38 protein-coding genes and 1 tRNA gene (1 of these 39 running past the window's edge) are annotated in these 57,671 nt (G+C 60.7%); 16 read left to right on the forward strand and 23 right to left on the reverse strand.

The features are described from left to right. Nucleotides 1–711: the 3' portion of a sigma-70 family RNA polymerase sigma factor gene (locus tag N688_RS13325; protein WP_081838823.1), read on the forward strand. Its footprint begins 60 nt before the window's first position; only the last 711 of its 771 coding nucleotides appear in the window; its start codon lies off the left edge, out of view; the stop codon is at nucleotides 709–711. Here N688_RS13325 and N688_RS13330 read toward each other — a convergent pair. The 4 genes from N688_RS13330 to N688_RS13345 form a co-directional block, all read right to left on the reverse strand. Next, nucleotides 692–967 carry a MarR family transcriptional regulator gene (locus N688_RS13330; RefSeq protein ID WP_052889737.1) on the reverse strand — a complete coding sequence of 92 codons (276 nt, stop codon included), beginning with the start codon at nucleotides 965–967 and terminating at the stop codon, nucleotides 692–694. The two genes, N688_RS13325 and N688_RS13330, sit on opposite strands and share 20 nt — an antisense overlap. Before the next feature lie 219 nt (nucleotides 968–1,186). Next, entirely contained in the window at nucleotides 1,187–4,114 is a 2,928-nt protein-coding gene (locus N688_RS13335) for a sensor histidine kinase (protein WP_052889738.1), read from the reverse strand. Nucleotides 4,115–4,151: 37 nt separating this feature from the next. Continuing rightward, nucleotides 4,152–5,198 carry a polyprenyl synthetase family protein gene (locus tag N688_RS13340; RefSeq protein ID WP_162179559.1) on the reverse strand — a complete coding sequence of 349 codons (1,047 nt, stop codon included), beginning with the start codon at nucleotides 5,196–5,198 and terminating at the stop codon, nucleotides 4,152–4,154. Nucleotides 5,199–5,274: 76 nt separating this feature from the next. Then, nucleotides 5,275–5,475, reverse strand: a complete 201-nt coding sequence (locus N688_RS13345; protein ID WP_052889740.1) for a hypothetical protein — start codon at nucleotides 5,473–5,475, stop codon at nucleotides 5,275–5,277. Nucleotides 5,476–5,760: 285 nt separating this feature from the next. On the opposite strand from N688_RS13345, the gene N688_RS13350 reads away from it, so the two are divergent. The 3 genes from N688_RS13350 to N688_RS13360 all read left to right on the forward strand — a co-directional run bounded on the left by N688_RS13350 (nucleotide 5,761) and on the right by N688_RS13360 (nucleotide 10,762). Further along, complete coding sequence (locus N688_RS13350; protein ID WP_052889741.1) at nucleotides 5,761–6,807, forward strand: queuosine 5'-phosphate N-glycosylase/hydrolase; 1,047 nt, start codon at nucleotides 5,761–5,763, stop codon at nucleotides 6,805–6,807. 54 nt (nucleotides 6,808–6,861) lie between these two features. Next, nucleotides 6,862–8,433: a UDP-N-acetylmuramoyl-L-alanyl-D-glutamate--2,6-diaminopimelate ligase gene (locus tag N688_RS13355; protein ID WP_052889742.1), complete on the forward strand. Its 1,572-nt coding sequence runs from the start codon at nucleotides 6,862–6,864 to the stop codon at nucleotides 8,431–8,433. A 226-nt stretch (nucleotides 8,434–8,659) separates the two neighbouring features. Beyond that, entirely contained in the window at nucleotides 8,660–10,762 is a 2,103-nt protein-coding gene (locus N688_RS13360; protein ID WP_052889743.1) for an MraY family glycosyltransferase, read from the forward strand. 145 nt (nucleotides 10,763–10,907) lie between these two features. Here the strand turns inward: N688_RS13360 and N688_RS13365 are convergent, their stop codons facing one another. From N688_RS13365 to N688_RS13395, 6 genes are all read right to left on the reverse strand, one after another. Beyond that, nucleotides 10,908–14,885, reverse strand: a complete 3,978-nt coding sequence (locus tag N688_RS13365) for a tetratricopeptide repeat protein (RefSeq protein ID WP_052889744.1) — start codon at nucleotides 14,883–14,885, stop codon at nucleotides 10,908–10,910. 369 nt (nucleotides 14,886–15,254) lie between these two features. Continuing rightward, on the reverse strand, nucleotides 15,255–16,556 hold the full coding sequence (gene obgE, locus N688_RS13375; protein ID WP_052889746.1) for a GTPase ObgE: 1,302 nt from the start codon (nucleotides 16,554–16,556) through the stop codon (nucleotides 15,255–15,257). 246 nt (nucleotides 16,557–16,802) lie between these two features. After that, nucleotides 16,803–17,405, reverse strand: coding sequence for a Dps family protein (locus N688_RS13380; protein WP_052889747.1), 603 nt, complete (start codon nucleotides 17,403–17,405; stop codon nucleotides 16,803–16,805). A gap of 293 nt (nucleotides 17,406–17,698) precedes the next feature. Beyond that, the gene (locus N688_RS13385) at nucleotides 17,699–19,078 is read right to left on the reverse strand and encodes an NAD(P)/FAD-dependent oxidoreductase (RefSeq protein ID WP_081838826.1); all 1,380 of its coding nucleotides are present in this window, start codon (nucleotides 19,076–19,078) and stop codon (nucleotides 17,699–17,701) included. A gap of 283 nt (nucleotides 19,079–19,361) precedes the next feature. After that, complete coding sequence (locus N688_RS13390; protein ID WP_052889748.1) at nucleotides 19,362–21,053, reverse strand: family 20 glycosylhydrolase; 1,692 nt, start codon at nucleotides 21,051–21,053, stop codon at nucleotides 19,362–19,364. Between the two features lie 284 nt (nucleotides 21,054–21,337). After that, nucleotides 21,338–21,970: a mycothiol-dependent nitroreductase Rv2466c family protein gene (locus N688_RS13395; RefSeq protein WP_052889749.1), complete on the reverse strand. Its 633-nt coding sequence runs from the start codon at nucleotides 21,968–21,970 to the stop codon at nucleotides 21,338–21,340. A 295-nt stretch (nucleotides 21,971–22,265) separates the two neighbouring features. Here N688_RS13395 and N688_RS13400 point away from each other — a divergent pair, with 295 nt between their 5' ends. Then, nucleotides 22,266–23,480 carry a 6-phosphofructokinase gene (locus tag N688_RS13400; RefSeq protein WP_052889750.1) on the forward strand — a complete coding sequence of 405 codons (1,215 nt, stop codon included), beginning with the start codon at nucleotides 22,266–22,268 and terminating at the stop codon, nucleotides 23,478–23,480. A gap of 852 nt (nucleotides 23,481–24,332) precedes the next feature. Further along, nucleotides 24,333–26,585 carry a sodium-translocating pyrophosphatase gene (locus tag N688_RS13405; protein WP_052889751.1) on the forward strand — a complete coding sequence of 751 codons (2,253 nt, stop codon included), beginning with the start codon at nucleotides 24,333–24,335 and terminating at the stop codon, nucleotides 26,583–26,585. A 434-nt stretch (nucleotides 26,586–27,019) separates the two neighbouring features. Here N688_RS13405 and N688_RS13410 read toward each other — a convergent pair whose 3' ends face one another. Next, nucleotides 27,020–30,391: an intein-containing adenosylcobalamin-dependent ribonucleoside-diphosphate reductase gene (locus N688_RS13410; protein WP_052889752.1), complete on the reverse strand. Its 3,372-nt coding sequence runs from the start codon at nucleotides 30,389–30,391 to the stop codon at nucleotides 27,020–27,022. Nucleotides 30,392–30,847: 456 nt separating this feature from the next. Here N688_RS13410 and N688_RS13415 point away from each other — a divergent pair, with 456 nt between their 5' ends. From N688_RS13415 to N688_RS13425, 3 genes are all read left to right on the forward strand, one after another. Then, the gene (locus N688_RS13415; RefSeq protein ID WP_052889753.1) at nucleotides 30,848–32,089 is read left to right on the forward strand and encodes a competence/damage-inducible protein A; all 1,242 of its coding nucleotides are present in this window, start codon (nucleotides 30,848–30,850) and stop codon (nucleotides 32,087–32,089) included. 259 nt (nucleotides 32,090–32,348) lie between these two features. Then, nucleotides 32,349–33,683, forward strand: a complete 1,335-nt coding sequence (locus N688_RS13420) for an Nramp family divalent metal transporter (RefSeq protein WP_081838828.1) — start codon at nucleotides 32,349–32,351, stop codon at nucleotides 33,681–33,683. Nucleotides 33,684–33,898: 215 nt separating this feature from the next. Continuing rightward, on the forward strand, nucleotides 33,899–34,960 hold the full coding sequence (locus N688_RS13425; RefSeq protein ID WP_052889754.1) for a site-2 protease family protein: 1,062 nt from the start codon (nucleotides 33,899–33,901) through the stop codon (nucleotides 34,958–34,960). A gap of 66 nt (nucleotides 34,961–35,026) precedes the next feature. Here N688_RS13425 and N688_RS13430 read toward each other — a convergent pair whose 3' ends face one another. The 8 genes from N688_RS13430 to N688_RS13465 form a co-directional block, all read right to left on the reverse strand. Beyond that, entirely contained in the window at nucleotides 35,027–35,239 is a 213-nt protein-coding gene (locus tag N688_RS13430; RefSeq protein WP_052889755.1) for a hypothetical protein, read from the reverse strand. 177 nt (nucleotides 35,240–35,416) lie between these two features. Then, on the reverse strand, nucleotides 35,417–36,358 hold the full coding sequence (locus N688_RS13435) for an NAD(P)-dependent oxidoreductase (RefSeq protein ID WP_156025418.1): 942 nt from the start codon (nucleotides 36,356–36,358) through the stop codon (nucleotides 35,417–35,419). 124 nt (nucleotides 36,359–36,482) lie between these two features. Further along, on the reverse strand, nucleotides 36,483–38,510 hold the full coding sequence (locus N688_RS13440; RefSeq protein ID WP_052889757.1) for an acetyl-CoA carboxylase biotin carboxylase subunit: 2,028 nt from the start codon (nucleotides 38,508–38,510) through the stop codon (nucleotides 36,483–36,485). Between the two features lies 1 nt (nucleotide 38,511). Then, complete coding sequence (locus N688_RS13445; protein ID WP_052889758.1) at nucleotides 38,512–39,303, reverse strand: enoyl-CoA hydratase-related protein; 792 nt, start codon at nucleotides 39,301–39,303, stop codon at nucleotides 38,512–38,514. Between the two features lie 197 nt (nucleotides 39,304–39,500). Further along, complete coding sequence (corA, locus tag N688_RS13450) at nucleotides 39,501–40,478, reverse strand: magnesium/cobalt transporter CorA (RefSeq protein WP_052889759.1); 978 nt, start codon at nucleotides 40,476–40,478, stop codon at nucleotides 39,501–39,503. Between the two features lie 153 nt (nucleotides 40,479–40,631). Then, complete coding sequence (locus N688_RS13455; protein ID WP_052889760.1) at nucleotides 40,632–42,239, reverse strand: carboxyl transferase domain-containing protein; 1,608 nt, start codon at nucleotides 42,237–42,239, stop codon at nucleotides 40,632–40,634. Between the two features lie 189 nt (nucleotides 42,240–42,428). Beyond that, on the reverse strand, nucleotides 42,429–42,881 hold the full coding sequence (locus N688_RS13460; protein WP_052889761.1) for a thioredoxin family protein: 453 nt from the start codon (nucleotides 42,879–42,881) through the stop codon (nucleotides 42,429–42,431). A gap of 31 nt (nucleotides 42,882–42,912) precedes the next feature. After that, entirely contained in the window at nucleotides 42,913–43,398 is a 486-nt protein-coding gene (locus tag N688_RS13465; RefSeq protein WP_052889762.1) for a DUF4395 domain-containing protein, read from the reverse strand. Nucleotides 43,399–43,778: 380 nt separating this feature from the next. Between N688_RS13465 and N688_RS13470 the strand changes: the two genes are divergently transcribed. From N688_RS13470 to N688_RS13490, 5 genes are all read left to right on the forward strand, one after another. Next, nucleotides 43,779–43,852 (forward strand) — tRNA-Gln (locus N688_RS13470). A gap of 251 nt (nucleotides 43,853–44,103) precedes the next feature. Beyond that, nucleotides 44,104–45,576, forward strand: a complete 1,473-nt coding sequence (gene glmU / locus N688_RS13475; protein ID WP_202901922.1) for a bifunctional UDP-N-acetylglucosamine diphosphorylase/glucosamine-1-phosphate N-acetyltransferase GlmU — start codon at nucleotides 44,104–44,106, stop codon at nucleotides 45,574–45,576. Nucleotides 45,577–45,584: 8 nt separating this feature from the next. Further along, a complete protein-coding gene (locus N688_RS13480; RefSeq protein ID WP_052889763.1) occupies nucleotides 45,585–47,075 on the forward strand; it encodes a hemolysin family protein in 1,491 nt (496 codons plus the stop codon). A gap of 216 nt (nucleotides 47,076–47,291) precedes the next feature. After that, nucleotides 47,292–48,233: a hydroxymethylglutaryl-CoA lyase gene (locus tag N688_RS13485; protein WP_052889764.1), complete on the forward strand. Its 942-nt coding sequence runs from the start codon at nucleotides 47,292–47,294 to the stop codon at nucleotides 48,231–48,233. Between the two features lie 96 nt (nucleotides 48,234–48,329). Then, nucleotides 48,330–48,944, forward strand: a complete 615-nt coding sequence (locus N688_RS13490) for a hypothetical protein (protein WP_052889765.1) — start codon at nucleotides 48,330–48,332, stop codon at nucleotides 48,942–48,944. A 602-nt stretch (nucleotides 48,945–49,546) separates the two neighbouring features. Here the strand turns inward: N688_RS13490 and N688_RS13495 are convergent. Both N688_RS13495 and infC read right to left on the reverse strand, forming a co-directional pair. Continuing rightward, the gene (locus N688_RS13495; RefSeq protein ID WP_052889766.1) at nucleotides 49,547–50,956 is read right to left on the reverse strand and encodes a S41 family peptidase; all 1,410 of its coding nucleotides are present in this window, start codon (nucleotides 50,954–50,956) and stop codon (nucleotides 49,547–49,549) included. Nucleotides 50,957–51,545: 589 nt separating this feature from the next. Next, nucleotides 51,546–52,280, reverse strand: coding sequence for a translation initiation factor IF-3 (infC, locus tag N688_RS13500; protein WP_420341017.1), 735 nt, complete (start codon nucleotides 52,278–52,280; stop codon nucleotides 51,546–51,548). A gap of 720 nt (nucleotides 52,281–53,000) precedes the next feature. Between infC and N688_RS13505 the strand changes: the two genes are divergently transcribed. After that, a complete protein-coding gene (locus tag N688_RS13505; RefSeq protein ID WP_052889767.1) occupies nucleotides 53,001–53,309 on the forward strand; it encodes a hypothetical protein in 309 nt (102 codons plus the stop codon). Between the two features lie 170 nt (nucleotides 53,310–53,479). Here the strand turns inward: N688_RS13505 and N688_RS13510 are convergent, their stop codons facing one another. Continuing rightward, complete coding sequence (locus tag N688_RS13510) at nucleotides 53,480–55,486, reverse strand: bifunctional homocysteine S-methyltransferase/methylenetetrahydrofolate reductase (RefSeq protein ID WP_081838831.1); 2,007 nt, start codon at nucleotides 55,484–55,486, stop codon at nucleotides 53,480–53,482. 275 nt (nucleotides 55,487–55,761) lie between these two features. On the opposite strand from N688_RS13510, the gene N688_RS13515 reads away from it, so the two are divergent. Then, on the forward strand, nucleotides 55,762–56,820 hold the full coding sequence (locus N688_RS13515) for a phosphoribulokinase (RefSeq protein WP_081838832.1): 1,059 nt from the start codon (nucleotides 55,762–55,764) through the stop codon (nucleotides 56,818–56,820). 233 nt (nucleotides 56,821–57,053) lie between these two features. On the opposite strand, the gene N688_RS13520 is transcribed toward N688_RS13515, so the two are convergent. Further along, nucleotides 57,054–57,485, reverse strand: a complete 432-nt coding sequence (locus tag N688_RS13520; protein WP_052889770.1) for an Hsp20/alpha crystallin family protein — start codon at nucleotides 57,483–57,485, stop codon at nucleotides 57,054–57,056. Nucleotides 57,486–57,671 lie beyond the last annotated feature (186 nt).

Here is a 57,671-nt window from a genome sequence, read left to right on the forward strand (position 1 = left end):
GGGCAGAAGCCAGGACCCCCGCATGAGGACTTCACGGCAGGGGTCCTGGCCCAGCTTGACAGCCTCTATCGCACGGCGCTACGGATGACCAACAATCCCCAGGAGGCCGAAGATCTGGTACAGGAGACCATGCTTAAAGCCTTTCGCTTTGCTCACACCTACCATCCTGGCACCAATCTGCGGGCCTGGCTGTTTCGTATCTTGAACACCACGGCCATCAACCACTATCGCCGTCAGTCAACCCACCCGGCGACCACCTCGCTGCCCGAGGGGGAAGAGTTCTACCTGTACAATCGCATCAAGGATCTGGCAGGCAACGAAGTCACTGCCGGCGCCGAAGAAGAGGTACTTCAGCACTATCTCGATGAAGATGTTTATAATGCGCTGATGGAGCTGCCTCCCAACTTTCGGATGCCGATCATCTTGGCTGATATTGAGGGACTCTCTTACAAGGAGATCGCCGAGGCGCTGCAGATCCCTATCGGGACGGTGATGAGCCGCATCTCACGAGCACGCCGCCAGCTGCAGAAATCACTCTGGCGCTATGCCCAGGAGCGCGGCTATCTCAAAGAAGCCAGGACGACTACCGCTGGAGAGGCCGCCAGCACCTCGACCAGGGCCAGCTACGCCGACCCTGCGGATGCTGCCAGGCCAGTCTCCACCCCAGAGTCAGCCCTGGCAGATCATCAGGCTACGGATTCTCATCCGTAGTCTCCTCCTGCAATAAGGCGAGAGCCGCGCGAGTGACACTAATGTCTGCACAGCGCCGGTCGAGAGCATTCGAGGCACGTCTGATCAAGCCCTTGCGCTCCAGACGGGTCAGGACCTTGGTGGCCGCCGCCGAGCTGACGCCCAACAGGGCAGCCACCTCGCTGACTGACCAGTGATCCCGCTGAGCCAGATAGGTCAGCACCTCGCGCTGACGCGCTGTGACGGTACCAGCAGCTGCTCGACGTAGTGCGTTCATGAGGACAGCGCTCCCTCTACGAAGTAGAAGCATGACTCCACAGTAGGGCAACAGGCGAGTGGGCAACATCCACACGCTTTTTCTTCATAAGAGACGCTGCGGCGGAGCTATTCAGGTACCGTTTTCGCTAAGGACCCTCCCCTGGCGCCAGGCGCTCCCCCCTATCCGCCTACCTCTCGGCCCATGCCGGCCCTTCTGGCCTCAGCGCACCGCTGCCACTCAACAGGCCATCTCGCGACGCACGCTGCGCGGCGCCTCGCTCCTGGGTCGAGGGGCTGTGACATGCTGCAAGGTGAAAGAGAAGGTGCTGCCTTCGCCCGGCACGCCGCTGCTCTCTACCCAAATCTTTCCCCCCATCGCCTGCACAAGTTGCTCGCTGATGTAGAGTCCTAGCCCGGCACCACGTACCGGACTATTCATATCACGATCAAGTCGGACAAAGCGCTCAAAAAGATGCTTCTGCGCCTCACGCGGCACTCCCAGGCCATAGTCGCGCACCGAAATGGTCACCCAACGATCTTTGACCTGACAAAAGATATCGACCTCCGTGCCAGGCGGAGAATACTTGAGGGCATTGCTGAGCAGATTGAGCAGGATCTGACGCAGGCGCAGCTCATCGGCCAGCACATAGATCCCTACTGGGACATGAATGCGCAGGCTATGCCGTTCACGCTTGCTCAGAGCATCCAGAATATCAACGACATGTTCAACAGATTTGCGCAGCTCGACAGCCTCTAGCTTCAGGCGCTCCGCATCCATATGCACACGGCTTGCATCCATAATGTTGCTGACCAACAGCACCAGCTCATCACAGCCACGATGAGCACGAGCGATGAAGTCATCTCGCACCTCTGGCGAAAGATGCAAGTGATACTCTTTCAGCAATTCTATATAACCGAGTACAGCCGTCAGAGGAGTGCGCAGTTCATGAGAGGCCGTCATAATGAACTGGTCCTTGAGGCGATCAAGCTCCTTCTGTTGCTCATAAGCGGCGCGCAGCTCCAAAGTGATCTTTGCATTCTCCAGCATAGTGGCGCACTGCGAAGAGAACATCTCGAGCATATGTTTCTCTTCACAGGAGAAGAGATGAGCGCGCGCATAGGTCAATACCAGAACGCCGAGGCGATGATGAGCACGTCTGAGAGGGAGCCAGGCGAAAGGGAAGGCCGGAGTCTGAGGCAAGCAGGGAGGAATGTGTGGAGAGAGCGCATGATCGCGGCCCAGCCCTGGCCCCATATCGTTCCCCTCATAGAACCAGGGACGCCAGTCCTCCTCTTGCAGCGAGCTCAGCTCTTGGGCAGGCGAGAGCGGTGGCCCGCCAGGCAGATAGGCAACGCGCCGCAGGCAGGCCTCTTGCTCATCGTAGAGCCAGACCTCAGCTCCAGCCGAGCCAGCGCGCGCAGCCACTTCTGCATAGTTGACTGCCACATCCTCGATCGTCTCAATGGCGCTTACAGGCAAGGCGGTGACACTATAGAGCGCATTGAGCATAGCCGCATGGCGGCTGGCCCGCGCCGAGAGACGGGCCGTTTCCAGTAGCGGCGTAAAGCGAGCCAGCATCAGCTCAATGGCTTCGAAGTCGGGGCCGGCATAGGGCTGATGATCACCGCGTTCTCCCAACACCAGGACGCCGATCAGACGTCCCTGGGCTCGCACCGGGACCAGCAACGGGTCGAGTTCCTGCTGATGAGTAATAGCGACCTGAAGGTAGCGGGCCAGGCCGATAGGGCTGCGTCTAAAGGACTGCTGCAGCTCGCTGAGTTGCAGAGGGAAGCGCGCGTGAGTTAAACGCTCGACCAGCAGAGGGGTCAGGGTCAGCCAGCCATCATCGCCGAGAGCTTCTTCTGGCTCCATTGGTAGCAGCCAGCGGAGCAGGCGCAGGCGCACCTCGTCGCCTGGTTCGGCGTAGGAGAGGGCCGGGCAGAGGCGATAGTAGCCGCTCTCATCGTCGAGCACAAAGAGACAGACCTCGCGGGTCTCAAAGGCACTGACCGCCGCCGCACTCACTAACTGGGCCACCTCATCGAGGGTCGCACCTTCGCTCTCCAAGGGATGAGGGGTTTCCAACAAGCGACGGTAATGGCACAACTCGCTAAAGAAGAGACGCTCCGTCAGAATATGGGCCAGCCACCAGGTGAGCGGGGCCAGGACAGCCATCAGCGCCACTGTCAACATGGTGCGCGCCGGCAGGTCCGGCAGAGGCAGGATCAAAGCCAAAACCGCCACCGCATAAGCCAGCATCACCAGGCAGACCAGGCCCACAATCCAGGCCACAACGCGACGGATATAACGGTCCAGTACCAGGATCTGGTAGCGCAAGATCGAATAGCCCAGCAGCGGCGGCAGAAGCGCCAGCGGGAGCGTGCTAAAGCGAGGATCAACACGAAGGGGAATATGCAGCCACCAGGGCAGGACATTCAAGAGCAGAAAGGGGGCAAACGCCAGGATCACAGCCCCCATAAAGAGGCGGCGCTGCTGCTGCTCGCGCAGCGTAGCCGTGCGCCGGTAGAGATTGGCGATCGAGGTCAGAATACCGGTCAGCGTCAAGAGGTAGTAGGTATAGTCGACGAAGTTGAGCCAGGCCAGGCGCGGACTGGCCCCCCAGTCGTAGAAGGCCAAATGACAGGTGACGAGCAAGCTCAAGAGCACCACCAGACCAAGGTAGGCCGGCGCCAGCAACGAGAGCAAGAGCAAACGCAGCAGATGCCCAACGGAGCGACAGGCCTGGACAGAGGTAGTCATAGAAGGCGGAGGAGCCAGCATATTCTGAGGAAAGAGTAAGAGCAGCGTGGTGAAGAGGAGCAGCGAGAGGGCACTGCTCACCCCGCCGATGACCGAGAGGAGCATATCACCTACGGCAGCCCCAGTCTGTACCAGGAAAGTCACCATCATGCAGGCGCAGAAGCAAAGCAAGAGCAGCGCCACCCCCCGGCGATAAGCATAGAGCCAGACCAGGGTCCCAACCGCGAGAAAGAGCAGGGCTGCAAGGGCGGAGACGCCGAACTGGAGGAAAGCATAGGGTAGATAGACGCTGTGCGGGAAAAAGACCCAGGCGTCACCCCCTAGGAGCAAAACATAGACCAGAGCCAGCACCAGAATCGCCACCAGACGCCCAACTCTCGGAAACGAGCGCGTTGTCCTCGTCATACACTCCCTCTTGCTTGAACACCTGAGATCCTTTCAATCACAATCCGAGTAGTTGATGTAATTCGGGCGGAAGAGGCTGGCATACCTCAATAGCCTGCAGACAGAGGCGAGCGCGTTCGCGGTAGAGCAGGCAGATGCTCCAGGCGGCGGTGATCGCCTCGGAGAGGCGGGCGGAGAGAGCGGTGCTGATCGGAGCCCCCTGCTGCAGGGCGAGCAACTCTTCGGGAGAGCAGCCGGTGGAGGTAGCGAGCACCAGCGGGAGCGTTTTTTTTCCACGGCGAAGATCGGACTTTGGCCGGGAGCCTGCCGGGGAGGGAGCCAGCCAGGCATGCAGATCGTGACAATCGTTATCGAGCTGGCCCGCAATCCCCAGCAGCTCCCCCAGGCGAGTGAAGAGTTCGCAGAGGGGGGGAGAGGCTCCAGCAACCAGGGCGCCGAGACGGCAGGCCAGGCGCATGAGCGAGCCGGCCTTTGCCGCAGCCAACGCCAGACAGTCCTCGCGTCGAAAGACGCTCAGCGGCTGGACTTCCGCGAGTAGATCGCGCTGCTGACCAGCCAGACAGGCCAGGCTCGCCGCCTGCAGCTCGCTCAAGAGCAGAAGCGGCTCGCTGGCAGGCGCTTTGGCTTCAGAGGCGACCGTCAGAATAGCTTGCTGAGCCAGAGCCAACAGGGCGGCAGCCACGTTGATGGCACGCGCCTCGCCTAGAGTCTGCAGCAGCGGGGTCTGATCTTCATCGACCAGATCGTCAAAGATATCAATGGCACAGACCAAACACTCCACCGCCAAAGCGGCCCCAGCAGCGTAATCCAGCGCGACAGCCGGACCCAGAGAACGCGCGATCAAGAAAGTGAGCAAAGGCCACCTTCCCTCCCGCAGCTCGCCTGGTTCCCAGCGCTGCAGCTCAGCACCTGACGCCGCCCCCTGCCAGGCAAGTAACTTGCCCTCCTGACGCAAAGCCAGGGCTACCTCCTCGCGCAACGGCCCAGGCACCTCGGTGAGCAGACGCTCCAGGCGCCCGTAGAGAAAGGCCAGCATCTCCCCACAAACCCCTTCCCTGGCTGTCGTCTCCCCGTTTTCGCTCATGCTCCCCGACTCACCTCGCTCCCTCGCGCCTCCGCCTGCCCCCCACTCCATCGCTCCCCCTTCCCTCCCTTCACCGTCACGGATGCCACCACCACATGGGAGGACCCAGCGACGTACCAAGAGCAAGATGCGGAATCAGCTTCTTCAGCACTTCCAGCACCAGTGGCTCCATATCCTCAGAAGCGGCAACACGCTCCAGATCACTGAAACACTCCTGGCGAAAGCTTTCATCGTTATAGAGGCGATGGATAAGCTTACACAACTGCTGTTCTTCCACAGTACTCTCCTTCCCTCTCTTCACTTCAGAGAGACTTCCTATGAGAGCATGCCTTTGCATGCTCTGCGTCAGAGCATACCACATATCTAAAAGAAATGCAAGAGCATAGAATATATATATTTAGATGTATCTATTAATTGAAGGGGAAGGGAGGGCGGGCGCGCGGCGGCAGCATAAGGTCCCAACGCAATTGACGAACGGGGACCTTGCCGCTAGAATCGGGGAGAGATCGCACGCCAGAATCTCACGCTTGAGCGAGGGCACCACTATCCGAGCAGAAAGAAGATGCATAATTGGAACCAAAGCGCTGACCAAGAGGAAGTACTCCCACCTGTGGGGGCAGACCCGCTGGGGGTGCTCAGCAGTACCCGCTGTGTGGTCGAAGATGGCGAGCACGTCTGGATTAACAGCGAGCAGATCCAGGCCCTCAGCGAGCGCTGGGCCGAACTAATCGGCCCGGCAGGAGCGGGCGCCTCGGGACCATCAGCCGGCTATGATCGCTACCATTTCTTCGATGGCAGCGAGCGCAGCGTGAATTGGATTCTCTTGCTCGATGCGCTCAATTTCTGCTTCTGGCCAGAGAAAAATCAGCCGCGCTGGGGCATCACCTATCAGGGGGAGCACCTCAGCGGCTACTGGGCAGAGGCCGCCGCCCTGACACGCGCGGTAGAAGAGGGCCGCCCCATCTGGGATGCCGCTTATTTACGCGCTATGAGTCGCGAGGAACTGGCCCTGATCTTCCGCAGCGAGCAGGAGCAGCAGATCCCACTTTTTGAGGAGCGCCTGACCCATGTTCACGAAGTCGGGCGCGTTCTTTTGGAGCGCTTCGATGGGCAATTCTCTCAGGCTGTGGCTCAGGCCGCCGGCAGCGCGGTGCGCCTGGTGCAGCTGCTCGTCGAGGCTTTCCCGTCCTTCCGCGATGTGGCCCGCTATCGTCAGCGCGAGGTGCGCTTCTTGAAGCGTGCCCAGATCTGCGTCGCCGACCTCCACGCGCTCTTCCGCGGTCAGAGCTGGGGCACCTTCCACGATCTCGACCAGCTGACCATCTTCGCTGACTACAAGTTACCCCAGCTGCTGCGCCACTTCGGAGTGCTGGAGTATCATCCCTCTCTGGCCCAACGGGTCGACCAGCAGGAGCCTCTCCCTGCCGGCTGCGAGGAGGAGGTCGAAATCCGCGCGGCCACGGTCTGGGCCTGCGAGCTCCTCCGCCAGGCTCTGGTCGCCCGCGGCCTGCCCATGAAGGCGATCGAGATCGATCAGCAGCTCTGGCTGCTCAGTCAGCGCATACCTGATATGCGACCGTATCACCGGACTCGTACTATCTATTACTAGAAGCATTGTCTAGTAGAGCAGATCTGCACGGAGCTTGTTTATCCCTGGAGTAAGATGATTCTGAAGACGCTGTTGGCTGCCCTGCCATCGCCTCCGCGGGCCATCTACCCCGCTGGCTCTCTAGATGAGACGGCTGCCCTGGAGCAGCTCCCTGTCTCTCAGCTGGCCTATGACTCGCGGCGTGTCGAGCCAGGGACACTCTTTATTGCTGTGCCCGGTACGCATACCGATGGCCGCCGCTTTCTGACAGAGGCCGCCGCACGCGGCGCAGTGGCCGCCCTTGGCGAGTCGCTGCAGGGCTTCGCTACCTCTCCTCTTCCTTTGCCTTATATCGAGGTCGCCGAGGTGCGCAGCGCTCTCGCCGATCTGGCCGCTGCTTTCTATGGCTACCCCGCTCGCCAGCTCTGGACAATTGGCGTCACTGGCACCGATGGCAAAACAACAACCTGTAATCTGATCTGTACGATTCTGGAGACCGCTGGCCTGGCGAGCGGGCTGATGACAACGGCCAATTTTAAGATGAAGGGCGAGGAGTGGGAGAATACCACTCGCCAGAGTACGCTGGAGGCCCTGGAGATTCAGGCCCTGCTCCGACGCATGCTCGACGCCGGCGTCACTCACGCCGTGATCGAGGCCACCTCTCATGGCCTGGAGCTGGCTCGCGTGCGCGGCTGCGAGTTTGATGTGGGGGTGGTCACCAATATTACGTCGGAGCATCTGGACTTCCACGGCACCGTCGAGAACTACCGCCGGGCCAAGGCCCGCCTCTTCGAGATGCTGGACCCCGATCGCCAGAAGGCACTGCCAACCCGTGCCGCCGCTGTGCTGAACCGCGACGATAGTAGCTTCGCCTTCTTGTTGCCTTTCTGCCGCGCCCCGGTCCTGGACTACGGAATCGATACGCCCGCGAGTTTCCAGGTGACGGAGCTGGAGCTGGGGGCCGCTGGCACGCGCTTTTCCGTCCGCTTTCCTCACGAGCGCCAGCCTGTTCCTATGACCACGCCTCTGGTGGGTCGCTTTAATGTGAGCAATTGCCTGGCAGCAATCGCGGCGACCTACCACCTGGGACTGAGCCCCTCCCAGATCGCTGAGGGCCTGGCGCACGCTCGTAGCGTGAGCGGACGCATGGAGCATGTGGTCGCTGGCCAGCCCTTCTCTGTGATCGTGGACTACGCCCATACGCCCGATAGCCTGCAGAAGGTGCTGGCAACGCTCCGCCCTCTGACTCCAGGCCGCTTGCTGCTGGTCTTCGGCTCCGCCGGCGAGCGCGACGTCCACAAACGCCCGGCCCTGGGCACCGTGGCCGCCCAAATGACGGATTTCTTCGTTATTACTGATGAAGATCCGCGGGAAGAAGATCGTCTGAAAATCCTGCGAGAGATCGCCGAAGGGGCAATAGCCGCCGGAAAGCAGGAGGGCCGCGATTTTCTGTGCATCGCGGATCGCCGGACGGCAATCGCTACCGCTCTGGTCGCCGCGCGCCCCGGCGATACGGTGCTGCTGGCTGGCAAAGGCCATGAGCAGAGCATCATCGTTGGTCGCGAGAAGCTGCCCTGGAATGAGCGACAGGTGGCACTCGAAGAGCTGCAACGGCTCGGTTATGACCGCAGTAGCTCAACTCTCTAGCCGTTTAGCCTATCCTTCAGCGATGGAGTGCGCCTGTGCTTGTTATCGATGCGATAGCCCGTTTGATAAGCCTATGTTTTTTGCTTTCTGCTTCTTTTATCACGATAGACAGAGCCAATCACTGCAGAACAATCGTGCGGGTGGAGAGAGATCAGCAGGCTTCGCTTGAACCAAGGCTAGCCAGCATGGTGTCCGGGCCTCTTTTCGCCCCGGGGGAGTAAATCGTATGGGACTACCAGCTATTCCTGATGCCTATCTGGTGCCGGCTATTTTGATTCTGACGTTTGTGGTCTCGGCACTACTCAGCCTGATTTTCTGCGGTATCGCCAGGCTGCTCTTTCCTAAGTTCCGCAGCGGCGAGCACAAACCTGGCCACCACCGTTCCGACCTGCGCTCGGATCTCCCGGCCAGCGGACGCGAGATTAAGACCATTGAGCTACCTCTGGTCGGCGGGCCTTCGTTTACGCTGGCCATGTTGATCACGGGCCTGGTCGCTGGCTACCTGCTCTTCCGTTCTGGCGAGCAGTGGACGCTCCTGCTGATCGGCCTGGGCGCTACGCTCGGCTTTATGCTGATCGGCCTGGTCGATGACTGGCACAAGGTCTATAGCAATGAGGGCCTCTCAGAACGGGCGAAGTTTACGAGCTTGTTTGTGCTGTCGGTGGCCGCAGGAGCGTGCTATTTCTTCCTGACGCCAAAGGGGCCGGAGTCCTACAGTCCCTATATTGGACTCCCCATTATCGGCCATTTGATCTGCCCAAATGCCAGTCCCGAGATGAGCGCTTGTGCGCTGCATCCGGGTGAGCTGGCTTACTATGCCTGGCTGGTCTTCCTGGTGCTGATGACCGGCGTGACCGGGAGTGTGACCTCTCTGGCTGTGGATTTTAGCGATGGGCTGGATGGGCTGGCTGGTGGCCTGGTCTTTAGTGCGGCGCTGGCCTTCGGCATCGTGACCACCGGTATTATTGACCGCCCCGAGGGCCAGGTGGTCGAGGTGCTCTCTCTGCTCTGCGCCGGCAGTACGCTCGGCTATCTTCCCTGGAACTGGCCGTCAGCCTGGGCTGCACGCGGGCGGCGTAGCAGCTCTAAACGCCTGGCGCAGATCTATATGGGCGATAGCGGGGCTTTGGCGTTGGGCGGTTTGCTGGCAATGATTGCCATTTTCGATCGTCAGGAGACGCTGCTCTTCCTGGTGGGCGCCGCCTTCGTCCTGGAGGGGCTGTCGGCTCTCTCTGCCCGGTTGATTACGCGCTTTTATCGTCGCCAGCTACACATACTGCGTTTCGCCAGTACGCGCGAGTTTGTTCCTCATACGGAGTTTCCCCGACCTTTCCTGGCCACGCCCTTGCATCACCATTTCGATCTGCTGGGCTGGGATCGGCGCCGTCTGGTCTATGGGGCCTGGGCCTTGGGCGCTTGCTTTGCCGTGCTCGGGGTGATGGTCGGTCTTGCTCCTGAAACCTGGCAGCGTTACCTGGGCCGTATCCTGGTTTTGCTCCTGGCCTGGATCGTCTGGTCCAGTGGTTCGTGGACTCGGCGCTACTTTGTGGGGAAGCATCCCCCTGAGCGTTCGCGCCGCCGGCGCCTGGCTCTCTACTATGGGTTCCCCTATCGTATTATGGGTATTCCGCTCTACCACCTGGTGGAGGTGATCGAGGCCAGTGAGGATGTCATCGAGACGCCGGCTGAGGAGTTGGCGCTCTGGCAGCGCATGACCATCTTCGATGCCCGCGCTATGCTCGGCCTCTATTGCTACCGCGCTGGCTATTATCCCGCGGCCCTGGCACAATGGACCAGAATTCCCGCCAGCAACCGGGCCCTGCGCCCGGCCATTGCTCGCCTGCTGGAGGAACTGGACAGTCGCCTGGCCCTGGAGAAGCAGGAGACGCAGCCAATTAAGCGAGAGGACCTGCTGAGACATCAGGAGCCACCGCTGATCACGGGAAATCTTGGTCCGGCAGATGTGCCTAATCCGCATGAGCCAGTGAGCGGTACAGAGGCGGAGGCTGTGCAGGAATCCTGGCCGCAGCCAATGAGTAAGTCGGTTGAGGAGGCCACGGAGCGTCAGGTAGCTTCGGGAGGGGAGAGGTTGGCATCGGAGGCGCTTCCACGTGACCATCGCCTGGAAACCTCCCACAACGGCCATAGCGCACCAGATGCAAGACGCCTGGCTGCGATGACAGGCGCAGGCGGGCGAGAGCAGGCCTCGATTGGGAGCAGCAAGGCCCCGAACCCGGAGAGACGCGCACACTCGCCGTTGGGCTGGCTGCAGCGTTTCTTGCACCGCGGCGCACGCTCCAGCCATCCTTCACAGCAGCATCTCTCGTAAGGTGAGTCGGACCGCTTCAGTCTGGCTCTGCTGGCGCCTTTTCTGCCAGCCCAGCCATCGTCGAGGAACGGCATCCCAGGCCATTGTTGAGCCTCGGCGATGGCTGCTTTTGCGTGTCGCCAGTTGTCGCCCTTGCCTTTCTGGCTCAGGAAGCCTCTGAGGCGGGGTCGGCTTGCTCTTCAAGGGCAATGAGCGCTGCCGTGTCAGTCAGAGCATCGACCTGACCCCCTTCCTCCGAGAGAAGGCTTTCAAGGCGCTGCTGGAGGGCGCGCCGGGCGGGATGCCCAAGACGCTGGTCCAGGAGGAGGGCCTGAGTCCAGTGTTTCTGCGCCAGGGCACGCTGATCCTGGGTCCAGGCCAGGTCGCCTAGTCCCTCGTGAATAGCGCTGATTTCCAGCGGGGTTCCTAGCTCGGTTGCGAGCGCCAGCGCCTCCTCGTAGGAGGTGCGCGCCTCACGAAAAGCCCTTAACAGGCGTGCTGTATCACCCAGGCCGCGCAGAGCCTGGACTGTCAGGTGACGGGCATCTTGCTCCCTGGCCAGAGAGAGGGCTTTCTCAAAATATTCGCCGGCTTCGTGAAGAGCGCCCTCGGCGAGTACCAGGCGGCCCAGGGCGGTGAGAACCTGCGCCTGATCGATACGGTTGCCCAGGCTGGTGAAAATGGTCAGGGCTTTCTCGTAGAAGCTACGAGCTGCTCCCCAATCGCCGAGCGCGTGGCGTACTTCACCTCTGAGGCGGAGGGCCAGCCCTTCGCCAGGACGCATGCTCTGCTCCTGAAAGATCTCCAGGGCCAGGGCGCTGGCCTGATCGGCCTCATCGAGGTGCGCATGCTCCAGAGCAAGTTGGGCCTGCTGTGCCAAGGCCCAGGCGCTGCCGGTGCGCAGTCCCTGAGAGGTGAAGAGACGCTGGGCCTCCTCGCAGGCAGCCTGTGCCTCGCGATAGTTGGCGAGCGCCTGCCAGATCCGGCTGCACTCTAGCAAGGCCCAGGCGCCTCCCTCCTGGTCGCCAGCGCTTCTCAACTCCGTCAGGGCCTGACGACAGCGGGAGAGGGCTTCACGGTAGCGTCCAGCGCGACGCAGGACTGAGCTTTGTACCAGGGAGGCCCAGGCCCGCCCTTTGGGGTTGCCTCCCTGCTCGAAACTCGCTAGCGCCTGCTCCGCATAGTCGGCAGCCTGACGGAGGTTGCCTTCGTCACAAGCCAGCATGGCTAGCTCGTAGAAGGTCCAGGCAGACTCTTCTTGCCGATTCTGCTCCTGATGCAGCTGCAGGCTGCGCTTCAGGCAGGCAACGGCCTCGGTATAGCTGCCGAGCTGACGGAGAATGGCCCCCAAGCAACATTGGATCTGGCCCTCGCCCGCTTTCTCTTCGAGGCGTACGGCATAAGAGCCGGCCCGACGCAGCATGGCTAGCAGCTGGAAGGCATACCCACGCCCACACAAGGCCCAGGAGGCACGTACTGCTGTGCGGAGCGCTTCTTCTAACTCCTCAGCCCCTACAAGGTGCTCAAAGGCGGCAAGCCACTCCTCGGGACTGGGATGGGGTAGCCCCAGGTAATAGGCCGCGACTACCCGATGCACGCGGCGACGTTCTTCAGCAGGGAGGTAGGAGAGGGCAAAATTGCGTACCTGCGGGTGAATGCTGTAGGCCCTCCCATCGAAACCCATAAATGAAGCGCGCACCAGCTCATCACGGGCGGCCCGCCAGTTGGTAGCGAGCTCGCAGGGAACTATTGCCCCAGCTCCGCACGGCTCGCCTGCCGACCTTGTCTGCTCTTCCAGCGACTCGGCAGCAGGCATGGCAGGGGAGACCAGGGCGAGATCGAGCGCCGCTCTCTGGGAATGATGGGGAGCTACCAGCATGCTGATTTGATTGGCCCTGAAGGGCAGACGAAAGGCAGAGAGATAGGAGAGGAGCAGACGCGCTGCGGGCGAGAGACGCAGATAGGCCACCTCCAGGGCGGCCCAGATCCCCGCCAGGGGTGTCTCACGCAGCTCATCGCGGATCTCTTCGAGCGAGCGCGTGGCTGCTTCGGGCGTAAAGACTTTGCCGCCGATGGAGCGGGCGGCGCCAAAGATCAGCTCTGCGCCTAACGGATAACCATCCAGGAGCGTGCAGATCTCACGCAGAATCTCTTGCTGGACTGGATCGTCCAGGTGAATGCGCTTGCCCAGGCCGCTCTGAGCCGCCAGCTCGCTAAAGAGGCGGAGCAGGTCCTCATCGGTCATCTTGCCGATAGGATACTCATACCAACGCCAGGCGGCCCCTTCCTGCAGACCGAGCGTGGCTGGATGGGAGCGCGAGGTCAAAAGCACGACAACTCGCTCGGGCAGCTCACCAAGGAAGCGCAGCCAGAGCTTTGACTCAGTCGGATCGGTCACTTCCTCAAAGCCATCGATGAGCAGCAAACAGGGCAGTCCGCGATCCGTGCGAGCATGCAAGGCATTGAGTAGATGACGCGCTCGCTGACGCAGATCCGGGATCAGCTGCAAGCGTCTGGCCAGGTCGGGGAAGGCGCGAGCCATCTCGACGACGGCCTCGGCAAAGGTTTTTCCTCCCTGGAGCGAAATGCCTATGACGCCCCCGGTGCCCGGAAACTTGTCGCGGTTGCGCCGCGCCACCTCAAAGGCCAGGGCGCTTTTGCCGATCCCAACCGGACCAGTCAGCACAATCTGGCGCAGATTCGCACGTGGCTGTTGCTGGCGCAAATCAGAAGGTTCTTCCCCGGTCTGCGCCGCTGCGGTAATCAGCTGGGTCAGCTCTTTTATCTCGCGCTCGCGCCCTACAAAGCAAGTCGGGATGGGGAAATCTGTCAGGGCCAGCTCATGCTCTTCCGCCTCTTCCTCCTGGGCCAGCAGAGGTACCGGATCCTCACAGCCCGGACGGGCGTGCCGATAGAGGACCGGGATAAACCAGCCATTGTGGTAGGGAGAGAGCAAAGCATGGCGAGCACGGGAAAGGGCTTCCTCTAGGGTGCGACCGCTCGCCAGAGCCTCATAGAAATGGTAGATGAAGACCGGACTGAGATTGTCCTGGAGCAAGAAGGGCATCGCCACGACCGCCGGGATCTGAGCCGTGACGAGGGCCGTGGCCAGCGAGCTGTCCAGCGCCACCTGCCGCTGACGGGAGCGCTCACGCTCCAGACGCGCCGTTTCGCAGGCTGCCAGGACTACCAGGCGCACATCGCTAGTGACGAGCAGTTCACGCAGAGAGTGAGTATCGATGTAGCAGCGCTTTCCCTGCTCATCACAGAAACAGAGGTAGGTTTGAGCACTGACGCGCGCCAGCGAGGTACCGCAGGCTCGACAGCGCCGCTCGTCAGGCTCGTTGAAGGCCCCACATTCCTCGCGTGGGCAGACGCGCCCATAATCGCCGTGGCCATCAAAGTGGACGACATAGCAGGGGATTTGTACTTCGCTGTCGTCCAGGATGCCAGCACCGCCATAGGCATTGAGATAACGCACCAGCTCGCTAAAGGTGCACGGCTCCAGACGGTCAAGAATCAATTGGCCGGCCTCCACGAGACGCGCCAGACCACGGCGCAAGGCATCGTAGCTGCGCTCGATCTCCAGCGGCTCCCCGTCAGTAGGAGCTGCTCCAATGTAGAGAACGCGCAAAGGTGGATGCACCGGCAGCTCACAACCTCCTGGCTCGTCGGGACGCAGCAGGATGCGGGTCAGGGTAAAGACGCCAGTGGCCACCAGGAAATAGTCTCCGTTGTGCAATAGCTCCCAGGGATAGGGAATGAACTCATCACAGCCAGGAGCAAAGCTAAGGGTGAGCGCTACTGTGCCACGACGGCGGAGGGTGCGCTGAATCACGCTCTGTAGCAGGCCGCCAACGTATTCAGCCCGCTCACGAGCACCAGCAGGGAGAGCGCTCGCCCGTCCCGACCTACCAGGCAGCCAGCCACAGAGGGCCGCAAAGAGCCGCTCACCGATTTCGCGTTGACCCTGCCCATCGATCTCTTGGCGATCAAGGCGCTTCAGTAGCATGGTAAGGGAGCGCGAAGTAAACGGGGGAACGAAGTCGCCTTCGACACTCTTCCCGGACCAGTTATCTCGGACCTCTACGCAAAAGCCGCCCTCAGTGCGGGTGCGAAAGAGTATGTTTAGTGTCTCACCCATCTGTGCGGTCACTCTTCTCTTCCATAATGGCAGCGCGCTTTACGACGCGGACTTTTTGGAGAAAGGCTTCAGCCATTATAAAAGTGCTCTGCTTCAATCTTAAAGTATAGCACAGAAAGCAGCATCTGAAAGACGAGATCGGTGGTGCCAGGGTCGCATCAGGGATGCTCTGTAGAAGGTGCAAGCCCTGTCCGGCAAGAATCAGCGCCGTCGAGACCACCTCTCTCTCCTCTCGCCCAGGCTCTTTCAGGCCCCCAACCAGGGACAGGCCGGGGACCGTCCAGCCCCCACTTTCACTTCCACCCCGCCCCTACCCCAACGGCCTTCACAGCGAGCCGGGGCCAGCACGGCCCGAAGCCTCCGACCTGGCTATTCACCCCAGAGGAGTTCAATCTTGCCGAAGCGTACCACATCACCCACCTGAACGCCGGCTTCTTCTAAAGCACGAGTCACCCCCATCTTCTCTAGAGTTACCTGCAGACGGTTCATACTCTCTCTACTATCGAGGCGCGTCATGCTAACAACTCGCTCGACACGCCTGCCTCGCACAACGAAGACGCCGTCCTCTTTACTAATGGTAAAGGCATCTTCTGGGAGTGGGCGCAAGACAGGGCCCTGCACAGGAGGCTCAGCAGCCAGTGTTTGCTGCCGCTGCTCCTCGCGCTTGATCTCCTCCAGGCGCCGAGCCACGGCCTGCATCAGCTCGGTCGTTCCCTGATGGGCCGCTGCCGAAATGGCAAAGGCAGGATAGCCGGCATCTTCCAGTCGCTGCTTGAGGGCCGGCCAGCGCTCCCGTGCCTGGGGCAGGTCCATTTTGTTGAGCACCACGATCTGTGGGCGGCGCGCGAGCTGGCGATCGTAGCTCTCCAGCTCGCGATTAATCGCCAGGAAATTCTCCCAGGGATCGTTTTCAGCAGCGCCATCAAGCAGATGGATGAGGAGGCGCGTACGCTGGATGTGGCGCAAGAACTCCAGTCCCAGGCCCGCCCCCTGGGCCGCTCCCTCGATCAGGCCCGGAATATCGGCCAGCACAAAGCTCAGGAGGTCGGCACTGCCAGCCTGGCCTAGCTGGACCACGCCCAGATTCGGTGTCAGGGTGGTAAAGGGATAATCGGCGATTTTGGGCCGGGCCGCCGTGACGACCGAGAGGAGCGTCGATTTGCCCGCATTCGGATAACCGACCAGCCCCACATCGGCAATCAGCCGCAGCTCCAGCACGAGCCAGCGCTCCTCGCCCGGCTCACCGTTCTGAGCTTCGCGCGGCGCCTGATTGGTTGGGGTAGCAAAATGAACGTTGCCCAGGCCCCCACGCCCACCACGCGCCACCATCACCCGCTGCCCATCCTCTACCAGGTCTGCCAACAGCTCCCTGGTCTCGGCATCCCTGACCAGCGTGCCACAGGGCACAATCAGCTCGATATCTTCACCGCTGGCACCGTGCATACGCTGCCTCCTGCCAGGCTGCCCGTTACCAGCTTTGAAATGCTGATGATAACGATATTCAATTAGGGTATTGACTGCCGCGCTGGTCCGCAGATAGACGCTCCCTCCTCGCCCACCATCGCCTCCGTCTGGCCCCCCACGCGGTACATACTTCTCACGGCGAAAATGGATCGCTCCGCTGCCTCCATCCCCAGCTTTGACAAAGATCTTGACTCGATCGTAGAACATAGATGCCATCCTGCAACAGCACAGGTATTGCTTTGCTTGCCTTAGCCTTGGGTTATAACGCAGTGTTATACTATAGCACAAAGCGCGTTGCAGGAAAAGGGGGCCAGGCCAGCCCCTTGTCTGTTCAACCTGTCACGCCCCCAAAAACAAGCCAGCGCCAGACTCGCGGTTGCCCTTCGAGTCTGGCGCTGCTGCTATCTCTCACAAGGTTCACGATGTCGGGGCTGCCCCTCCACCGTCTGAGGGTCAGGCCATACCGTCCTCGCCGCTCAGGGGAGTATCGACCAGGTGCTGCGAGATAAACCAGACATGCATCTCATGCATTCGAAGAATATCAGACATCAACATGTCGTTGGTGCCATAGTCTTTCAGTTGCTCCGTTAGCTCGATTCCCTGGCGCAGGCCCTGAATCACTGTGCGATGAGCCTCCAGCAGGCGGGCCAGCATAGAGGGGACACTCTCGGCCCCAGTGGGGGGGCGTTCAATTCGCGTGCGCTCGGCGACATCGAAAGGCATACCGAGGGCTACGCCTCCCAGCATCTGGATACGCTCCCCGATCAGGTCAACTGTCTGCAGGATCTCCTCAGCATGCTTATCGAAGAGCAGATGAAGCTGATAGAAAGTAGGACCGGCTACCTGCCAGTGATGTTTCTTGTAGAGGTGATAGAGCGTGATGGTGTCGGCCAGCAGCTGATTGAGCATGGTAATGCTCTGCTTGCGAGCCTCCTCGGGCAGCTCAATCGGGAGCTGGCGCACCTGTTGGGGCGTCTGAATCTCGTACATGCGCTGCTTCAGGCGCGGCTGACCCTCAAATGCTGTCTTACCAGTAGTATGCGTGCGCGTCGTCATATGCCCAACCTTTCCTTTCCTGATCCTCAAGCTCAGGCGTTCGCTCACGAAGTCAGTAATTACTCTCCAGAGAGGATACGCGCCAGCAGCTTACCTGGTTTCAGCTGTTCGCTGCCAGCAGTAAGGTTCCTCTGAAAGCAAGACGCCCGCCGTCAGGGGAGCAGGTAGGGAACAGCGCCAGGCGGCTGGCTGCTGCCCTGCCCTGCAGAGATTTCTCTCCCCTGAATGGCGGACGGACGTGGCAGCTCTGTGATCCAGGCTTTGAGGTGCCGGGAGACCTCTTCTCTTCCTGCTCAGTCAAGGGCTGCCAGCGCTACCGCTTCGCGACTGTCAGCTCGCTCGGGATAGAGGATCAGGCGGGCACCGCGCTGGAAGGTGAGGTAGGCCCAGGCCCATTGGAAGAGGACCAGGACCCGATTGCGAAAGCCAATTAAGTAGAAAATGTGGACGGTCAGCCACAATATCCAGGCCAGGAAGCCAGTCAGGCGCAACCGACCGATCTGCAGCAGGCCCCAGGCCCGCCCCACCGTGGCCAGGTTTCCCTTGTTGACATAGTGGAAAGGGGCCGGCTCTTGACCGGCCAGGCGCTGGAGAATGGCCCGCGCTACATAGCGGCCCTCCTGCATGGCAACCGGCGCGAGACCAGGCAGAGGCTGCCCCTTCTCTTCGAGATGAGCCGTATCGCCAATGACAAAGATCTCGGGATGGCCCGGCACGCTGAGATCGGGATTCACCTTGACGCGCCCGGCTCGATCAACCTCGGCCTGGAGCCAGCGCCCCGCTGGCGAGGCCTCTACACCAGCTGTCCAGATGATTGTCTTGGCCGGTAGATACTCCCCCCCGATCACAACGCCGTTCTCGTCGACAGCCTCCACCGGCGCCGAGGTGCGCACTTCGACGCCCAAACGGTTGAGAGCACGGCGCGCCTTCTCGGCCAGCTCCGGCGGGAAGGAGAGCAGGATGCGTGGAGCCGCCTCGACCAGGATGATGCGCGCCGAGTGGGGATTGATCGTGCGAAAGTCAGAAGCCAGCGCTTTATGGGCCAGCTCGGCAATGGCTCCCGCCATTTCAACGCCTGTCGGGCCAGCCCCTACCAGCACAAAGGTCAACAGGGCGCGCTGTCGATCGGGATCGCTTTCCATCTCAGCGGCTTCAAAGGCCAGCAGAATCTGCCGGCGCAGGCGCGTGGCATCCTCTAGCGTCTTCAAGCCGGGAGCGTAGCGGGCCCACTCTCGATGGCCAAAGTAGTTCTGACCCGCTCCCGTCGCGATGATCAGGTAATCGTAAGGGATGCTGCGCTCTCCTCGCTCGTCCAGGAGCACCCGCCTCCCCACCGTGTCAACACCAGTGACCTCGGCCAGCAGTACGCGGGTATTCTTATTGTGCCTGAGCACATGCCTGATAGGAGCACTGATGTCAGCAGGCGAGAGGGCGGCTGTAGCAACTTGATAGAGCAAAGGCTGAAAGAGATGATGATTCGTGCGATCAATGACAGTAACTCTGACAGGAGCTTTTCCTAAAGCCCGCGCCGCCTGCAGTCCACCAAAGCCCCCCCCGACAATGACGACGTGAGGGAGATGCTCCTGCTCTCTATGGAAGGAACCACGCCAGTCTTCCCCTGCCAGGGTAGCAGGGTATTCCGGCGGGATAAGATCGTCCGCTCGTTTCGGCATGGCAGTTTTCCCTTTTCTCTCTCGGGAGAACAAAACGACGATGGCCAGCTCTACGCCCCATCGTCGTTCTCTGACACGGTCTGATACCCACCCAGGGCAGACGCGATTGCCCTGCTATTGAGCAACCTCTCATCAGCAGTAGAGGACCTCGTTGCCTCTCTCCAAAAGAGAAAACACGATGATCCCCTGCCTGCATTCCAACCAGGACCTACCGATTAGCTCCAGGCACACGAGAGGCGCATCTGATCCGCCGGGCTGAACTTTGTGAGTGGCTGCGCGGCCCTTAGAGGCGGCGTCTCCAGACTGTGGCCAGCGCCAGCGGCTCCCGCCAGCTGAGGAAACGGCCCCCTTCGCCCTGCTGGTGCGGTGTGAATTCAAAAGGCACTGGCAGCTCCGGCAGATGGGTGCCCGGCACAGCGCTGAGCTGGAGCGCCAGCTGCGCAAATTGCCCATAGGAGAGCGGTGTGACCTCACTCCAGAGCTTCTGGCCCAGCACGCGAACCGCCGGTTCGATTCGGTCGTCAAGCTGGGCATCGCTGACCACGTTGAGCTTGTCATTCCAGAGGGCGAACATGGCCCCCAAGAGATGCGGATCATTTGGCGCCAGGTTCAAATGGGGGTTGGACAGATCAAAGATGAAGGGCTGCCAGCGTGTGTAGAGCGTTTTGGTGTCCAGATAGTCGTGATAGTAGCCGGCACGCGGTACGATGTAGAGCAGATTGTCGTTCATGTTGATCACCTGAAAGCCCTCACGTACCATCTGCACCGGATTGGCCCAGCGATTGTTCCAGATGTCCAATACAATATTGCGCGCAACTGCTATGCGGCTTTTCATGAGCGAGAGGCTGCCCCACATGCGCACCGTTTTACCTTTGCCGCTGAGAAAGGTCGCCAGACGGTTGACGAAAGAGCGATAGCGATCGGCATCATTGAGGGCATACTCATCAGCGCCGATATGCACCTGGCTGCTGGCAAACCAGGGGAGGAACTCACTCCAGAGATCCTCAACGAAGCGCATGGTAGCAGGATTAGCAAGATTGAGGAATTCTTTAGAGGCGTGGGGACTGGCCAGATCAGGACGGTATTGGGTCAGGGCCAGATCGTGCGCTGGGGTATCAATTTCGGGAATAATGGTAACAGCATGGGTCTGGGCCAGCGCCTGCAAGGAGGCCATGTCTGTCCAGCTATAGGCTCCATCACGCGCTGCCAGGCCGGGAAAGCGCGCGCTCTGGAGCCGGAAGGCCGCATACTGCCGTCGCCAGTCAGTCCGCTCCCCAGCTCCCGGGGCGTTGTCATTGAGATGAAGCTGGAATTCGTTCATCTTAAACCAAGAGAGGAGCCGCACGTAGTCCTCTAGCAAGGCAGGAGAAAAGTAGCGCCGCCCCACGTCCAGCATGAACCCCCGTACGGCGTAACGGGGGTAATCGCGCGCCAGGCCCCGTGCCAGTTGGCTTTTGAAAGGGTCCTGCATGAGCATCTGAAGCACCGTGCGCGTGCCGTAGAAGACCCCCGCCTCGGTATGGGCGCTGATCGTCAGGCTATCGGCGATCAACAGGACATAGCCCTCGCGGCCAATCTCTGAATCATTATTCTTCAATGTAAGTAAGAGATCGCCGTTGCCAGGAGCCTCCTGTGTAATGATAGGCAAACGCAGACCGGAGACGGCCTGCAAATCTTGCTGGAAGACCGCGGCAGTAGCGCGCAGGCGGCTCGCTGAAGAAGGATCAAGGACGATGCGAGCCCCGGAGGTCAAGCTAAAGGTTCCCAGGCCCCCATGCCATTCGCGCAGCGTCGGGATCACCAGGGGAGGAGGATTCACAGAGGTAGGCAAGGAGGCCAGAAAAATTGCCAGGCGGGCCCCCACCAGGAAGAGGCCCAACAGGGCCAGCAGCAAAGCGCCAGTCAGGCGCCAGGTCAAGCGCCAGTGGACTGGAGGCCATCCATTCTTAAAGAAGGCCAACTGAGGCAAAATCACAAGCAAGCTCTCCGTGCAGTTACCAGGATAGTTCGTGTTTCATTGTAGTACCTGCCATCCGCTTTTACTAGTAGGGAGAGCTGATTAGCAGAATAGTACCATATAGCCCTTTTCCTGGTGAGAGCCGAGAGCCTGAGTCAGGACAGGAGAAGAGGGAGAGCCAGACGAGCCAGACAAAGAGCGGGTCCGAGAGAAAGGCAAGGCCTCCACGAACAATGATCAGGAAAGCTTGTACCCTCGGGCCCGCGTCAGGAGAGTATGGATGACGGCTCGACCCGAGCGATCTACTCAGCGATCGGCTCGAGTTTGACGCCAACGCGCTCGCGCTTCAATTCGTAGAGATTCGGCTGCTGCAAGGCCCAGTAGAAATGGTCCCAGTACTCGCCGGCCTCAGCGCCACGCGGGACCTGGATAATCACCGGGCCATAGAACCCCACCTGTGAGCCTTCCAGGGCAATGGTTGGCACGCCAAAGGCGTGGTAGCGCTCGACCGCTTCCTGGTGATCAGCCTCTACCTCACGGATGGTTGACTCGTCAGCCAGCGCCTCATCGACCAGGCCCGCATTCAAGCCGGCCCGCTCCAGGGCGGCGCGCACGCCAGCCGCATCAGAGATACTCTCACGGCGACCATGCAGGGCCGCACCCAGCGCCAGATAATAACGTTCCACTCCTTCATTGCCTTCGCGGCGCCGCACCAGAGCCAGCGTGCGCAGGCCAGCCCAACCATGATCTTCATAATTCGGCTGCGCCCCCTCCTTGCGATTGACTAGCTCCAGGCTGAAGAAGCGCCAGGTCACAGCCACAGGGCGAACCTGGCGCACTTCGCGCATCCAGAGCGCCGTACGCCAGGCTAGCGGGCAAAGCGGATCAAAATGGAAGTTCAGCTTAATGGGAGTGGCAGATGTTTGCTGAGCCATAGGACGCTAAAGACTCCTCTAGCCGATGGGTAAAGTAACACAGTGGTGTTGCAAGAGGCACCAGAGAACAAAATGACTGCTATCACCATATAATCTGGAGCGTAGACCTGTCAAGGCCAGGGAGAGCGCGACAAAGCAACAGACCAGAGACCGGGCCCCGAGTCCTTGCTCCTGGCCCTCCCGCGCCTGCTTTGCCAATGTGTCAGTCACCTATTTACCTGAGCCGCCGTTTATGAGATACTGCAGAAGGCAAACATCCCTAGCATCCCTAGGAACTCAGGAGGGACAGGAAATCATGCCAGGACAGATCAAAAGCCCCGTCCGCACGCTCGGCGTCTTGACCGGCGGGGGCGATGTGCCGGGGCTAAATGCCGCCATCAAAGCACTGGTCTACCGGGCGGAGACGCTGGGGATCAGCGTCATCGGGCTCCGCTACGGCTGGAGGGGCATCACCTTCCTCAACCGCAATCGCCCACGCGAGGAGCAGATCTTCCGCGCCGAAGACCCGCAAACCTGGGACGATCACTACTTGCTGCCGCTTAACCGACTCAATACCCGCACGATCGATCGCCAGGGCGGAACAATCTTGCTCTCAACGCGCACTAATCCCGCGCGCGTGCGCGTGAGCGAGCTGCCCGAGCATCTCAAACACCGCGGTGAGGGACACGATCCGCAGGAGTATCTGGATCTGACCGATGAGGTTCTGGCCAATATTGAGTTTCTAGGCCTGGACGGCCTGGTCGTCATCGGCGGCGATGACACGCTGAGCTACGGGGCTGTGCTTGGGACAAAGGGAGTCCCTGTTTGGGGCATCCCGAAGACCATGGACAACGATGTTCCTGGCACTGATTATTGCATCGGCTTCCAGACAGCTATCAACCGCGCAAGCGAGTTCATCGGACGCCTGCGCTCAACCCTCGGCTCTCACAGCGAGACAGCACTCTTCCGCCTCTTTGGACGCGATGCCGGTTTTACCGCTCTGGAAACGGCCATCGCAACCTGGGCCGACCGCCTGCTGATCCCAGAGGTACCGGCCAATATCGATCACCTGGCCGAGCTGGTTGCCAACGACCGGCGCAATAATCCTAACCACTATTCGATCGTTGTGCTTTCCGAGGGGGCCAATCTGGGCATACCAGTGCCGGAGGTCGGTCCGGCAGACGCCTATGGCCATCGCAAGAAGGCCAACGTGGCCGAGTTCCTGGCCGGCCAGCTGAGCGAGCGCCTGCCAGGCGTGCGCTTCTTGCCGATCGACCTGACGTATATTCTGCGCAGCGGCGAGCCAGATGTCTACGATCGCCACATGGCCATCTATTTGGCTAACATGGCCATGAGCCTGGTGGAGCAGGGCATTCACGGCGCGATGGTCGGCCACCGCGAGGGCAAGATCATCTACACCGATCTCCCCGGGAAAGATAAGCCGGCGCGGCGCGTCAATCCCGATGACTACCACCCGACTCGCTATCGCCCGCGCTTTGAGCACATCACTGGCCCATATATGCCATTGTGAGATCGTGAGATCAGCAGCACCTTCACCCAGGCCGGGGCAGAACCCGCCACAGAGCGGGCGAGCGGACCCCGCGCCTCATCAGAGCGGGGCATGGCGTGGTAGGGCGCTCTTCCTATCGTATCAGCAGTAACGTAGGGGATCGGTGAGGTGTAGACAGACGCACAGCGTCGGCGTTGCCGTTGACATCAGCAAAGAGGCGGCTTCGCCGATCCCTCCTCGTGAGTTACCAGCGTTCTTTCGATTGCATCTATCCTTCCGCCCGGCTTTGCAGCGGGCCCGAGATAAGGGACCGCTCTCCCTCGCATGAGCTGGCTGGCTCTCCCGGCTGTCCACTTGGGAGTCAGGGCTGTTGCTTCTCCTTGCGCTGGCTAACCAGGAAAGAGGAGCAGGCCTTTTTCGGCAGTGCACTGCACTGCGCAGCCAGCCGCCAGGGCCGACACTACCCTGGCAGCAACCACTGATTGATGAGGACTACCCTCCGTGCAGGCCCAGGACGTCCTGGAGAGAGGAGGGGCGCATTGATTATAACTCGACTATTTGCCATGTAATTACAGGGTTCACTATCGACTATAGGTGTCAGCAGCAGCGAGTGAGGAACAGGGGAACCACGGCGTTTTGCGGGCCTGATCAGGGTCTTTCAGAGCCGGCCTAGAGGCAGCTTTAGCTATTTTTCAAACTTGACGAAAGACAGGATAATATGATAAATAAGAATAATGTTCTACTGCTAGCATCGTCAGTCCGCCCGCACCAGGGCCTTGCTACTTCCTGCCATCACGGCCATCGCCAGATTGTTCTGGCCTCACTTTGAGCTGGGTGTTCGTATTGACACTATCTGCCTTCCAAGGAGGTTGAATGGTCTATTACATCTTGGTCCCCATCGGTGTGGGACTCCTCGCCGTGCTGTTTGCGGCCTTTTTGATCAACGACGTACTGCGGAGAGATACAGGTACGCCTTCAATGCAGAAGATCGCGAATGCCATCTTCTCCGGCGCAACCGCCTTTCTCAATCGGCAGTATCGCACCATCGCATTGCTGGCGATCGGTGCGGCTGTGCTGGTGGCAGCCGCCCTGGCGCTCCTTGGCCAGGGTACGCTGGCTGTACGGTTCAATCTGGCCTGGCACACCGCTCTCGCTTTTCTGGTGGGAGCGCTCTGCTCTGGTATCTCGGGCTATACAGGCATGTACGTTGCCGTGAAGTCCAATAGTCGCACCGCCAGCGCGGCGCGCCGCAGCCTGGGCGAAGCCCTGGTCGTGGCGCTGCGCGGGGGGGCTGTTTCCGGCTTCCTGGTGGTCGCGCTTTCGATACTGGGTGTCTCTCTGCTCTTCACCATCTTTGGCGGCCTGTCCAGCCCGGCCACGACGCCGTCGTTGATCGTCGGCTTCGGCTTCGGCGCCAGCTTCGTGGCCCTTTTCGCTCAGCTCGGCGGCGGTATTTATACGAAGGCCGCCGATATGGGGGCGGATCTGGTCGGCAAGGTTGAGGCGAATATTCCCGAGGACGACCCGCGCAATCCGGCTGTGGTGGCCGACCTGGTGGGTGACAACGTGGGCGACTGTGCCGGGCGTGGTGCCGATCTCTTCGAGTCGACGGCGGCTGAAAATATCGGTACCATGATCCTGGGCGCCACCCTCTTTCAGGCCACCGGCAACATCGGCTGGATGCTCTTCCCGTTGGTGCTGGGCGCCTTCGGGCTGATCGCTTCGGCCATCGGTGTGCTCTCGGTCCGAGCTTCGGCTGTGATTGAACCCGAGAAGGCGGCTGGCCGCGATCCCGGCCAGATTGCTATGCAGCGCCTGAATATCGGCTACTATATTACCTGTGCTCTCTCGCTCGTCGGGATGTTCCTGGGCTGCTATCTGCTGCTCGGACAGAGTTCGGTCTCGGCGAACTATGGTCTGCCCGCCTGGCTCTGGTTCGCCCTGGCCGGTACGGTCGGCATTGCTCTGAGCATCGCCTTTGTCTTTATCACGCAGTATTACACCTCCGGGACCTGGCGCCCGGTGCGTGAGATCGCTGCGGCAACCCTGACCGGCCCGGCCACCACGATTATTAGTGGCATTACGGTGGGCTTCGAGTGTATTGTTGCTCCCGTCCTGGCCATCAGTGCCGCTTTGGGCCTGTCCTACTTCTTCGGGAGCCAGGTCCATATCCCGCTGGCTTCCCTGGGGTCCATCAATGTCAGCGGGATCTTCGGGACGGCTGTGGCCACCGTCGGTATGCTGATGAGCTGCGCTTATATCCTGACAATGGATACTTTCGGTCCGATTACGGACAACGCCGGCGGCATCAGCGAGATGAGTGGTCAGTCTGAGTCGGTGCGCGCCATTACGGACGCGCTCGATAGCGTCGGCAATACGACAAAGGCCCTGACGAAGGGCTATGGCCTCGGCTCCGCAGCCCTGGCCGCTTTCCTGCTCTTCAGTGCCTATCTGGATGTGCTCTATAGCTTCCGCCATGATCCGACGGTCTATCGCGTCGATCTGGCCAATCTGAGCACGTTCGTTGCCGGTCTGCTTGGCCTCGCCTTGATCTTCTTCTTCAGCTCGTTGGCAATCCGGGCCGTGGGGAAGGCTGCCGGGCGGATGATCGAGGAGGTGCGACGTCAGTTCCGCGCAAATCCTCGCATCATGGCGGAGAACCCCGATGAGCGTGTCGATCCTGATTACGCACGCTGCGTGGACATCAGTACGTCGGGTGCTCTGCGAGCGATGGTGCTGCCCGGCACGGTCGCGGTCTTGACCCCGATCGCTGTGGGCGTGATCCTTGGCCCCCAGGCGGCTGCCGGTCTGTTGATGGTGGCCACAATGGGCGGTATCGTGGTGGCTCTCTTCTTGAACAACGGCGGTGGTGCCTGGGACAATGCCAAGAAATATATTGAGGCTGGCTATCTGCGTGTGAATGTGAAAGGGGAGATTGTCCCGCCCGACGATCCCGAGGGGATTGTTCTGGGCAAGAAGAGTGAACCGCATAAGGCGAGCGTGATCGGCGATACGGTCGGTGATCCTTTCAAGGATACCGCCGGTCCATCGCTGCATGTGCTCATTAAGCTGCTCAGCACCATCACGCTGGTGCTGGCCCCTCTCTTCTACTTCCTGCATGTCTAGCTTCTAAAGGACAAGCAGGGACATAGTGGAGGTCGGTCACGGATAGGCTCGTCCAGCCGTAATAAGGGAGAGGAGTGGAGCGACGGGCCAGGGGATGACCTTCCAGGGTTGTGACTGGGCCTGACCTGGCGCTCGGGCGCTGCTTTGCCCGGGTGCTCCCTCTACGCTCGCCATGTGTATGGGAAGCATGTTTCGGAAGGCAGACATGGCCTGGCGAGCTTGCTCCGCGTCGATATTCCGCTGGCAGCGGACTGCAAGCACCGCCTGAGATAGATAGATAAGGGGGCGGAGAACTCACTTGCTTGGGAGTTTCTCCGTCCCCTTTTTTTGGCTCCGCCTGCCACCTTCCTTGCGCTGCGCTGCTCCGCCCCTCTTTTATTGAGCTAAGTCACTAAGTCAGGCAGGAGGCTCAGGAAGGTGACTCTGACCCCAGCTTAGCATTCGCTGTGGCCGCAGCTATAGCACTTGCGACAGCCTTCTTCGTAGACCATCGTGTTGCAACCGCATTGCGGGCACAGGTTACCGGTGACGTTGAGGTAACCGATGGGCAAGGGGTCGTGAGCGTTGTTGCTGTGGCTCTCGTCCTCTGGCTGCCGATGGAGCGAGGCCGGGGTGCTCGCTCCGCTTTCGAGCATCTCTAGATGGAGCTCCAGCGCCCGGGCTACGGCGTCCGGCAGTGAGCGAATCTGCTGCGGGCCGAAACCAACTGAGCGGCTACCGGCAATGCCCCGCAGTTGCTCAGCCACTTCGCGCATGCGATCAACCTGCGAGAGCGGACTGGGAATGCGCAGGATGAGCGAGATGAGTCGCCCCAGGGCCTCAGCCAGAGCCAGGATGTCGCTGCCGGCTTTGCCGACGTTGACGAAGACTTCTAGTGGGCCATGCTCATCGCTGTTGATGGTGACGTTGACTTTGCCCTCGGGGGCCCGAATCTTGCGGGTGTAGCCGTGCAAGACCTCGGGCGGGGGCTTGATCATCGGTCCGTGGCTCGCCCCTTGCTCAGATCTGCTCTCGCTCTGCGGCGGCTGCTGTTCCTGGGCAGGCTGGGCCGCTGCCTGAGCTTGCTGTTGCTGCTGCTCCCCTTTCTTGTCTTCGATATGGGAGAGTACCCCGACTCGTGATCCGTCGCGCATATAGGTGATGCCTTTACAGCCAAGCTCGTAGGCCAGGGTGTAGAGCTTTTTGACGTCTTCGACTGTGTGGCTATTGGGAGCATTGACGGTCTTGCTGATGCTGGCGTCGGTATATTTCTGAATGGTGGCCTGGACACGCACGTGTTGCTCCGGCGTGAGATCGTTGGCGGCCACAAAGTAATCAGGAATCGGCTCGCCCGGGTGTTCGTCGCGCCAGGCTTTGAAGAGGGGGTGGTAGAGGATATGCTCACCTGTGCGGTCGCGACGCACCATAGCGAAGTCGTAGACTGGCTCGATGCCGGAGCTGACACCGGCGAAGAGGCTGGTGGTGCCCGTCGGCGCCTGGGTTAGCAGAACGGCGTTGCGGATGCCTTGCTTGCGAATCTTCTCCTGGATGGCTTTGGGCAGCCGCTGAATAAAACGCCCCTGCATGTATTTCTCGCGCTCGAAGCGTGGGAATGGCCCTTTTTCTGCCGCGATATCCGCCGAGGCGTCGTACGCCGCATCGCGAATGGTGCGATAGATGCGCTCGATCACGGGAATGGAGCGGTCGCTGCCGTAGGGGACCTGCATTTTGATGAGGGCATCGGCCAGGCCCATTGTGCCCAGGCCAGTGCGCCGCGTGGCCATCTGCGCCTGACGGTTCTCTTCGATAAAGTACTCGTTGGCGTCGATGACGTTGTCGAGGAAGCGCATGGCTACGCGGGCGGTCTCAGCAAGCTGCTGATAGTCCATTTCGCCGTCTTTGACAAAGGCGGCCAGGTTGAGGGCCCCCAGGTTGCAGACGCCCCAGGGCGGCAGGGGCTGCTCTCCGCAGTTGTGCACTACGAGACCATTGGCAATGAAGAGATGCATCTGCGGCTCAACAAGATCGTAGACCAGCTCTTCGCCGTCCGGCTCCAGGCTCTCGAAGGTCGCCAGGTAGCTGGCGGGTTCCTCGGAGGCCGCGCTCTGGATCACGGCGGCGTTCAGGAGGCCCTGGCGACTGGCAGGCAGCAGGCTAATCTGCTCGCTGAAGCGTCGCAGCTGGCCGCCGCTGACGAGCAGTTCATCCCCCGCCTCTCCAGGTCGACTCAGGCGCCGGGGCTGAATCGTGGAGAGAATGGCGAAGTTCAAGAGGAGGCGCTGAACATCTTCGAGCAGGGTGCGCGCACAGCCGCTGAGGAGCAATGTAGAGAGGCCCTGGCTGTCGCAGACAAGGGTACCGGCCAGCGAGAAGAGCATGGCTAGAAAACCCTGCTGCATGGCGCGATTGCCGCGCAGAACAGCGGCGGGCAGGCGCTGGCCCAGCATCGATGCTTTGGCTTCGGCGGCACTGAGAGCCTGGGCTTGAGCCAGGATGGCCTTGGACAGGGCTGGGGCGGGAGCTTGCAGGCCGCTGGCGCTGATGCTCAGCCAGGCCAGGGCCTGACCTACCTCGGCGCTGCCCTCTGTCCCAAAGGCTCCGCCATGCTGTAGCAGATGGAGCTGCTCGCCTGGCTGGAGATCCGCAGCGGCCTTCCAGCCGTTCGTGGTCAGAATACGGTGATCAGCAGTGAGGCGCAGGCTGTAGCCTTCGCGCGTGCGCAGCCGGTAGACGGGCTTGATGCCTGTGGGGAAGACGGGACTGGCCAGGCGCAGGCGACTGCTCAGTCCAGTCGCTCCTTTCTGGCCCTCTCTGAGGCTGGCGCTGCGAGCGTGGCCGACAGACGCCGCCGTCGGCAGGTTCAGATCTTCTGAGACAATCTGTACGGGTAGCCCACTCTGGGCCAGCTCACGCGCCGGAATGAGGCCCGCACTGGTGTAGATGAGCGTGTCGCCGGTGACGCAGGGGTTGACACAGTTGATCTTTTCGTAGTACCAGGTGTTCGCCTCTTTGTTGCAGCGATCCATGAAGACGACGCCCGGTTCGGCAGACTCCCAGGCCGACTTGCAAATGAGGTCCCAGAGGTCGCGCGCACGCACCGTCTTCTTGACCTCTCCCTGCCAGATGAGGTTCCACGGCTCATCGTTCTTGACAGCCTGCATGAAGCGATCAGAGATGCAGACCGAGAGGTTGGCATGCTCGATCTTGCCTTCGGTACGCTTGACAGTGATGAACTCTTCAACGTCGGGATGGGTGTCGTCCAGCATGAGCATAAGGGCGCCGCGCCGCGAGCCTCCTTGCTGGATGACATCGCCCGTAGCCACCGAGTAGAGCTGCGCCCAGGAGCAGGGACCGGAAGCCGTGCCGTTGACTGTCTTGATGTAGGAGCCACGGGGCCGCAGGGTCGAGAGGTTGATGCCTACTCCCCCACCACGGGCCATGATCTCGGTCATGATCTTGAGGTTGTCAAGAATGCCCTGGCGGCTGTCCTCCGGACTGGGAATGACGTAGCAGTTGTAAAAGGTCACCTGATGGCCAGAGCCAGCCCCCGCCAGAATACGCCCACCCGGTACAAATTTGAAGTCAGCCATCGCCTCATAGAAGCGCTTCTCCCAGTAGGCACGCAGCTCCTCCGTCTTCTCCACCGCCGCAATTCCCCGCGCCACACGCGCCCACAGCTCTTCGGGATAGTGCTCCAGCGGCTGGCCGTTGGCATCCTTGAGCGAATAGCGATCAAGAAAGACTTTGAGGCGAATGCCTTCTAGCTGCGTTCGCTTCGGTGTATCGCCAGGCACCTTGGGAGTCTTCGACTCCTGCTGCTCTAACATGCTGTGTTACTCCTCTCTGAAATTCCCGCTCGTCAGTCGCCGCCCGCTCCCACCAACCACTACACCCACCACCCCACGCGCTTGCTGGACCGCTTCTCGTGGGGCCGGACGCACGACAAAGAAAGGGTAGGTAAGAAATAGGATTCACTTCTAGAGAACTTGTCCTGCAGGCAAGTTTTCAGCTATGATTTCCCCGGTCGACCTTCCTCGGGACAGTATACTCGGAAACCTCCCCGATTACAAGCCTTTGGCCACAAGATATTGAGATTCTCCCATTCTCAGGCACAACATATTGAGAGATGTTGAGACGTGGTATGATAAGGGGGGGGTGGCAGGTCAGCCAGTGAGCCAGTCAGTAGCCAGCCAGCTCACCTGGATCAGCTGGGGAAACTCCCTGCCTGGTTGATTGAGCGGACCGGACCACCTAATGCTTGTTCTGGAGGATTTGACGGCATCATGCGGGCAGAGATTATTTCTTGCGGCACCGAGCTGTTGCTGGGCCAGATCACCGATACCAACGCCACTTACCTGGCACAAAGCCTGAGCGGGCTAGGGATCGACCTCTATTTTGTCTCCCAGGTCGGGGATAACCTGGAGCGTATCGTTGAGACGCTGCGCCGGGCCTGGGAACGCTCTGAATTGATCATCATGACTGGCGGTCTTGGACCCACCGAGGACGACCTGACGCGCGAGGCGATCAGCACGCTGTTGGGGGAGCACATGCAGGTTGATCCAAGCCTGGAGGCCGAGCTGCGCGCCTGGTTCGCTGCCCGCGGCGTTCAGATGCCTGAGCGCAATGTCAAGCAGGCCACCCTTATTCCTTCGGCACGCCCGCTGCCGAATCCATTAGGAACAGCGCCCGGCTGGTGGGTCGAGAAGGCGGGCCGCATCATCGTCGCTATGCCAGGAGTACCGCGCGAGATGTATCGGATGTGGGAGGCCGAGGCGATCCCGCGCCTGAGTCCCTATACTGGGGGCCTGATCTTCACACGCATTCTGCGCGTCATCGGCCTGGGAGAGTCGACGGTTGAGCAGCGCCTGGAGCCTTTCATTCATGCGAGCAATCCGACGGTAGCCACCTACGCCAAGAGCGATGCCGTGGATGTGCGCGTGACTGCCAAGGCGGCCAGCCACAAGGAGGCCGAGCGCCTGGTCAGTGAAACTGAGGCGCGCATTCGCGAGGTGCTTGGCAACTACATTTTCGGGGTCGACAAGGAGACGCTCCCAAGCGTGGTCGGAACCATGCTGGCCCAACGCGGTCAGACGCTGGCGGTGATGGAGAGCTTCACCGGGGGATTGCTCTCCAGCCTGATCACGGATATACCCGGCAGCTCGCGCTATTTCCGCGGTGGACTGGTAGCCTACAGTCGCGCTGTCGCTCAGGAGATGGGCCTCTCCCCTGAGCCAGTCGAACGAGCCGGCCTGGTCAGCGAGGAGACGGCACGCGCTATGGCTCAGCTCGCCCGCCAGCGTCTGGCTGCCGACTACGGTCTTGGCATCACCGGCGTGGCCGGCCCAGAGCCGTTCGAGCAGCAACCGGCGGGGACCCTGTTTCTGGCGATCGCCGGACCGACCGGCGTGGTGACTTCCAGCGGCAGCGGCTGGCGCGGCAACCGGGAGGACCAGAAGTACCGCTCCGCTCTCGCCGCCCTGAATCTGCTTCGCCTCCATCTGTTGGGCTTGAAGAAGGCCCAATAGCAGCGCCCGGCTGGGTAGATTGCCATCCCGGTAATCGTCAGCCGCCGGTCAGTTTGGGCTGTTGGCCCCTTGCCAGAAGACCAGCCTGAGTGCTATCATTACCACGCCCTGCACGCGCGCTCAGAGCATGGTAGGCTGCAGGCCAGTCTCAGCCTACTGGCGCAGGTCGCGAGCGCCGCAGGGACCACCCTTCGCGACTTCCTCCGGCTTGGGGCCAAGATAAACGGCACCTTGCTAGCTGAACTGATGCTGGTGCGCTATGGAGAGATCTGGCCAGAAGATAACGGAGCTGCAGAGAAAGGACCGCGCCGCCCGCAGGAAACCGGCGCGGTCCCGTTTTCCTTTCCGTCTGAGCCGCTCATCGCCGTTGATCCGACTGCTGGCCGTGCTCGGTCCAGGTCTGATCGCGGCCAATGCGGGCAATGACGCCGGGGGTATTGCTACCTACTCGGCTGCCGGGGCTAACTATGGCTACAACCTGCTGTGGGCCCTCTTCATTAGCAGCTTTTTTGTGGCTGTGATTCAGGAGATGTGCGCTCGCATGGGCGCGGTGACCGGCAAGGGACTGGCCGATCTGATTCGCGAGGAGTTCGGGGTGCGCTGGACAGCGCTCGCCATGCTGGCGCTGCTGATTGCAAACACGGGGATTACGATTTCGGAGTTTCTCGGCATCGGCGCCAGTGTGCAGGTGCTGGCTCAGGACGTGCATACGCCTTGGATCTATGTGACCGTGCCAGTCTGTGGGCTGGCGCTCTGGTGGCTGGTGATTAAAGGCTCCTATCGGCGGGTGGAGAAGGTCTTTATTGCGATGTCTCTCGGCTTCCTCTCTTACATCCCCGCTGCCTTCGTCGCCCATCCCGATTGGGGAGCCATCGGCCACCAAAGCGTCGTTCCCGCTTTCCAGCTGGATAGTGACTACCTGCTGACAGCGGCGGCCCTGGTGGGTACCACTATCAGCCCCTATATGCTCTTCTATGTGCAGTCCGCTGTTGCCGACAAGGGCATCCATGCTGGCGAGTACATTTATGAGCAGATCGACGTCTATAGCGGGACACTCTTCGCGACGCTTATTTCTTTCTTTATCGTTGTGGCTACGGGGGCGACGCTTTTTGTCTCCCATCACCCGGCAAGCACAGCGCTGGATGCAGCCTTCGCTCTGCGCAGCCTGGCCGGCCCCTATGCCTCGCTCCTCTTCAGCATTGGCCTCTTCGGCGCTTCACTGCTGGCGGCAGCTGTTCTGCCTCTCTCAACAGCCTACGCTATTTGCGAAGCCTTCGGCTTTGAGCGCAGCCTCTCACGCAGCTTCCGTGAGGCGCCAGTCTTTCAGGGCCTCTTTACAGCCCTGATCGTGCTGGGGGTCCTGGTGACGCTGATTCCAGGGCTGCCCATCTTCCAGGTGCTGATTGTGCTCCAGGATATCAATACGGCCATGCTGCCGATTATCCTGGTCTTCATTATTCTGCTGGTCAACAATCGCCGCCTGATGGGGAAACACAAAAATTCACTGCTCTTCAATATCTTCGGCTGGGCCACCGTTCTCTTTGTCTCTATCCTGACCCTGGTCTTGCTGGTCGTCAATCTCTTGCACTCCTGAGAGCTGGATCAAGCAAGCAAGCAAGAGAAGCAAGACGCTCACCCTCCCCTCTATCACTGCCAGCACTCTCACGCACTTGGCCTGGCCGACCCACTGCGCCCCCTCCTTTGTCTCCAAAGATCGATGACCCTCTGGCAAACAAGCTTTTTTGGCCGACATGTGCTAGAATAGTATTACATTAGTGCGGCAAGAAAAGGAGGAGAGAGGCCCGAAGCATGGAGCGAGATCCAGGCCATGCCTATAGCAACACAGCCCAGGGCGATCGCAACGAGCCACCTGCCTCGCTCGAAAAGACGCTTGATTATACGCATCCCGACTTCTACCGCCCCTCATCCGATTGGTACTCCGATCCTGCTCCTGCTGCAACAGCAGGTCAGGCAGAGTTGCAGCCGTATCGTAGCCCGGCGGATGTGGCACGCTATACCTCTGACGCGGTTCATCATAGCCAGGGTGAGGAGACTCTGGCAGGAACGGCACAAAAAGGCTCATCTACCACGAGCATCAAGGGGAAGAAGGGATTGGCTGGCCTGGGCGGCAGTCTGGCAGCACTGCTGGCTCTGCTCCTGAAGTTTCAATGGCTCGGCTGGCTACTGAAATTCGGCTGGGCAGGCATCTCAGCGCTCGTCTCGCTGGCTTTTTACGCCATGATCTTCGGCTGGGCCTTCGGCCTGGGAATCGTGGTGCTGCTCTTCATACATGAGCTGGGACATGCCATCGTCATTAAGGCCAAAGGCATCCCTCTAGGGGGCATGATCTTCATCCCTTTGCTGGGGGCCGCGGTGCTGATGAAACGTCATCCGCAGAATGCTCGCGACGATGCTGAGATTGGCATTGCTGGCCCACTGGCTGGCGCGCTTGGTTCCGCTGTCTGTCTGTTGCTGGCCTGGCTCCATCCGGCAGGCGTCTGGGCTCCGCTGGCCTACTTTGGTTTCTTTATCAACCTGTTGAATTTGATCCCTGCCCCAATGCTGGATGGCGGGCGCATCATGGGAGCAATCGATCGCCGCCTCTCTCTGATTGGCCTGCTGCTCTTGCTGGCTTATCAGATCTGGCTCTGGATCAATGGCGACTTCTCCCCCTGGCTATTTTTCTTGCTGGCCATCAGCGCCGTGGCGCTCTGGATACAGCACAGCGAAGATGCCCTCCATCCGCACCATTACTACGATGTCCCCCTGCGCTTTCGCATCGCCATAGCAGTAGCCTACTTCGGGCTGATTATCCTGCTCTCGCTCGCTATGTCGCTGGCGCGCAGCCTGATCATCCCCTATAGCCTCTAATCTTTCTTCCTCCCTCTCTCTCTCTCTCTCTCTCCCTCCACCCTTCCCCGCGAAAATAGGGTCCGCTCAGGACTTCGAAGGACGCGGTGGTAGAGGGCGGGTACTCCTCGACCCCTTGGGAACAGAAATGTCAGCCGCCCCCAGGCTGGTAACGAGGGAGAAGGAAGGGCACAGGCAGGCATCACCGCTGCGGCGGGCTTTAGCTTGTTGCTCTTTCTTGAGCCGGCGCTCCAGGGCTACAATCTTCTCGCTGGCCTGTTCGTGAGAAAGCTGCTCCATCGTGGTTCCTCCTTTTTTCTGCTCTATTCTGCCCGGCCATCGTGCCTGCACCCGGCTCCCCCAGAACTGAGAGCAGATCGCGCAGGTAGAGGATAAGCCTGACCTGCTGGCCGTCCGTCGCGGCGGGTGAGTGGTGATCCGCGCTCGACCTGGACGGCCTGGCACCCATTACTTTTTTTATTTGGCTTGCTCCTGGTTGGCAGCTGCGCGGCTACGCACTTCCACGCCAGCCAGCCGCTCTAAGACCTTGAGCAAAGCGGTATAGTCTTGGCGGCCATAGCCCTCGGCGCGAGCCATCTCATAAAGCTGGCGGGTCAGCCCTGCTAATGGCAGAGGTGTCTGATACTGCGCCCCCAGCTCCAGAGCAAGAGTGAGATCCTTCTGCAAGAGATCGGTCATGAAACCGGGCTGGAAGCTGCCAGTAAAAGCACGCATGGGAAATTGATTGGCCAGCTGCCAGTTGGCACCCGTGCTGACACTGATAATGTTCGCCATCAGCTCTACATCGGCGCCGGCCTTGACTCCCAGCACCAGGGCCTCGGCGGTGGCCGCCGCAATAACGCCGGCCAGGAGATTGTTGACGAGCTTGACGACTTCGCCAGCCCCCGAGGGACCGACATAGAAGATGCGCTCGGCTTTCCCCATCGCTTCGAGCAACGGACGGACTTGCTCGAAAATGGCCCGCTCGCCCCCAACCATAATGGCCAGCGTGCCAGCGATCGCTCCCTGCGAGCCTCCGCTCACTGGCGCATCCAGGAAATATACTCCACGCTCGGCAGCGAGCTGGGACAGGCGACGGCTCGTTGCCGGCGCAATAGTGCTCATATCGATGATGACCAGGCCCTGTCGCGCCCCCTCTAGAATACCATCGGGACCAGTGACCAGCTGCTCAACATCCTGTGAGGTGGGAACCATCGTGATGACGACTTCGACTCCAGCAGCCAGCTCGCGTGGCGATGGGACCAGTCTGGCCCCCGCCTGGAGCACTTCCTGGACACCAGGCTTCTCAGGATGACGCGCATAGACCGCGACTTCATGTCCGGCTTTGAGCAGGTTGAGCGTCATCGGACGCCCCATTGTCCCGATCCCAATGAAGCCGACCTTCATTGTAACTATCACGTCCTTTCTTCGCCAATCGATACAGCGCTGGCTGCGCTCCCTGGCGCTCTCTTCCGACCCACGCCCCGCTCGAGCTGCATCGCGCCATTCGCTGCTCCGAGGCCCTTCCTTCCTTCTTTTTGCCTCATGCCTCCGAGGTCGTCGCCAGGGCCGCCTCGCTCTGGCCCACTTCTACCTCGACAACAACAGCTCCGCCCTGGACAACATCGCCCTCACGATAATGGATGCGTCGGACAACGCCATCATAGGGAGCAGCGATGACGTGCTCCATCTTCATGGCACTGAGAATGACCAGGGCCTGACGCTGCTTGACAGCCTCTCCCTCGCTGACCTGCACTTTGACAATGGTGCCAGCCATTGGGGCCGTCAGGCTCTGGCCGCCACGCTGGCCACTTCCCCGCAGGCTGCTCTCAATAGCCGGTGGCTGAGGTCGCTGCAGGCAATAGAGTCTTCCCCGCAGCATGACCTGCGTCTCTCCGGCCAGCCGTAAAAACTGGACACGCTCGCGGCGCGCCCCAGCCTGCAGGGAGAGCGCCCCATCTAGCGCCAGCTGCGGCAGTATTTCCTCCGGCTCGCCCCCATCAACCTGGACGCGCCAGCTTCCACCCCTGCCAGGGAGGCGCTCAAGGCAAACCTGATGCTCTTCTCCCTCGTAGCGGTAGCGCAGCAGCTGCCCCCCACCACTCAGGCGCCAGGGACCAAGTCGCCGCCAGGGATTGCGCTCACCTCGCTCTTCGTTCACCACCTCGGCCAGAGCGGCGGCCTTCAAAGCTAAGGGCAATGCCGCCCGCTCCCGTAAGGTCCCCCGCTCAAGCAGTCCCTGCTCCTCCAAAAAGCTGGTGAAGGTCAGGCCCTCACGAAAGGCTGCGTTCTCAGTAATGGCGTGCAGCAAAGCGCTGTTGGTCTTGACCCCAAAGACCGCCAGCTCCTCCAGCAAGGTGCGCATGCGTGCGATGCTGGCGGCACGATCTTCACCATAGGTGATCAGCTTGGCCAGCATCGGATCATAGAATTGACTGACATCAGAGCCGCTTTCTACGCCGCTATCAATGCGCATACCAGGCCGCTGCGGGGCGAAAAAACGGAGCACAGGACCAGTAGAGGGGAGAAACTGCTGCTCGGGATCTTCCGCATAGAGGCGCATTTCAAGGGCATGGCCACGCGCTACCAGCTCCTCTTGATGCAGACGCAACGGTTCGCCAGCGGCGATGAGAATCTGCTGGCGCACCAGATCGAGGCCCATCACTAGCTCAGTGATCGGGTGCTCAACCTGCAAGCGCGTGTTCATCTCCAGAAAATAAAAGCGCTGATCGCAGTCAAGCAAGAACTCAAGCGTGCCAGCATTGACATAGCCTGCAGCGCGGGCAATACGTACGGCAGCCTCGCCCATGCGGGCGCGCAGAGCCGGTGTCAGGGCCGGCGACGGGCTTTCCTCGACAATTTTCTGATGGCGGCGCTGGATCGAACATTCGCGCTCACCCAGATGGACAACCTGACCGTAGGCGTCGGCCAGTATCTGGAACTCAATGTGACGAGGCCGCTCTAGCAAGCGCTCAAGAAAGACCGTGCCATCGCCAAAGGCCGCCAGGGCCTCGCGCTGCGCCCCCTCCAGCTGGGCCGGGAAGTCTTCTAGCGAGCGCACCACGCGCATCCCCTTGCCCCCACCTCCAGCCGCCGCCTTAATCAAGAGCGGCACCCCGATGCGTTCCGCTTCCTGCAGCAAACGCGGCGGGTCTTGCTGGGGACCATCGTAGCCCGGCACAGTTGGTACCCCGACCTGCTGCGCTACCTGGCGCGCGGCAATCTTCGAGCCCATGAGACGCATGGCCGCAGCAGGGGGACCGATGAAGACCAGGCCAGCTTCTTGACAGGCCTCGGCGAAGGCTGGATTCTCCGAGAGGAAGCCATAGCCAGGGTGGATCGCTTCGGCTTCGGCCTGACGGGCCGCCGCAATGATAGCCTCGATGCGCAAATAGCTCTCGCTGGCAGGCGCAGAGCCGATCGGATAGGCTTCGTCAGCCTCGTAGACATGCGGTGCCCGACGATCGGCATCTGAGTAGACGGCGACGGTACGGATGCCCATTGCCCGACAGGTGGCCATGATGCGACGCGCGATCTCTCCTCGATTGGCGATCAAGATCTTCTTGAACATTTTAGCTGACCACCCAGTTGGCTTTGCGCTTCTCCAGGAAGGCCCGCAGGCCCTCCTGTCCCTCGGGACTCGCCCGCAAGTCGGCAATCAGATTGGCAGTATAGTCGCGCGCCGCCTCGCGGCTCAGTTCCCCAACCTGCAGAGCCAACGCCTTGCAGGCCCGCAAGGCCCGCGGCCCACCGCGCAGCAGCTGATGCAGCGCCTGCTCTACCGCCGTATCCAGTTCCTGAGCAGCCACTACTACATGCACCAGCCCCAGCTCGCGCGCTCGCGCCGCTGTAAACTGTTCCCCCGTCACAAAGAGCGCCCGCGCCTGGCCCTCGCCGATCTTGCGCACCACGTAGGGGGCAATCACCGCCGGAGCGATGCCTAGACGCACCTCGCTAAAAGCAAAGCGCGCCGCCTCGACCGCGATCACCAGATCGCAGGCCGCAATCAGCCCCAAACCGCCGCCCATCGCCGTCCCATTGACGCGGGCCACCACCGGACAGGGGAACGTATTGATCGCCTCAAAGAGATCAGCTAAGCGCCAAGCCTCAGCCACATTCTCCTCACGGCTCAGCTTCACTGCCTGCTGCATCATCTTGATATCAGCTCCGGCACTAAAAGAGGCACCCGCACCGGTCAGAACGACAGCATGTAGCCGCTCATCGTCGCGCAAAGCAGTGAAGGCAGTGCGTAGCTCTTCAATCAACTGTGCATTAAAAGCATTGTGGACTTCGGGGCGCTGCAGCGTCACCGTCGCGACCCGATTCTGAAAGCTGCGTTCAACACTGAGTAGGGTGTACTCCATTGTGACTATCCCTGACAAAGGCTCAGCTGCACATCAGGCGAAACCGCTCAGGCGGTCCGCCCGCCAGCACCCGGCCCCCAAGAGCAGGGAGCCTATAGCCGCCGCAGCTTCTCATTTGCTCATTGCTTTTTATTATACCATCCTCTGGCCAACGCACAGCCTGGATTTCTCGTGTTGACCAGGCCCGCCCCCTCGCCCTAGAGCCAGCGCAGGCGACGGAAGATCAGCAGCAGGAGCAGTGAGATCACGGCCATCACAGTCAGAGCCAGTGCATAGCCATAGGTCCAATGCAACTCGGGCATATACTCGAAGTTCATCCCCCAGATCCCTGCCAGCAAGGCATCGACCATCAAAACAATCGAGGCCGCCGTCAGCGTGCGCATCGTCTTATTGAGGTCATTGGAGACGATCGAGAGGTTCGCATCCATCGTCGAACTCAGCTGATCGCGGTAGAGATCAACGGTATCGGCGACGCGCATAATGTGATCGTAGACATCGCGGAAATAGAGCAAGGCATGCTCGTTGAAGAGAGGGTTATCGCGATTCGTGAGCACATTGAGCACATCGCGCTCGGGACCAGCAATGCGGCGCAGCGTCAGGAAGCGCTTCTTGAGGGCCAGCAGGTCCTGAGTAAAGGAGCGCTGACGCAGCTCACCGCTGAAGAGACGATCCTCCAGGTCCTCAGCCTGCTCGACCATAGCATCCAGCACCGGGAAATACTGATCGACGATCGTGTCGAGGAGAGAGTAGAGCAGGACAATCACCCCACCCTCCAGCTGGCGCACATTGCGTGTCCAGCGCTGCTCGGTCTCATCCAGCTCGGGAATAGGCTCACTATGCACCGTGATCAGATAACGCTCCCCCAGAAAGATCGACAGCTCACAGACCCGCAGACGATCTGTCGACGGCTCCGCCTGTATCGTGTAAAAGACGATCAGGTAGAAGCTATCATACTCCTCGATTTTGGGGCGCTGATGCTTATGACCGGCGTCTTCCACCGCCAGCGGATGCAGATGGAAAGCCTCCCCCACGCGCTGCAACTCCTCCGGGCCTGGATTGAACAGATCCAGCCAGAGCACAGTCTGCGGCTCGGCCAGGGCCTGCCGGGCCTCGGCCAGGGAAGCGACACGCTGAAAGCAATGCTCCTGGGAATTGCAACGCAGCGCCTTCAACATGAGGGTGGGCTACTCCTTCCTCTTAAGCAAGAAACTGCCAGCTAGCTAGCCAGCTAACCAGCCAACGAGGGTGTTCCCCGCTCTACCAGCGGGGCATATCTGGCTCGTTCGGGGCGCAAAGCAGCTTTCTCCGCTCATGCTCTTATATTGTGGCTACATACGGAAGACACCGAAAGGCGTCTCAGGCATGGGGGCATTGAGCGAGGCCGCGATCCCCAAAGCCAGGACCATACGGGTCTCGCAGGGGTCGATGATCCCATCGTCCCACAGGCGAGCCGTGCTATAGTATGGGTTGCCCTCGCGCTCATACTTCTCCAGAATCGGCTGCTTAAAGGCTGCTTCCTCTTCCTCCGTCATCGTCCTTCCGCGCGCCGCCAGGTTCTCCTTGCGGATCGTTGCCAGAACGCTGGCCGCCTGTTCGCCTCCCATCACCGAGATGCGGGCATTGGGCCACATCCAGAGCTGGCGCGGGGCATAGGCGCGCCCGCACATCGCATAGTTGCCCGCTCCGAAGGAGCCACCGATAATCACCGTAAAGCGAGGGACCGGTGCGTTGGCCACCGCCATCACCATCTTCGCCCCATCCTTGGCAATGCCGCCGCTCTCGTACTGACGCCCCACCATAAAGCCGGTAATATTCTGCAGAAAGACCAGCGGGATCTGGCGCTGGGCGCACAGTTCAATAAAATGGGTCGCCTTGAGGGCGCTTTCCGAGAAGAGCACTCCATTATTGGCGATTATACCCACTGGATAGCCCATGAGGCGAGCAAAACCGCAGACAATCGTCGTCCCGTACAGCTCCTTGAACTCATGGAAGCGGCTGCCATCGACCAGGCGAGCGATTACCTCGCGCACATCATAGCTCTTGCGATAATCGCGCGGCACAATGCCATAGATCTCCTCGGGATCATAGCGCGGCGGCTCCGGCTCAGTGATCTCCCAGGGAATGTACTTGCGCCGCTGCAGATTGGCCACGATGCTGCGGCAGATCGCCAGGGCATGCTCATCGTTAAGAGCATAGTGATCGGCCACCCCCGAGGTGCGACAATGGACATCGGCCCCTCCCAGCTCCTCGGCGCTCACCTCTTCGCCGGTCGCCGCCTTCACCAGCGGCGGCCCCCCGAGAAAAATGGTCCCCGTGCCGCGTACAATGATGGTCTCATCGCTCATCGCCGGCACGTAGGCACCGCCCGCAGTGCACGAACCCATCACGACGGCAATCTGCGGAATACGCTGGCTCGACATGCGCGCCTGATTGTAGAAGATGCGCCCAAAGTGATCGCGGTCAGGAAAGACCTCGGCCTGCAGCGGCAAAAAGGCCCCGCCCGAGTCGACCAGATAGATACAGGGGAGGCGGTTCTGTTCGGCAATCTCCTGGGCCCGCACATGCTTCTTCACCGTCATCGGGTAGTAGGTCCCGCCTTTGACGGTGGCATCGTTGGCGATAATCATACACTCCTGGCCCTCAACAACCCCAATACCAGTCACGATGCCCGCCGAAGGCGCCTCGTTGTCGTACATATCCCAGGCGGCCAGCGGACTCAGCTCCAAAAACGGGGTGTCGGGGTCACAGAGCAAATGAATGCGCTCGCGCGCAAGGAGCTTGTTGCGCTTACGGTGGCGAGCCACGGCTTCAGCGCCTCCGCCCTGTTGCACCTGCTGCAGGCGCTCCGTCAGTTCAGTCACAAGCTGACGGAAATAACGCGCATTTTCCTGAAATTCAGGACTGCTGCGGTCAACATGCGTTTCAAGGACTCGCATGGGCGTTCGCTCTCTTCCTCTCTGAAGAAATCACTGCCATTGTGGCATGAGGTGCTCCTCCTCGTCAAGATCTTCCTCGACGAAGGCCACTTCCCATCAAAGCAGAGGGGCCCTTCAAGCAGCATCAAGGCCAGTGTAGAGAGAAGAGAGCCAACGAAGGCCAGAGGCGCCTTTAGACGCGCTCGTCGCTCAGCAGTGTTGCTGCGCCAGCACGCTATCGATCTGGGCCAGCAGCCGCCCCGCCGGGGCAAAGCCATAGTTGATCGCCTGGGCCTTACCCTGACCATCGAGCACAACCGTCGTCGGCAGCGTCAGCACGCGATAGCGAGCCGTCAATTGGGGCTCCGTCGGCGCATCCACCTCAATCACGCTGACCAGCTCGCCACGGGCAGCCTGGACCTGGCGCAGCGCCGGCTTCTGCAAGCGATGGCACTGCTGACACTCAGCGCTGCTGAAGAGCAAAATGCGCACCGGCCCGCTGGCAGCCCCCGCCTCATTCCGGCGGTCGGCAGCCAACGCCGGCGCCTCCAGAGCGGCTCGACGCTGCCGCTCAACAAAGCGCCGTCCGAGCAGAATCGCCCCCCACAGGAGGGCAGCCAGCAGCAGCAGTAAGGCCGCCCGCCAGAGGATCACATTCAGCATCTCCCTGCTCTTCCCTTCTACCAGCTTGCGCCTATCTCACACCGCGCCAGTGGAAGCCCCCTTCATAGCGCACGCGAGGGACCAGACCGATCTTTCCCAAATAGTAGTAGACCAGGCAGCCGGCACAGAAGCCAACCGTCAGATTGACAAAGGAGAGTCCAAAGACCAGCAGGTCTAGCACCCAACCGGCCAGCGTCGCAGACGTCAGCAGGAGCAGGAGCCCGGCGACCAGCAGGAGCGTGGCCCCTATTCCCTGAGCGAAGCGATGCGGGGCTGGATCGTCCTCGACAACGCGCGGTTTCAACAGGCCGCTCGCTACCAGCACATGCCGATAGAAGAGCGCAAACGGCCCAGCCGCCGGCCAGAGGGCACTCCAGGCCAGGAGCAAGCCGGTGATCAGCACCAGCGGCGGCCAGCTCAGCAGAAAAGCCAGGGCCGTTAGCACTACTACACTGCCCTGCGAGAACTTCGCCAGGCGCGTATCGACGCGCAAATCAGTTGCAGAAACAGCTTCCACAGCAGTTCCTCCTCCAGTTCAGATCAGGCCGATTGGCGCTCCCCTCGACCAGCGACGATGAGCGCCCCTCGAACAGAGCCTTCGCCTGACTGAATGATAACATAGTGTATCTATTTAGTAAACAACCACAGCGCGGCCCGCCATATTCCCTGCCACACAGCAGACCACAGCGACGGTTAGCGCCACCATCCCCCCTTGACAGGGCCGACAAGAAAAGGTATCCTGTTCTCGGGCAGCTAGAGACAAGGTGTCGTATCTCGGCTTTGCACTATCGCCAGAGCATGCAACAGCGGCAAAGCGAGCAGGCGCCAGCCAGCTCCAGCAAGCCGGTCAAGGTCTGGTTGCCTGGCGAGACGTGACGAGAGAGCCTGTCACTACCTTCGGGTGTGGCCAAGCGGTAAGGCAGCGGACTTTGGATCCGCGATCCCAGGTTCGAATCCTGGCACCCGAACCACTTTTCACCTGCCCGCCGCGCTGCTGGCAAGAGCAGGGACTGGTCTTCCAGGACCAGGTAGAAGCGTTGAGCGAGGTTTTTTGTCGTGCTTGCACTGGCAGCAAGCAAGCAAGAAAAAGGGGGAATGTATTCCTTTCTCGCGCCTGGGCAGCAAGGGCAAGAGACCTTGCCAGTTCAGCGCAGCTTAGCCCGGCGGTTCGTGGCGCAGGGGCACGAGCCGCTGAGGAGACAGCCATGAAACAAGAGGTTCTGTGAATTCAACAATGAAGACCTATGCGACCGTGGTCCTTGCAGCGGGCAAGGGCACGCGGATGCGTTCAGCCATTCCCAAGGTGCTCCATCCGCTGGCCGGGCTGCCGATGTTAGGCCATGTGCTCAATGCCGTGGAAACTATCCCTCTTACCTCTGCCTTTGCTCCACTGGCAGCCACCATTACCGCCCATCGCCCCATTGTCGTCGTCGGCTGCGAGGCCGCCCAGGTCCAGACCGCCTTCGGTGAGCGCTGCTACTATGCCTTGCAGGCCGAGCAACTCGGCACAGGCCACGCTGTCCTGGCCGCCCGCGAGGCCATCGATGTCCTGTCTCCCCCTCCTGAGACAGTGCTCGTCTGCTACGGCGATACCCCGCTCATCAGCGCCGAGATGCTGGCCCGCGTCGTGGCCCGCCATGTAGAGAGTCAGGCCACCATCACTTTCTTGACCGCCATCACCGAGCAGTTCTCGGATTTTGGGCGCGTGGTTCGCGATCCCTCGGGCGCCGTGGTGGAGATCGTCGAGGTCAAACGTGCCACTGAAGAGCAGAAGCGCATTAAAGAGGTGAATTCAGGTGTCTACTGCTTCGAGCGTCGCTGGCTCTGGGAGACGCTGCCTCACCTCGCACGCAATCCCTTCAGCGGCGAGTACTACCTCACCGATCTGGTGGCCATTGCGCGCTCGCAGGGGCGCACCATTGCGACGGTGACTGGCGCCCTGGAGGAGACGATCGGTGTGAACGATCGCGTGCAGCTGGCGGCAGCGGAGCAAATCCTGCGGCGCCGCATCCTGGAGCGCCATATGTACGCGGGCGTGACAATCGTCGATCCTGCGGCCACCTATATCGACGCCGAGGTCTCCATCGGACCCGACACGGTTATCCTGCCCGGCACCATGATTACTGGCCGAACACAAATCGGCTCCGGCTGCCGCATCGGCCCTGGAACCACCATCGAGTCGTCGATGATCGGGAACCGCTGTATCATTCGGAATTCAGCTCTCGAAGAGGCTATTCTCGAAGACGATGTACGGATCGGCCCCTTCAGCCACTGTCGCCCAGGCGCTCATCTGGCTCGGGGCGTGCGCATGGGCAACTTTGGCGAGGTGAAGAACTCGTATATCGGTGCGGAAACCGACATGCATCACTTCAGCTACATCGGTGATGCCTCTGTCGGGGCCCATGTCAACATTGGTGCGGGTACAGTCACTTCCAACTATAACGGGATCACACGCCAGAAGTACCGTACGGTCATTGAGGACGGGGCCTTTATCGGCTGCGATACGATCATCGTGCCGCCCGTGACTATCGGTGAGGGAGCCATGACGGGCGCCAACGCAGTGGTAAACCGCGATGTGCCTCCCCATGCGCTGGTGGTTGGTGTGCCCGCCCGTCTGCTGCGTATGCTCGATCCCGCGGCAGCAGCAGCAGCAGAAGAGGCCTCCTCAGATGCGGAAGGAGGCAAAAAGGAGTAACTACAACTATGGACGCCGATGGCATACCCCTTGTCAGGATTGCCGCCGCTCTCAGCCTCTCTCTCCCCCAGCTCGACGGCGTGGCCTGGCTGCAGTTGATCATTTTGGTCATTGCGCTGATTCTGTGCGCCACCGCTTCCGCCGCCGAAACCGCGCTGACTTCGGTCAGCCGCATCAAGCTGAAAAACCTCGTCGAGGAGGGTGATCCCCAGGCCGCTGAGCTGGAGCGCCTGCTGGCCCACCCGAATACCTTCCTCTCGACGATCCTGGTGGTTAACAGTATCGCGGTGATCGTGGCTTCCAGCATGGCTACGGTCCTGGCCTTGCGCTTCTCCACCACCTGGGGCGAGTTGATCGCGACTGTGCTCATCTCGCTGATCGTCCTGATCTTCTGTGAGATCACCCCGAAAACTGCTGCTGTGCAAAACCCTCTGCGCTGGGCTCGTGCCCTCAGCGGCTTCGTGCGTTTTGCCGCCTGGCTGCTCCGCCCGCTCGTCTGGTTGCTCGGAGTAGTCACCTCTTCTCTGGCGAGCCTGCTCGGTGGTGAATTGAAGCACGCGGGTCCCTTCGTGACGGAGGAGGAGCTGCGTCTGCTGGTCTCGGTCGGCGAACAAGAGGGCGTGCTCGAAGAGGAGGAGAAGGAGATGATCCATAGCATCTTCGAGTTCGCCGATACGCCAGTGCGCGAGGTGATGGTGCCACGCATCGACATGATTACGCTGGAGGCCGATACTACCGTCGATCAGGCCGTCGATGTGGCCCTGCAGGGCGGCCTCTCTCGTATCCCTGTCTACGAGGAGTCTCTTGATAATATTCTGGGCATCCTTTATACCAAGGATCTGCTGAAGGAGCTACGCCAGGGCCATCATACGCGCCTGGTGCGCGAGTTGGTGCGTCCGGCCTACTTTGTGCCGGAAACGAAGAAGCTCGACGACCTGCTAAGCGAGATCCGCCAGCGGCGCACCCATATGGCCATCGTGGTGGATGAGTATGGCTCGGTCGCCGGCCTGGTCACGATTGAGGACCTGATGGAGGAGATCGTCGGCGATATTAAGGATGAGTACGATCGCGAGGAGAACCTGTACGAGCGCCTGAGCGAGACGGAGTACATCGTCGACGCCAAGATGAATATCGACGACTTCAATGAGCTGATGGGAACAAAGCTCGATAACGAGGACTATGAGACGCTCGGCGGCTTCCTCTACGCTCAGCTCGACAAGATCCCAGTGGCAGGTGATACGATTACCTACGGGGATTTGAATCTGACGGTGCTGGCAACCCGGGGACGGCGCATTACGAAGGTGCGCGTGCTGCGCCTGAGCAATGCCAGCGCAGCGGAGTCGGAGGCGGCCCCTGTCGATCAGCCCAGGCTGCCGGCTCCTCCGCCTTCGACCTCCACTCACGCGCCGGCCAGCCCCGAGAAGCAACGGGCACCCGCTCCAGCCCGGCAGGCAATGGCTCAATCCCCCATCATGAGGGAGGCCACCAACCTCTCCTGATCCAGGCCGCCGATCACGAGGCCCAGACGGGCGGCCAGGCCAGAGACGAGCCGCCTCCCTTGGTGAGCTGAAGTCCACCCTCCACGTTGGAGAAAGGAGCAGGCGGCCACTTGAGTCCCGCGCCACACGCCTCCCGCTACGCCGCCGTCGACTGTGCACGACGGCTCATGGCGGCTTGGGCAGGGAGGCAGGGAAGCAGGGAGGCCGCGTAGAGCGATGAAGCTTGATCTTTCTACCCTACCGCGCCAGGTGCGCGTGGTCGAAGTGGGACCGCGCGATGGCCTGCAGAACGAGAAAGTGCCTGTTTCCACGGAGCAGAAAATCCATTTCATTCGTCTGCTTGCCGAAGCAGGCTACTCCGAGATCGAGGTGACCTCTTTTGTCAGCCCGCGAGCTATCCCACAGCTGAGCGATGCCAGCGAGGTCATAGCTGGCCTGCACGATCTGCCAGCAACCTTGCGCCTGACAGCCCTGGTGCCAAACCTCAAGGGCATGGAGCGGGCTTTAGCCGCAGGATTGCGCTCGGTGGCGGTCTTTACGGCGGCCAGCGATAGCTTCACCCGGCACAATATCAATGCCACCATTGCCGAAAGCCTGGCCCAGTTCCGGCCTGTTTTGGCCCTGGCACAACGTGAAGGGGTACGCGTGCGCGGCTATATCTCGACGGTCTTCGGTTGCCCCTACGAAGGACGGGTCGATCCCCGGCGCGTCCTGGCAGTAGCTCTGGAGCTACTGGAGATGGGTGTCGCAGAGCTGTCGCTGGGCGATACCATTGGTGTGGCCACGCCCAATCAGGTCGTCGAGGTTCTAGATTTGCTGCTGAGCGAAGGCGGCATTCCTCTTGAGCGTCTGGCCGTGCACTTCCACGATACGCGCGGTACAGCGCTGGCCAATGTGCTGACCGCCCTTCAGATGGGCGTGAGCTGCGTGGATTCCTCCGCCGGAGGTCTGGGCGGCTGCCCATATGCTCCCGGGGCCAGCGGTAACCTGGCGACCGAAGATCTCCTCTATTTGCTCCACGGCATGGGCCTCGCGACTGGGATCTCGCTCGAGCAGGTGGTCAGAGCTACACGCTTCATCGCCACGGTACTCGATCACCCACCGACGAGCAAATATTACCTTGCTGCTACTGCTCAGGCTCAATGCAGCGAGAGCTAGTTGACTGCTCCTTCCTCACTTTCTAAAATAGACACCTGTATCGATGGCTGATCCCATCGACCGGTTGCTGTCTTGTTCTGAGGAAGGAGCAAGTTGATGATTCGATTGTTCTACTGGCTCTACCGCTTGCTATCCAGGAGAGAGAAGCCGCTGTTGCAGCTTCTCTTGGGAGTCCTGCTGATTCCTGTGGGGGCTGCGGTGGCCTATGCTGCCTGCAGCGGCGAATATATCTATCCCTACTGGGTGATTCTGGGGGGCGGTCTGGCCTTTTTCGGCCTTGCCCTGCTTCTCAAGGGGCTGATTATCCTGCTCAGTCGGAAAGGGGCTTCGGCAGCTGCCGCCTCGCCATCCGCACGCGAGCCGGTCGCTGGGCCAGATCTGCAGGCGAGCCTGGCAGGTCAACCATTTTCGAGCGCGGCCTCGCTCTCGCCTCAGTCTGGAAGGCCTCGTCAGATGCCAGCCGGATCGGCGGCAGCTGCTGCCCCATCTTACGGGGCCGTCCCCGCAGGAATGGCCGGCCAGTCGCCCGCGGCCTTTCCCTCGCAGCTCTCCTGGTGGGGAGGCACCCCCTGGCCAGGGGAGCAGATGGGCTATCCAGGCTACCAGCCACAGCCGGGGCAAGGGCAGGGACAAGGTGTCCAGACGCAGGCGAAGACTCAGGCACCATATCCGCCTCAGCGGCTCTGGCCACCAGAGGTCTCCTCGCGCTAGAAGCAAGAGCGACCTCGCCTATTGAGCGGAACTTCCAGCGATCCGGCTAGCTGGCCCCTTTATTCGCTCTTGGTTGCTCTACCGAGCTGTTTGTCTGCCGCCTGAAGCCGGTTCGGTTCGGTTGGGTTCGATCCACCATATCGACCCACCGCTTTCAAGCAGGATGCGAGAACGAACGGCGCGCAAGGGACGTCTGGCTGTCCGTCGGTCCGCCGCAAGCAGCGGCTGCTCTCTCCCCATCGATCTGGCGCTGGTTCTGGCGTAGGAAGCGCTGGCCACCGCCAAGGCGGCCCAACAGGACAGGAACCACCCGAGAGGAGGCTGCCAGCCAGGACAAAGCCGTCTGTGCCTGGCCTTCCCGCTCTGCCCTTGCCCGCTGGCTCCCGCGAACGCTGCCTTGATTCCCTGGCCCACTGGGCGCCGCTGCGCTTGTTCACCTTGCCCTCGCTTGCCGCCCGCATCAGGCTCCGGGAGCGACTCGCCAGCCGCCGCTACCTCTCTCCATCTTGGAGGATCGCCCTCGCTGCTGTTCACATCCCCTGCCCTCTCAGGCGAGTCTGGCGCGCACCGAGCAACGCGGAAGCCGATTGAGCGCTCGTCTCCTAGGGCTGGCTCTGGAGATACTGGAGCGCCCGAATCAGCTGGCTATCACCACTTTGCAGAATCTGCTGATAGGTTGTATGGTTGCGATTCTCCGCCGCCGGTGTCAGGGGGCTTTGTCCCGCCTTGAGGGAGACCCCAATATTGGGCTGGATTCCATTCTGGCGAATAAAGTGGCCATCGGGCGTCAACCACTCAGCCGTGCCGAGCAGCAGCTCAGAGCCATCGGAAAGCGGGAATTGTTCCAGCACTGTCCCTGTGCCGTAGGTACGTGTTCCGATGATTATTGCTCGATGGTTGTCTTGAAAAGCTCCCGAGACGATCTCGGCGGCGCTGGCTGTTCCGTTATCGACGAGCACCACCAGAGGAATCTTTCCATCGACCACGTGCCCTGTCACCTGATATGGCGTGCGCCTCCCCGAGCTATCTTGCTCCAGAAAGACGGTACCGCTGGCCTGGAACTCGCTGACAGTATTGATGGCCTCCTCCACCAGGCCGCCAGGATTGCCGCGTAGATCAAGGATAATGGCTTTGGCTCCGAGCTTTTTGGCCTGCTCAACGCTGCTGCGGAGCTGATCGCTGACCCCATCGGCGAACTGAACGATCTGAATATGAGCGACATGGGCCTCGGGAATATAGTGCATAATCACATTCGGCACAGTGATCCTGGCGCGCTTCAGATGGAAGGTCAGGGTCTGATTCGTGCCGGGACGACGCACGGTCACCGTGACAGCGGTGCCCTCCGGCCCTCGCAACAGTGAGCTGATTGTATCAAGATCCTTGCCTTGCACGCTCTGGCCATTGACCGAGAGGAGAACATCGCCAGGCTTGAGGCCGGCCTTCTCCGCAGGGGCCCCCGGCACTGTGTCGCTGATTACTACTTGCTTCGTCGTGGGATCTTGCTGGATATAGACGCCGATACCAACCAGGGTCGGGCTGAGAGACTGATTGAAAGCCTGGACCTGGTCGGGCGTGAGAAAGCGCGTATGCCCCTTGTCGCCGAGTGTGTCAAGCATGGCTTGAATAGCGCTGTAGGCCATCTTTTGATAGTTTATCGCCTTGCGATCGACATACTTCTGATCAACTAAGGTCCAGGCTTGCTGGAACAACTGGGCATATTTTTGCGACTGGCTACTGGCGGGGAAGGAGCCGGAAGAGAAAAACTGGTGGCTGAACCAGCCAGCGATGAAAGCCAGAACGAGCAGCGCAGTCACAGTGACGGCACGACGGACGGCAGTGCGGCAACCAGGAGGCGCAGGTTGATCAGATGGGGCGCTTGGAGCGCCAGGCGGGGGTGAAGTAGCGGCTTGCGGATCAGCAGAGCCGGAGTCGGAGACGCTCTCGGTTGAAAACGACCTCCAACTGCGCCGCTCATCGTCTTCATACCAGCGCGGGTCATAGTAGTTGCTCACCAGATTCCTCCCAAGAATGCGTCTCTAGCTAGCTAGCAACCAATCAAGCTCAGCAGGCGATCACGAACCAGATAGCAGGCAGAGGCAAGCACAGGCACAATGCAGGACAAGCCAGGCCAGCGGGGCAATTCCGGCGGGACTATCAACTCAGTCCTGCCCGTATGGTAGTCGCCCTGGCAGGAAAAGTCAACCGCTCATGCGAATAGGGAAGAAAAAGGACGTAGTTACTGAGAACTACGTCCTTTTGCCTGCTGTTTGAGCTATTCTGCTGTTCTACAGGAGAAGAGCATCCGCTCCTGATAGCCCAGGAAGGCGACGGTACCGTTCTCCAACACTGACCCCTGTAGGGTAGGGCAGGCCCACACCAAACAGCAGTTGGTTGGCTTCCTCCAGAGCAGCTTTGCTGTCCGAGGCCATTTGCTGACAGCCGGTGCTTCCCTATTCCAGAGGAGTGCCTCTGTGGGAAGGGCCTGGCTCCTGTCAGCTCGCTCTCCTCCTTCTCGTCGATGCGTAGAGACTGGCACACGAGGAGGGGGCAGAGGAGGCTCAGGAGGAGCTATTACTGCATCTCACATGGCCATGCCTATCGCTATTGCTGACGATCAGTGGCTTCCCCCACCTCTTGGCTCCCAGCAGCAGGAGCGGATGGGGAGGTTGACGCCTGACTGCCAGCCACGGCTCCTGCCGTGGCCACCTGGCGTTTACCGGAGGGGGCAGGTGCCTGCTTCTTTGGCGGTTCCCACCCCGGCGCGCGCGAGACGATCATCGACATCACCCGGCCCTCCATTACAGGCGGGCGTTCGATGACAGCCGTCCCTTTCAGGGTTTCGGCGATGTTCTCCAGCAGCCTACGGCCAATCTCTGGGTGGCGCAAGTCTGGTCCACGGAACTGGACGCTGACGCGCACCTTATCGCCATCAGCTAGGAACTCCTGTATCTTGCGTGTTTTCACGCCGATATCATGTTCATCGGTGCGAGGGCGCAGGCGAATCTCCTTGAGGGTAATCGTCTTCTGATGCTTGCGCGCCTCGCTCTCCTTCTTGGCCTGCTCGTACTTGTACCGTCCATAGTCCATCAACTTGCAGACCGGTGGTACAGCATTGGGCTGCACTTCGACTAAATCCAGATCCCTCTCACGGGCGATTTCAAGAGCGCGGGGCGTCGGCATCACGCCGATCATCTCGCCATTCTCATCAATGAGGCGTACTTCTCGTGCCCGAATGCGCTCATTGACCCGTGTTTCGCGCGTCCGGTCATTCCCCCGAGGATCTCTGTTAATAGGCCAAACCTCCCTTTTCCTTTCCTGACTTGTCTGACTTGTGATAACCTGCTGATCTGTTTCTCTCAGGACCGTGTCTATCCCTGGATAGACGGATTAAGTGTAGCATAAGGGGTGGGAGAAGTCAATTGATTTTGCGCCCATGCTGCGCTCCCGTGAGGCCCCTGGCTCCCTTCCATTCCCTCTGCTGGCGTGCAGCGCTTCGCCCCTGCCCACCCTGCCCCTCGTCCCTCCCTTTCGCCTTGCGCTGCTTGCCGCTTCTCACTCGCTGGCAGGCCGTGACAGACGGCCCCTTTCTTATGTTATACTTATTGAGGTAATGCGTTTGTTCGCTCTATCCTCTACGCCTTCAGCAGACGCAGAAGATCTCTGGCTGCGTCCTTCTATGCGCATTGTCTGTGCTTCAGATGCTGCTTCCGCGTCGCTTTCCCTAAGCAGCGGCAGCGGAAACTGCAAAGGAGGACCACTATGAGCGGTTGCCTGGCAGCTGTCTCCATCTTCCCCGCCCCCACACTGGCGCCTCCAGCGATAGCGCCTAGGAGCAGCCGGCTAGCCCGGCAGCTGCGCCTGTCGTTCTCACAGGCTGCCTGCAGGCTTACCTGTAGACGCCTGGGTCAGCTTCTTCCACCATTCTCACTCTCGGCACAGGTTCACTAGCGTCTACTGCCTCCAGCGACCACCCCCCGGGTGCTGCTCGCAGTGGCGCTGGCGCTCAGGGCCCCTTGTGCATGGCCTGCACACGCCCCCGGTAAAAGAGGCAAGCCCATGCGAACGCTCTACACTGGTCACATCACCATCGGAAGACGTACTGTCCATTCATTTATCTACGCGGAGACGCTCTACGAGGCCGAAGAGCAACTGGCCGATATCCTGCAGCGCTATATCAGAGATCGTTATCGGCTGGCGGCTTCGCTCGTCCTCCCCCGCATTAGCGTGGTCTCACGTCCTTACGGCTGGCACCTGCCCGGCGGGCCATTCCTTCCAGGGACAAGCCGTCAGTATCTCCAGCGCTATCCAGCCCAGCCGTGTCCCGATGGTCTCGTCTATGAGAGCGAGGCCGCCAGCACCCCCTGAGCACGAGCACGGCGGGAGGAACGCCTGAACCTGCGGGCGGGTGGTGCGAGCCGCTGACTCAGGTGTCTGGCACACTGAGGGAGGCCTCGCACCACCGTGCCCTTTTTGGGGTTGGCCTTGGCGCTCGCTCTTCTGCTGCGGCACCTGCTCCCACCAGGCTGCCGATGATTTCAGGCGCTGGCCGGCGCTTCGCGCAGCAAGCGTGTGAGGCGGCCTACAATGTCATAGCGTCGGTAGGAAGGAAGGAGATACACCCCCTGAACAAGTTCGCGCGCCTCCATCAATAGCTCCTGGGCGAGGCGCAAGCCCTCCTCCGTGCCCTGGTCGCCCGCAGCGCGCATGCGTTCGCGCACGCGCTCAGGAATGGTGACGCCGGCTACCTCATTGTGGAGAAACTCGGCATGGCGCCAGCTATGGAGGGGAATGCAACCAAGAATCACAGGCACCGGCGGCTTGCCCACGCGCTCGAGAAAGCGCTCCAGGGGAGCCAGCTCATAGATCGGCTGGGTCATGATAAAGTGGGCACCGGCCTCCAACTTGCGATAGTATTTCTCGATCTCGCGCTCGGCCTCCTCTTCGCTGACATTGAGGTTGAGGGCAGCCCCGATATGGAAGGAGGCTTTGGCGCCAATGGAGCCGCCTGCCGCATCGTGCCCTTCATTCATCCCGCGCAGAACACGGATCAGGCCGACCGAATCGACATCCCAGACCCCGGTGGTATTGGGATAGTCACCCACACGCAGGGGGTCGCCTGTCAGAGCGAGAATATTGCGCAGCCCCAGGGCATGGGCCCCCAGCAGCTCGGCCTGCAGCGCCATCAAGTTGCGGTCACGGGTTGTAAAGTGGATGATGGTCTCCATGCCCAGGTGATCCTGGATCAGACGCGCCAGGGCGATGCAGCTCATGCGCACGCGAGCCAGGGGGCTATCGGCAATGTTGATACAATCGACCCCATCGCGCTGGAGCTGGGCGGCTCCGGCCAGAATCTTGGAGGGATTGAGGCCCATTGGCGGGTCTAACTCAACACTGATGACGAATTCGCCTGTCTCTAGCTTCTGCTGCAGGCGCGTCTTACTCCCTTCCTGGGGCAGGATGACCTCTTCCTCGGGCAGCGTGCCGATGGGAGGACGACGCTCGCCGCGCACCTGAATCACCGAGGAGGCCGCCATGCTGTCCCCCTGGCCCTGAGAGGCTACCGACGTCCCATTCTGCTGCCCGGTCCCCTCGCTCTGGCTCGCCGCTGTCGCTCCACGTCCATAGTGAGCGTCGAGAGCCTTCCGCATGGCTTCGATGTGGCGCGGTGTGGTGCCACAACAGCCCCCAATGAGACGTACCCCGGCCTGGGCAAAGCGTAGAGCATAGTCGGCAAAGTAGTCGGGCGTCGAGACATAGAAGAAGCGGTTGCCGATGCGCGTCGGCAGGCCAGCATTGGGTTGGGCCGAAAAGAGGGGAGGACGCTCTCCCTGCCGGTTGGCGGCCTGGATCTCTTCGTCAAGGGCCCCAATCATGCCGTGTAGGGCCTCCAGGGTCATCGCCGGCCCAACGCAGCAGTTGGCTCCCATCACATCGACCCCCAGGTCATGCAGCTCTCGCGCAACGCTGGCCGCCGACTGACCGGAGAGCGTGCGCCCATCTTCGTAGAAGCTGACTTGAGCTACGATCGGCAGCCCACCAACTTCCTGGGCGGCGAGAATGGCCTGACGCAGTTCGGCCAGACTGGTAAAGGTCTCTAAAATCAGCAGCTCGGCCCCCCCTTCCTGGAGAGCCTCGATCTGCTCTCGAAAGGCCGCTCGCACCTCGCTGAGCCGCCCACTCTCGGGCGCCTGCAGCGGCTGGCCGCTCGGTCCGATAGCCCCAGCGATAAAGACCGGCAGCCCAACGATTTCACGCGCCTCAATCGCCCGCCGCACCCCCTGAAAATTGATCTCGCGGACCCGATCCTCCAGGCTATAGGCAGCCAGACGCAGGCGATTGGCGCCAAAGGTATTGGTCTCGATAATCTGGGCCCCGGCACTGATGTACTCGCGATGGATACCTTGAATCAATTCCGGGCGCGTGACGTTGAGCAGATCGAAACATTGCTCGTAGGGAACGCCCCGCGCGTAGAGCAGGGTTCCCATCGCTCCATCACAGAGCAACGGACCCTGTTGCAGTCGCTCCAACAATACGTGTTCCATAATAAGAGACCACTCCACCGGCAATACTGGCAATTGAGTTCGCTTCGTTGTCCCTCTATTGTACTCCCTCCCTGGCCTCTTCTTCCAGAGCGATGCGCCTGAACAGGGCAGGCTGGCCGCGAGATAGGCGAGATATGCTATACTTTTAACCAGCGAACCCTTGGGAAAGGTTCGCTTCCAGCGAGGTGGAACGGATGGTGTTCAGAGCATGCAGATGCCAGGCAGCAGTATCTCGTCTTGTCCTGCCTGCTTGCCTGCTAATCAGTGGCTAACTCATGGAGAGACAGAAGACAGCTTACAAGCCTCTCATCGTCGCGGTCTGCGGGGATAGCGGCTCAGGGAAGAGCACTCTGACAGATGGAATGGTCCAGCTTTTCGGCCAGGATTCCGTGACGCATCTTTGCCTCGATGACTATCACACCTTGGATCGCGCGGCACGCATGCGCGCCGGCATCACCGCCCTTCATCCGTGCGCCAATAATTTTCCGCTGATGACAGAGCACCTGCAGCGCCTGGCACGCGGTGAGACAATCGTGAAGCCGGTCTACGATCACCGCACGGGCACCTTTGGCCCGCCTGCGGAGGTGAAGCCAGCGGAGATTATTTTCGTTCACGGCCTCCATGCCCTCTTTACGCCCGAGCTACGCCGCCTCTCTCATGTGCGTATTTATCTCGACCCCGAGGCCGCTCTCCAGCAACAGTGGAAGATTATGCGCGATAGCACTTCTCGGGGCTACACCGTCGAGCAGGTGCGGGAGCAGATCGCCCTGCGCCGCCGCGATAGCCGCCTGTATATCCAGCCACAAAAGCGCTTTGCCGATATCATCGTTCGTTTCTATCGTGGCAGCCTGTACTACCGCACACGCGATCTGGCACATCTCGATGTGCGCCTGATCGAGGCGAAGCATGCCCCCAAAATCGATCTCTCCGATGTGCTGGAGGCTTCCCACAATGGGCGTAAGCCCGCCTTACGCCTGGTGGAGGAGGTCTACGATGGGGTGCTGCGCGATGTGTTGGAGATCGACGGCGATATTAGCCATCAGAAGGCTTGTGAGCTGGAAAATTGTATCTGGGCCCATATGCAGGAGATCAACCACCTGCGCCCAGAGCGCTTGAGTATGCTCGGGCGCTTCTACGTTGGGAATGTGCTGCGCCAGAGCGATCCGCTGGCCCTGACACAGCTCATTATTCTCTACCACATTATTAGTGCGCGCCATCGCTTGCACCAGAGCGCCGAGAACGAGGATGCAAGCGGCCAGGAAGCTTCCGCTGCCACGGGGGAGGCAGTGGAGGACTGCGGTGGCCGCGAACGGGAGCCGGAGCAACGCTCGTAGGCCAGGTCAGTCAGGACCAGCCTGCGCCAGCCACTGGCGGTCGGAGAAACACAGTGAGTGAGCAGGTGCTCCGGCGAAACCCCGCCAGCTCTGACGCTCTGAGAAAGAAGAAGAAGAAGAGCAAGGCTGGTCTGCGCCTTTTTCTCTCCTCTCCCTGGCCTGGAACTCGCAGAAGGACCCGGGAAGGGAGATGGCGGGCCAGCCTTGCTGCGTCGCTGCTCTCCTTGTTCGGCTTAGCGAGCGTTGACTTTGACGGTGCGCGTACGAGCCTGCTCGGCCTTGGGCAGGCGCAGGGTCAGGATACCATTCTGATAGCTGGCTTCGGCTCGATCGGGATTGATGGGCGCAGGTAGCGTGAACGACTGCTGATACTGCCCCTCGCCGAAGTTGCGCCAGTGCACGGTGGCATTCTCAGGCGCAACAGGCCTGGTCTCCCACTTGACGGAGACCGTGTCTTGCTGCGCGGTGATCTCAACTTCCTCCGGCTTGACGCCCGGCATGGGAATCTGCAGGATGAAGTCGTCCTTGGTCTCGTAGAGGTTTGAGGCCACACCCCGGCTCAGAATGGTGCGCGGCGAAATGAAGCTCTCCTCAAAGAGGCGATCCATCGCTTCACGCAGCGAAATCATCTCCTGGAACGGATTGTAGCGGGTCAGATCCGGCATAGGATTCTAGACACCTCCTTCATCGACGTTGTAGCGTTGCGCTTGTTCCCCACTCAAACAATGCTGTCTCCGTCTCAGAGAACTTGCGGCCACTCTCGCTCACATCTTCTTCATCCGTTGCTTCTGACAGACCCCCAGTCCATTCGTTGACCAGGCCAGCCATCGGGAGGCCTGGCCCCAGGCTGG

This window comes from Thermogemmatispora carboxidivorans (genome assembly GCF_000702505.1).
Lineage (GTDB): Bacteria > Chloroflexota > Ktedonobacteria > Ktedonobacterales > Ktedonobacteraceae > Thermogemmatispora > Thermogemmatispora carboxidivorans.

Coding starts and splice junctions, on each gene's coding strand:
- N688_RS13485 (WP_052889764.1), top strand. CDS start 47,292: ATGAAGCTTGATCTTTCTACCCTACCGCGCCAGGTGCGCGTGGTCGAA.
- N688_RS13480 (WP_052889763.1), top strand. CDS start 45,585: ATGGACGCCGATGGCATACCCCTTGTCAGGATTGCCGCCGCTCTCAGC.
- N688_RS13335 (WP_052889738.1), bottom strand. CDS start 4,114: ATGACGAGGACAACGCGCTCGTTTCCGAGAGTTGGGCGTCTGGTGGCG.
- N688_RS13445 (WP_052889758.1), bottom strand. CDS start 39,303: ATGGAGTACACCCTACTCAGTGTTGAACGCAGCTTTCAGAATCGGGTC.
- N688_RS13490 (WP_052889765.1), top strand. CDS start 48,330: ATGATTCGATTGTTCTACTGGCTCTACCGCTTGCTATCCAGGAGAGAG.
- N688_RS13515 (WP_081838832.1), top strand. CDS start 55,762: ATGGAGAGACAGAAGACAGCTTACAAGCCTCTCATCGTCGCGGTCTGC.
- N688_RS13425 (WP_052889754.1), top strand. CDS start 33,899: ATGGAGCGAGATCCAGGCCATGCCTATAGCAACACAGCCCAGGGCGAT.
- N688_RS13460 (WP_052889761.1), bottom strand. CDS start 42,881: ATGCTGAATGTGATCCTCTGGCGGGCGGCCTTACTGCTGCTGCTGGCT.
- N688_RS13340 (WP_162179559.1), bottom strand. CDS start 5,198: ATGAGCGAAAACGGGGAGACGACAGCCAGGGAAGGGGTTTGTGGGGAG.
- N688_RS13510 (WP_081838831.1), bottom strand. CDS start 55,486: ATGGAACACGTATTGTTGGAGCGACTGCAACAGGGTCCGTTGCTCTGT.
- N688_RS13365 (WP_052889744.1), bottom strand. CDS start 14,885: ATGGGTGAGACACTAAACATACTCTTTCGCACCCGCACTGAGGGCGGC.
- N688_RS13505 (WP_052889767.1), top strand. CDS start 53,001: ATGCGAACGCTCTACACTGGTCACATCACCATCGGAAGACGTACTGTC.
- N688_RS13360 (WP_052889743.1), top strand. CDS start 8,660: ATGGGACTACCAGCTATTCCTGATGCCTATCTGGTGCCGGCTATTTTG.
- N688_RS13440 (WP_052889757.1), bottom strand. CDS start 38,510: ATGTTCAAGAAGATCTTGATCGCCAATCGAGGAGAGATCGCGCGTCGC.
- N688_RS13410 (WP_052889752.1), bottom strand. CDS start 30,391: ATGTTAGAGCAGCAGGAGTCGAAGACTCCCAAGGTGCCTGGCGATACA.
- N688_RS13430 (WP_052889755.1), bottom strand. CDS start 35,239: ATGGAGCAGCTTTCTCACGAACAGGCCAGCGAGAAGATTGTAGCCCTG.
- N688_RS13385 (WP_081838826.1), bottom strand. CDS start 19,078: ATGCCGAAACGAGCGGACGATCTTATCCCGCCGGAATACCCTGCTACC.
- N688_RS13395 (WP_052889749.1), bottom strand. CDS start 21,970: ATGGCTCAGCAAACATCTGCCACTCCCATTAAGCTGAACTTCCATTTT.
- N688_RS13355 (WP_052889742.1), top strand. CDS start 6,862: ATGATTCTGAAGACGCTGTTGGCTGCCCTGCCATCGCCTCCGCGGGCC.
- N688_RS13420 (WP_081838828.1), top strand. CDS start 32,349: ATGGAGAGATCTGGCCAGAAGATAACGGAGCTGCAGAGAAAGGACCGC.
- N688_RS13455 (WP_052889760.1), bottom strand. CDS start 42,239: ATGCGAGTCCTTGAAACGCATGTTGACCGCAGCAGTCCTGAATTTCAG.
- N688_RS13520 (WP_052889770.1), bottom strand. CDS start 57,485: ATGCCGGATCTGACCCGCTACAATCCGTTCCAGGAGATGATTTCGCTG.
- N688_RS13400 (WP_052889750.1), top strand. CDS start 22,266: ATGCCAGGACAGATCAAAAGCCCCGTCCGCACGCTCGGCGTCTTGACC.
- N688_RS13380 (WP_052889747.1), bottom strand. CDS start 17,405: ATGACGACGCGCACGCATACTACTGGTAAGACAGCATTTGAGGGTCAG.
- obgE (WP_052889746.1), bottom strand. CDS start 16,556: ATGTTCTACGATCGAGTCAAGATCTTTGTCAAAGCTGGGGATGGAGGC.
- N688_RS13415 (WP_052889753.1), top strand. CDS start 30,848: ATGCGGGCAGAGATTATTTCTTGCGGCACCGAGCTGTTGCTGGGCCAG.
- N688_RS13330 (WP_052889737.1), bottom strand. CDS start 967: ATGAACGCACTACGTCGAGCAGCTGCTGGTACCGTCACAGCGCGTCAG.
- N688_RS13350 (WP_052889741.1), top strand. CDS start 5,761: ATGCATAATTGGAACCAAAGCGCTGACCAAGAGGAAGTACTCCCACCT.
- N688_RS13405 (WP_052889751.1), top strand. CDS start 24,333: ATGGTCTATTACATCTTGGTCCCCATCGGTGTGGGACTCCTCGCCGTG.
- corA (WP_052889759.1), bottom strand. CDS start 40,478: ATGTTGAAGGCGCTGCGTTGCAATTCCCAGGAGCATTGCTTTCAGCGT.